The following is a 57,281-nucleotide window of genomic DNA, read 5'->3' as shown; positions in this document are numbered from 1 at the left end:
AGTTAAGACCGAGCCGCAGGCGGCTCGGTCTCCAAGCTTACTTTCCACCCCAGGCGGCGGGATAGTCCGGCAGCTTCTCGCAGCCGCACATGGCGTGATGCAGCGGTGGCATCTTGGCGTCGACATACTGGTCAAGCGTTTCTGCCGTGATCGCCGGCTGCGGCATGACCCATTCCGGGCCGGGCACGGCCTCTCCCTGCAGCACCTTCACTGCCGCGATGATTGGCGTGCGCCATTGGTAGGTCGGATAGGTCGGCGCTATCGCCTTGAAGCCTTCCGACTTCCACTTGACCAGGAAGTCCTGCTGGTCCTCGCCGGTAATGATCGGAGGCGGCAGGCCGGCATCCTCGAAGGCTTCGAGGGCTGCAACCGCCGTCGCCCCCGCATCCATCCAGATCGCATCGATCTTGCCGCGTTGCAGGTAGTCTTCGACGATCGACTTGGTCTTGGCATTGTCGCCCTCGGTGAATTCCTCGCCGATGACGTTCAGGCCGGTCTCCTTGAAAATGCGCTTGGCCGCGGACGCGCGGGTCTCGAGCACATCGACACCCGGCACGATCCGCAGCATCAGGACGTCGGCCCCCGCCGGTGCCGTGGCCGCCACGAACTCGCCTGCCTGGATACCGAAGCCGTAACCGCCGACCGGGTGGATGAAGGTGACCGGGCACTTGGTGTTGACGCCGCGGTCAAAGACGATCACCGGCAACTTGGCACAGGCTTTTTCGACCGCCGGCGTCAGGGCTGCGGTCGTATTCGGCGAGACGATCAGGGCCGAGCACTTGCCGCCATTGATGAGGTCGTCGATGTCGGCGATCTGCTTGTCGTCGGACCCTTCGGCATCGACGTGGATGAGCTCCTTGATCTCCGGATGGAGCTTCACTTCGGCCTGCATGTTCGTCCAGCCGGTTACCCGCCAGGCATTGTTCACGCCGGCGTTCGAGAAGCAGATCGTGTAGGGACCTGGCTTCTTGTATTTTGCGGTGTCGGCCATTTGGTCGCCGTAGTACTGTTGCCACGGCTCTCCTTCCGGACCATTGGCCTTGGCCGTCAGCAGCGTCCGCTGTCTGTCGAACTCGGCTGTATCGTCGAAGTTCAGCTGTTGGCTATGCGCCGTGCCGGCGACGAGTGCCGCCGAAAGGGCGGCGGTCAGCAATCTTTTCATGTCTCACTCCCATTGATCATGATTTTTCAGTTCCTCCCGACGGCTTGAGGCCGGCGAAATCAGGTCCCGCCGGCGCGGTTGCGCCGGTAGGTGGCAAGCACGACTGCGGCGATCAGGATCAGGCCCTGGACGACATCGCGCGTCGGCTTCGGCAGTCCGATGAAATTGAGCAGCGTGAAGATGGCGGTCAGCGTCAGCGCGCCTGCAATCGAGGCCGAAACGGAGCCGCGGCCGCCGAGAAGCTGCGCGCCGCCGATGACGCAGGCGGTGATCGCCTGCAGCTCGTAACCGACACCGACATCGGTCGATACGCCTGCAAATCCACCGAGCAGGATGCCCGCCGTCACCGCGCTCAGCGACGAGACGACAAAAGCGATGACGCGCACCCTCACGATCGGCACACCCGACATCTGCGCCGCCCGCGGATTGTCGCCGAGCGCGTGCAACATGCGCCCGAGATTGGTGCGATGCATCAGCCAGAACAGGACGGAGCCGACAACCATAAGCACCAGCAATGCCACCGGCAGGAACTGGATCAGTGGAATGCCCTGAAGGCTGGCGCGCCCGAAGAAGCGGAACGTCTCCGGCAGATAGCCGCGTGGCGAACCGCTCGACCACATGAAGGCAGCGCCGTTGAGCGTGATCATCATGCCGAGCGTGGCGATCAATGACGGCACCCGGAGGTAGGAAACGACCATGCCGTTGACCACGCCGACGGCAAGCCCCACCGCATACATGACCGCAATCACCCACCAGGTCGCATCGGCGCTGTTGTCGAGCAGCATCGACGAGCCGACGACCGTCAGCGTGATGAGCGAGCCTGCGGATAAGTCAAAGCCGCCGGAGACGATGACGTAGATCTGGCCGGCCGCGAGGATGGCGAGAGGAGCGGCACGCTTCAGGAAATTCATGTAGCCGGTGGGCTCGATGAAGTTCGGGTTCGAGAAAGTGATGGCAACGAGAAGGGCTGCCAGCACGAAGAAGACGGGATTGATCTTCGGCAGCCGCCCAACGCTTGCCACGCGGCGCGTCTTTGCGGAGCCGACGGTTTCCTGGATCATGCCACTATCCTCTTTGAACGGACTGCGTAGAAGGCGACGGCGGCGACGATGATGATGCCGCGCATCACCTGCTTGGCGAAGGCGTCGATGCCGGCGAGATTGAAGATGGAATCGATCAGCGAGAAGATGATCACGCCGGCAACCGTGCCCCAGATCCCGCCCTTGCCCCCGGCAAGGATCGTCCCGCCGATGACGACGACGGCGATCGATTCCAGATCATAGGCGCCCTCCGTGCCGATCCAGGGCGAGCCGGATTTCAGGCGGCTGGCCAGGTAGAGGCCGGCGAGCGCCGCGCAAAGGCTGCAGATGATATGGCTCGCCATGACGACCCGGGTCGTGTTGATGCCGGCTGCACGCGCCGTGTCGCGGTTGCCGCCAACCGAATAGATGTTGGATCCGAAGCGCGTGAAGCGCAGCACGATCCATGCGCCAAGGACGAGCAGCGCCAGGACGATCAGGCTGACCGGTAGCCCGAGCACCTCGCCATAGGCGAAGTACTGGAACGCATCCGGCACCGAACCGCCGAACCGGCCATGAAAGGAGGCAAGACAGCCCTGAATGATCAGTGCCATGCCGAGCGTCGCGATCAGCGGGTTGACGTCGAGGCGGGTGATCAGGAGCCCTTTGAGCGTGCCGACCACCGCCCCCATGACGAGCACCGCAACAACCGCCGGCACCATCATCGCCGGATCGCCGTTCATGATCGCGGAGGACACCACGGCCGAGGCCGAGATGAGATGGGCCACCGACAGGTCGATCGAACCGACGAGGATGGTGAAGGTCTGCCCGACGGCGGTGATGCCGAGCGCGATGGACCGGTTGAGGATGGAGACGGTCGCCTCTGGAGTCAGGAAGCGTGTCAGGCCGAGGCTGAGCGCAATCGCGACATAGATGAGGACGGCCAGCCCGAGCAGCAGCGCCGGTGCGTAGTATTCCATGCGCCAGACCGGACGCCGGATGAGAGTTGCCTTGTTCATGCTGCCACGGCCTCCTCGCCGGTTGCCGCCAACATCACGTCGGCCTCACTAACCCCACGCGAAAACGCCGCGACGAGTTCGCCATTCCGCATCACAAGGACGCGGTCGGATACGCCGAGAACCTCCGGAAGATCGGACGAGACCATCATGATGGCCGTGCCCTTGCGCGCGAGATCCCGCATCAGGTGGTAGATCCCGGCCTTGGCATTGACGTCGATCCCGCGTGTCGGCTCGATGAAGATCAACAGCCGAGGCGCGAGCGCCAGCCAGCGCGCGACGATGGCTTTCTGCTGGTTGCCCCCCGACAGCGCCTTGATGTCCTGGGCAAAGCTGCCGGCACGCACGTCGAGTTCACGCAGCAGCTTTTCCATTGCGTCCGTCGAGGCGAATGACGTCGCATTGGCATTGCCGGAAAGGGAGGAGAGCGCGCGGGACGTCAGCATGCCGTTGTCGACGACCGATTGCATCAACACCAGCGCTTCGGCCTTGCGATCGCCCGGTAGCAGCCCGACCCCGGCGCGGATCGCCTCGCGCGGACTGACAAACCGCGCCGGCTTACCGGCAAGGGTGATCTCGCCCTCGGTGAAGGGAGAAAGGCCGAATATCGCCTGCGCGAGCGCAACGCGCCCTGCCCCTTGCAAGCCGGAGAAGCCGACGATCTCGCCGGCACGCAGCTCGAAGGACACGTTTTTCAGCCGGTCGTTTCCGGCATTGCGGACTGAGAGCACGACGTCGCCGATCTCCTGCGATGCGGCCGGCTCCGCATAGAAATCGCCAAGGTCGCGGCCGACCATGGCGCGCACGATCGCCTCCGGCTCGGGCACATGGTCGAAGCAAACCGCCACCTCGCCATCCTTGAGCACCGTCACGCGATTGGCCAGCCGCGTGATTTCAGGCATGCGGTGGGTGATGTAGACGATCGCCACACCGCTCTTCTTCAAGGTGTCGACGAGACCGAAGAGCACCTCGCATTCAGCCTCGTTCAGCGCTGCCGTCGGCTCGTCCATCACGATCACCCGTGCCTCGAGCGACACCGCCTTGGCGATCTCGACCAGTTGCTGGCTGGCGACGTCGAGGTCGGCGACCACAGTGCTCGGCTCGATCCAGTGTGCCGAGCCGAACAGCGCAAGCACGCGCCGCGCTTCGTCGTTCATCGCCCTGTGGTCGATCAGACCGCGACGCGTCGGCTCGCGGCCGAGGAAGATGTTCTGTGCGACGGTTCGCTCGGGCAGCAGGGAGAATTCCTGATAAATGACGGCAATGCCCGCCCGGATCGCCGCAAGCGGATGCGTGAAATGCCGTTCTTCGCCATTCACGACAACCGCGCCTGCGTCCGGCCGATAGACGCCGGAAAGGATTTTCATCAGCGTCGACTTGCCGGCACCGTTCTCGCCAGCCAGCGCATGAACCTCGCCGCAATGGGCGGAGAAGCTGACGCTTTTCAAGGCCTTGACGCCGGGGAAACTCTTGGTGATACCGCGCATTTCGATGGCGGGATGTTGCGTGTTCATGCTGCAGCCCATGTCTTGCGGATGAATGTCGCGCTCTCGGAAAAGAGCGTATCGAAGTCGGGAAACAGCGGCCGCCAGACGCGGGTCGCCGTCGCAATCGCCGGAAGCCCAGCGCCGAATGCCTCAAGCGTCAGCCAACCGTCATAGCCGATCTCCTTCAACACCGTGAACATCGCCGCAAAGTCGATATGCCCGCGCCCCGGTATGCCGCGATCGTTCTCGGAGACATGGAAGACACCGATATCCTGGCCGATCAGCCGGATCGCCGCCTCCGGCCGACGCTCCTCCACATTGGCATGGAAGGTGTCGTACATGATCTTGAAGGCAGGATGGGCCACGCGATCCACATAGGCACGCGCCTGCTCCATCGTGTTGAGATAATAGGTCTCGAAACGATTGAGCGGCTCGAGGCTCAAATGCATGCCGTTGGCCGCCGCCCGCTCCGCGAGTGCATGATGCGCGTCGGCCCCGTGTTTCAGCTCGTCTTCGCTGGCGCCCCGGCCCGTGAAGAAGCCGATCGGCGCATGAAACGGCCCACCCATGCTTTCGGCGCCAAGGGCGATGGCGCAGTCAAGCGCCCAGTCGAGATGGGCGCGCCCGCGCGCCCGCACGTCGGCATCGCAACTGACGGGGTTTGCCTCAGGCGTCGGGACGATCGATGTGGTGGACCGGCCAAAGCCGAGCCCGTCCAGTTCGCGGCCCAGGCGTTCGTAATGGCTTACCTCGCCCGATAGAACCGGCACTTCGACGCCGTCATAACCGAGATCGCGCAACCGGCCGATGTTGTCGAGATGCCTCTCCTCGACGAAATCGGTCAGGCAAAGGAGATTGATACCAAGCTTCATGGGGCACTCAATTCAAAGAGATGCCGAGATCGCGACAGGTCGCGCGGATCCAGGCCAGTGACGTTTCGATCATCGGGCCACCGGCGCCTTCGCATTCGAGGCTGAGCACACCGTCGTAGCCATGGTCGCGAAGCGTGGCGAGGCAAGCCTTGATGTTCTCGGCATTGACGCCATCGCCGAGCGCGCAATGGCTGACCGCGATCCCGGTTTGTCCGCCGCGGGCGGCCGCTGCCAGCGACGGCGACACGTCCTTCAGATGGACATGGGACACCCTGTCGATGAACCGCGACAGAAACTGCGGCGGTTCCTGCCCGGCGATGAACGTGTTGCCGGTGTCCATGTTCATGCGCAGCCACTTGCTGTCTGCGAAGGCGAGCATGCGCTCCATGAATTCCGGACGCGTCGTGAAATGACCATGGGGCTCGATGTTGACGACGATCTCGTGCGCCTCGGCGACTTCGACGATCTTTTCGTAGCTGCGCTTCATCAGCGCCATCGATTGTTCTTCGGTCAGTCCGGGCGGCATGTGGAGCCCGTCTGTCGTGTCGACACAGGGGCTACCGGCCTGCGCTGCCCAGGCAATCGACTTCAGCACATAGGGTACACCTCTAAGCGGCCCGTCCTCGCCAGACAGCGGATAGGCCGCATCGACCTGCGAAAAGCGCACGCCGTAGCGATCCATCTTGCGACGCAAGAGGACGGGATCCTCGTAGAGCGCGACATGCGGTTGATAACCCAGTCCGTGGATCCAGCTCACGCCGTCGATCAGACCGCATTCGATAAAGTGCAAATCGTTGTCGCTTGCCCATTGCAAGCATTTTTCAAACGACCAGTAGGCCGAGTTGAACGCATCCGTGTGGAAGCCTATCCGCACCGGCAAAATCCTCCCAATTTCCCTCCATGCCATTGAGTTTCAACGGCAAATCACCAGCGCCTCCAAAATGTCGCTTGATGATGCCCAAGCATTGCGCAATAAATCTCTGCCGGCGTTCGAAATAGACGACTGGTAAATTTTATACATCTGCGGGGGAGCAGCATGACGAGGAGCAGCAACGAACGGGCCGTCGATCGGCCCGCGGTCTTCCGCGAGCCGGGCGCCCTGCTCTATGCCGGCAATTGCCAGGACCTGATGAAGGCCTCGCTTGCGGGCCAGGTGTCGCTCAACGCCTGGACGCGGCGCGGCTATCCCGGCATCGATCTCGGCGCAGCGCTGCCGCAGGTCTGCTCCGTCGGCGGCTGGGATGCGACCACCCCGCAGGATTGGGGCCTGCGCGAACATTGCAACGAGGGGGTCAAGATTGCCTATCTGGCGCGCGGATCATTGACGATCACCATGGATGGCCGCAGGACGACGATCAAGGAAGGCCAGATGTTCGTCGTGCGTCCCTGGCAGTTGCACGCGCTCGGCGATCCCAATGTCGGCGCCAGCCACATCATCTGGGTGCTCATGGATATGGGCGTGCGCCGCCCGCACGAAACCTGGCTGTGGCCGGACTGGATCGGCTGGCCCGAGCGCGACCGAAAGCGCCTGAGCGAACTTCTGTCGAAGAACGAACAGATTTCCTACAACGCCTCGCGCGAGGTCTCCCGCACCTTCCTCGATATCCACGAGGTGGTGGCAGGCGGCGATATCGACGGTGGCGAAGCGCATCTGCGCCTTCTAATTTCGATGATGCTGCTGCAATTCCGCCAGATGCTGGAAAGCCAGGCACCGGTGCTGGATCTTGCTCTCGCAAGCTCGAAACGCACGGTCGAGATCTTTCTGAAACGGCTGCGTCACGCGCTCGACGAGGAGTGGACGCTCGAGAACATGGCGGCGGAGTGCAATCTTTCCCGCACGCAATTTTCGCAGCATTGCCAGGTGCTGACCAACATGACGCCGGTCCGCTACCTCCAGACGCTCCGGCTCAACGCCGCACGGCAGCTTCTCGAGAGCGGCGCCCATTCGGTCACCAATATCGCCTTTGATTGCGGCTTCTCATCGAGCCAGTATTTTGCCACCTGCTACAAGAAGCGCTTCGGCTTCTCGCCAATGGAAACGCCGCGTCAGACGCTATCGATCGCCAACTGAAGGTGAGCCGCCGCGACCGGATCAAAGCCGAATGGATAAGAAAGCTCTCCTGACGCCCCGAAAGGCCGCTTCGCAGCAACGCTCGCGAGCGATGATCGAGGCGCTGGTGGAAGCGACGGCGCGTGTCCTGATCAAGGAAGGATTTGAGCGCGCAAACACAAATCGCATTGCCGAGGAGGCCGGCGTCAGCATCGGCTCCCTCTATCAATATTTTCCGAGCAAGGAAGCGCTCGTCGTTGCCGTCATCGAACGGCATAAGGGCGAGATGGTCGATGTCTTGCGGGGTACCCTCGCAAAGGTGGCGACGCTACCGCTCGACAATGCCGTGCGCGAACTGGTCAAGGCGATGATCGATGCGCATCGCGTGAACCCGGACCTTCATCGGGTGCTGGTCGAGGAAACGCCTCGTGCGGGACGGATTGGCACGATCGACGGCTTTGGCAGAGAGTTCTACGAGCTGATCAGGGCGTATCTCGAATTGCACAAGGCAGAACTGCGGCCGGTGGATCTGGACCTGGCCGCTTACATCTGCGTCAGTTGCACGGAAGCGCTGACGCACGGCGCGGTCGTCGACAGTCCAGATAAGCTAAACGATAGGAACGTCGACGCCTTCATCAAAGAAGTGACGACGCTGATCACACGCTACCTGAAGTAACGTCCTGCGGGTCCAGACATCCAAGATGCGAGCAGGGTCTTGGTAACGTGACGCCGCTCCGTGAACGCCTGCGGCCAACTGCATGAATTGCCGGGGAAATTTGGAGGGGTAGCGCGCGCCGAGACAGCTTCCCGAACGCGAGTAGATTTTTGCGAGCAATCGCTCAGAATTTGTCTGCACGCGGCCGTTCCGACAACCAGCCTCGCATCGACATCGAATGCCACACGAGCGGTCGAGCAACCGCTTCTCGAAGTCCCAGACCAAGGTAACAGGAAGATGTACGCACACGTCGTGATGATTCATGCCGCGGCCATGGGCACGGCATTTCTGCTGTTTGCAGCACGGGAGCTGCTTTTCATTACTGCCTCGCGAGGGCAAATCGGCGCTGGGAAATTGGCGCTGACCGCCAACAGGATTGCGGGCGTCCTCACGGGCATAGGGATTGCCGGAGGCATTGGGCTTATCGTCTTGGGCGGGTGGCCGCTATCGACACCCTGGCTACTGGTGTCATTCACCCTGATCGCCACCTTGATGGTTGTCGAAAGCAGGTTCGTGCGGCCCTGGGAGGCCAAGGTGCAACCAGCCCTTCAAGGCGCGATCGACACAATGGAAGTCCGAGCGCTTCTTGGAAACAAGCGCGCCCTGCGCGGCCGCCTGGCATCGATCTTACTTTTCGCCCTGGTCATAGCGCTGATGGTCGTCAAACCCGACCTACCCGGCATTTTCGGCACCTAGGGCGACGCCGGCGGGCGCAGCACCGTTGCACCGCCATTGCGAGGTGGCCCCAGCGCCGGCGGCTACTCCCCGCCAGTCTTTCATCAACGGATTTGAACTCACCGCCCTATGTGAAGGGCGGTGAGTTCCGTTTCAGTCTGTCGTCACGCCAGTGCCGGCAGCAGCTGGTCGATGCTCTTCTTGGCGTCGCCATAGAACATGCGGGTGTTGTCCTTGTAGAAGAGCGGGTTTTCGATGCCGGAGTAACCGGTTCCCTGACCGCGCTTGGAGACGAACACCTGTTTGGCCTTCCAGACTTCGAGCACCGGCATGCCGGCGATCGGCGAGTTCGGGTCTTCCTGGGCGGCCGGATTGACGATATCGTTGGAGCCGATGACGATGACGACATCGGTTTCGTGGAAGTCCTCGTTGATCTCGTCCATCTCCAGCACGATGTCGTAGGGAACCTTAGCCTCGGCCAAGAGTACGTTCATGTGGCCCGGCAGACGGCCGGCGACCGGATGAATGGCGAAGCGGACGTTCTTGCCGGCCGCCCGCAGCTTGCGGGTAAGCTCGGAGACCGACTGCTGCGCCTGCGCCACCGCCATGCCGTAGCCCGGCACGATGATGACGCTGTCGGCGTCGTTGAGGGCAGCGGCCACGCCATCGGCATCAATGGCGATCTGCTCGCCGGTGATTTCCATTGCCGGACCGGTGGTTGCACCGAAGCCGCCGAGGATGACCGACAGGAACGAGCGGTTCATCGCCTTGCACATGATGTAGGAGAGGATCGCACCCGAGGAGCCGACGAGCGCGCCGGTGACGATCAGCAGATCGTTGCCGAGCGTGAAGCCGATGGCGGCGGCCGCCCAACCGGAATAGCTGTTCAGCATCGACACCACTACCGGCATGTCGGCGCCGCCGATGCCCATGATCAGGTGGTAGCCGATGAAGAAGGCGGCGAGCGTCATGACAAGCAGTGTCCAGGTGCCGGCACCATTGACGTAGAGCACCAACAGAACGAGCGAGAGAAGAGCAGCACCGGCGTTGAGCAGGTGACCGCCCGGCAGCTTCTTGGCCTTGCCGTCGACCTTGCCGGCAAGCTTGCCGAAGGCGATGACGGAGCCGGTGAAGGTGACGGCACCGATGAAGACGCCGAGGAAGACCTCGACCTTCATGATCGACAGTTCCACCGGTTCCTTGTGGGCGAGGATCGCGGCAAAGCCGGTCAATGCGGAGCGGGCCGCCGCATCGAGGGCGGCGACATCAGCCGCCTCGATATGGGCGTTGAAGCCGATGAAGACTGCGGCGAGACCGACGAAGGAATGGAGGGCCGCAACAAGCTGCGGCATCTCGGTCATCTGGACGCGGGAGGCAACGAAGTGGCCGAGCACGGCGCCGCCGGCAATCATCAGGACGATGATGAACCAGTTGCCGACATCGGGTCCGAAGACCGTGGCGACAATGGCGAGTGCCATGCCCGTCATGCCGTACCAGACGGCGCGCTTGGCGCTTTCCTGGCCCGAAAGTCCGCCGAGCGAGAGGATGAAGAGGACGGCTGCCGCGATGTAGGCGGCCGATACGATACCGATCATCATAATGTCTACCCCTGCCCGATCAGGATTTCTGGAACATGGCGAGCATGCGCCGTGTGACGAGGAAGCCGCCGACGATGTTGATCGTGGCGATCAGCACCGACAGCGCCGCAAGCAGCACCACCAGCCAGTTGCCTGACCCGATCTGCAGCAGTGCGCCGAGAATGACGATGCCCGATACCGCGTTGGTGACGGCCATCAGCGGGGTGTGCAGCGAATGCGAGACGTTCCAGATGACCTGGAAGCCGACAAAGCAGGCGAGCACGAAGACGACGAAATGGCTCATGAAGGCCGGCGGCGCAAAGGCACCGACCAAGAGCAGCAGCGCCGTGCCGACGGCGAGAAGCGTCAGCTGGCTCTTCGTCTGGGCCTTGAAGGCTGCGGCCTCGCTGGCGCGCTTTTCCTCCGGCGTCGGTTCTTTCACTTTCTCCTTGGGTTTCTGCGCCGCGATCGCGGCGATCTTCGGCGGTGGCGGCGGGTAGGTGATCGCGCCTTCGAAGGTGACGGTCGCGCCACGGATGACGTCGTCCTCCATATTGTGGACGAGCTTGCCATCCTTGCCCGGCGTCAGGTCGGTCAGCATATGGCGGATATTGGTGGCATAGAGCGTGGACGCCTGCGCGGCCATGCGGCTCGGGAAATCGGTATAGCCGATGACGACGACGCCGTTGTCGGAGACGATCCGCTGGTCGGCAACCGTCAGATCGCAGTTGCCGCCGCGCTCGGCGGCAAGGTCGACCACCACCGATCCCGGCTTCATTGCGGCCACCATGTCGGCAAGCCAGAGTTTCGGCGCGTCGCGGCCCGGGATCAGCGCCGTGGTGATGACGATGTCGATCTGTGGCGCAAGCTCGCGGAACTTGGCAAGCTGCTTCTCGCGGAACTCCGGCGAAGACGGGGCTGCATAGCCGCCGGTGGCAGCGCCGTCCTGCTGAGTGCCCCCCTCACCATCGGCGAAATCGAGATAGACGAATTCGGCGCCCATGCTTTCGATCTGTTCGGCGACCTCTGGACGCACGTCAAAGGCATAGGTCTGGGCGCCGAGCGAGGTGGCGACACCGATTGCCGCAAGACCGGCGACGCCGGCACCGATCACCAGAACCTTTGCCGGCGGCACCTTGCCGGCGGCCGTTACCTGGCCAGTGAAGAAGCGGCCGAAATTGTTGCCGGCCTCGATCACCGCGCGATAGCCGGCGATATTGGCCATCGACGACAGCGCATCCATTTTCTGGGCGCGGCTGATGCGCGGCACCATGTCCATGGCAATGACGTTGGCGCCCTTCGCCTTTGCAAGCTCCAGCAGTTCTGAATTCTGGCCGGGATAGAAGAACGAGATCAGCGTCTTGTGCGCAGACAGGTGCGCGACTTCACTCGGCTCGGGCGGCCGTACCTTGACGACCACATCGGCCGAACCCCACAGCGCCTCTGCCGACGGCGCCACCTCGACGCCCGCGGCGCGATAGGCATCATCGGAAAAACCAGCCGCAACACCAGCACCCGTTTCGATGATGCTGCTATAGCCAAGTTTCGCAAGTTGCACCGCGCTGTCAGGTGTCAGCGCCACGCGCGCCTCGCTTGCGGTGACCTCCCGCGGCGCGCCAATTTTAATCGCCATGCTTGTCTGTCCTCTCCTGCCGACTAGGCAATGCCTTGTCCCTCAACAATGCGACAGCAGAACAAGCAAACCTTGAGAGTACTGTCCAGTACGCTTTGCCGCGAATCCGTCCATTCTTGTCGCTTTTTAGTTTTCCCTAATCGTTTTTATCGGCCTGGCACTTCGCGAGGCCGGTCGATTGGCGCGAATGGTCAGCAAAAAGCAGACGGAGACGCCTCCGCAAGCGGGCGCTGAATGGACTCCAGGGGGCCGCCGATCGCGTGTGTGAAGCGACGGACATTACCCGAGAGGGGTCCAAGCATGCATCCGTTGCATGAAACGATCACGCCGAGCGGCGACCGGCAAGGTGGCGCACCGACGTCGACGCGGCACGGGGAGGTGCCGCGTCCTGCGAATCAAATTCGCCTGTCTGTTGAAGAGCCGCTAGAGAAGGCGGTAGCGTTTCAGGATTTCGGCGATCTGTTCGTCTTGCTCCCTGTTGGGCAGAAGAGCTGGCTGGCGGCTTGCGCCGACGGATGCGTCCTGAAGGTAGAGCGCGCGCTTGACCATCGCCGGGGCAAAGCCGAGTGCATAGAGGTCGGTCCGAAAGGCGGCGAAGGTCGCCTGCTGCTTCTGCGCTTCGACGATCTCGCCGTCATTGAAGGCCTTCAAGATGCCTGCGAGCACATCCGGCATGGCGTTGCCGAGGCCCGAGATGCAGCCAGCCGCACCATTCTCCAACGCCCAGAGCACGAGATGGTCAGGGCCGGAATAGACTTCGAAACCGTCGACCTCCTTGGCGACCTGCAGATAGGCCTCCAACGTCTCCTTTGCGCCACCGGAATCCTTGATGCCGGCAATGTTGCCGTGGCCGGCAAGCGTGCGCGCCGTGTCGGGCTCGATATGGTTCTGCGTGCGGGCCGGGATATCGTAGAGATAGACGGGCGTCTTCACGGCATCGGCGACGGTCGAGAAATGGCGGATAAGGCCATCCTGGGTGCAGGCGATGAAGAACGGCGTGATCACCGCAATGCCGTCGACGCCGATCCGGTCGAATTCGCGGGCGAGCTTGACGGTTTCGAAGGTGGCCGGCATGCCGGCATTGACGATCACCTTGACGCGACCGCCGACCTCGTCGACCACCTCTTCCGTCAGGCGCACCTTTTCCTCAAAGGTCAGCGCGGAGAAGTCGCCGTTGGTTCCGGCGCACATGATATTGTTGCCGGCTGCGACCTGGCGGCGGACCTGGGCGCGCGTCGCCTGGTAGTTGATGGTTTCGTCCTCGTTGAAGCAGGTCACGAGGGCGACGAAAGCTTGCTTGGTCATGCGGGTATTCCTCTCAATGGACGACGCCTCACGAGGCGCGCTGAAGGCGGGCGGCGCGGTGGGCTGCCTGGACATCGGGATCGGGATCGAGACCGGCGGCGAGCAGCGCGCGCGTGTAATCCTGTTGCGGCGTCTCGAACACCTCACGCACCGTGCCGAGCTCGACGATATTGCCCTTCTGCATGACCATGACGTGGTCGGCAAAGTCGCGCACCACCGGCAGGTCGTGGGCGATGAAGATGAAGGCGATGCCCATTTCCCTGCGCAGCCGGTCGAGCAGCGCGATCACCTGCGCCTGCACCGAAACGTCGAGTGCCGAGACCGCCTCGTCGCAGATGATAAGCTGCGGCTCGAGTGCGAGTGCGCGGGCAATGGCGATACGTTGGCGCTGGCCGCCGGAGAACTGATGCGGGTAGCGGCCCATGTGCTCCGGGCCGAGACCGACCTGCACCAGAAGTTCGGCCACGCGCTCGCGCCACTTCGCCTTGGGCAGGATATCCGGATGGATGACCCAGGCCTCCGAGATGAGCTGGTAGACGGTCATGCGCGGGTTGAGCGATTGCGTCGGATCCTGGAAAACCATCTGCAGGTCGCGGCGCAGCTTGTAGAGTTCCGCCGGCGACATCGTGAATAGGTCACGGCCCTTCCACAGAGCGCTGCCGCTATCCGGCTCATCGAGGCGAAGCAGGATGCGCGCCAGCGTCGACTTGCCCGAGCCGCTCTCTCCGACAACGGCCATGGTCTCGCCGGGCATGAGGTCGAAGGACAGGCCCTTCAGCGCCTCGAAGGAGCCATAGCGTTTGCGCACGTCGCGAACTGAAAGAACGGGTTCTGCGCGAGCGGCTGGCACATGCATTTCGCCCTTGCCTGGAGCGGCGGCAATCAGCTTTTTCGTATAGGGATGCTGAGGGTTCTTGTAGACCTCGCGCACCGTGCCGGCTTCGACCAGGACGCCTTTTTCCATCACCACCACGCGATCGGCGATCTCTGCGACCACACCGAGGTCGTGGGTGATGATGAGGACCGCCATGCCGGTCTCCCGCTGCAACTCTTCGAGCAGGGCGAGCACCTCGGCCTGCACGGTAACGTCGAGCGCCGTCGTCGGCTCATCGGCGATCAACAGGTCCGGGCGGAGCGCCAATGCCATGGCGATCATGACGCGCTGGCGCTGGCCGCCGGAGAATTCGTGCGGGTACTTGTCCAGCGAGCGTTCGGGGTCGGGGATGCCGACCCGGGTCAAAAGCCGCAACGCCTCGGAAGCGGCCTTCGTCGCATCCGTTCCGTGGGTGGTCAGCGCCTCGCGGATCTGCCAACCGACGGTATAGACCGGGTTGAGATGGCTCAACGGGTCCTGGAAGATCATCGCGATGCGGCGCCCGTTGACCTTGCGCCTTTCCTGCGCCGGCATTTTCAGAAGGTCGACGCCGTCGAGCAGGATCTCGCCCGAGCTGATACGCCCCGGTGGCATGTCGATCAGGTTCATGATCGCCGAGGAGGAGACCGATTTGCCGGATCCGCTCTCGCCGAGAATTGCGAGCGTCTCGCCACGGTCGAGATGGTAGGAGATATTGCGGACCGCTTTCACGACGCCGACTGCGGTGTGGAACTCGACCGATAGGTCGCGGACTTCGAGGAGATGGTCAGCCATTCTTGCGACCTTTCATTTCGAGGCGCCAGCGCTGCACCGGATCGAGCGCGATGCGCAGCCAGTTCGACAAGAGGTTCAACGACATGGTGGTAAGGATGATCGCAAGGCCGGGCCAGAACGAAAGCCACCATGCGTTGGTGAGGTACTGGCGTCCCTGCGAGATCATCAGGCCCCAGGTGATTTCCGGCGGCTGGATGCCGATCCCGAGGAACGAAAGCGCGCTTTCGGCCAGCATCACATAGGCGAAGTCGAGGGTCGCAAGCGTCGTCAGCGTCGGCAACACCACGGGCAGGATGTGGCGAAAGACGATGCGCTTGCTCGATGCGCCCATGACGCGCGCCGCCTGCACGAACATGCGTTCACGGATTTCCAGCACTTCTGCGCGTGTGGTTCTGAGGTAGACCGGAATGCGGGTGATTGCCAGCACCAGCATGAGGTTCAGGACCGACGAGCCGAGAATATAGAGAACAATGACGGCGATCAGCAGCGACGGGAACGACATGATGACGTCGGCGAGCCGCATGATGATCTGATTGACGCGCGGTGAGGAGAAGCCGGCAACCAGGCCAAGGATGGTGCCGACGGTTGCCGAAAGCGCGACGGCACCGGCGGCCACCATCAGCGTATTCTGGGTGGCGACGATGATGCGGGCAAGCAGCGGCCGCCCGAGGGCATCGGCGCCCATCCACCAGACCCAACCGCGCTCCCAGTCGAAGGGAACGGCGTTGCGGCCTCGAAGGTTCTGCTTGGTCGCGAGGTCGCCGAGCCAGGTCGGCCCGATGATTGCGAGGATAAGAACGAAAAGCAGGAAGATCGCCGCGCAAAGCGCGAACTTGTCGGCAAGCAGCATGCGGAACATGCGGGTCGCAAAGCGCGGTTCTTCGGCGATGACGGGATCGGCGGTCTGCAGGGTCATGGTCGCCTCCTCAATGCCGGATGCGCGGATCGAGCAGCGCGTAAGCCAGATCGATCAGCAGGTTCATGAGGAAGATCGCCAGCGCCGTGACGAGGATGGCGGCAAGCACGACGTTGAAATCGCGCTGCAAGATGGAATCGATCATCAGCTTGCCGACGCCCGGAAAGCCGAAGATGGTTTCGACGATCACCGCGCCGTTCAGAAGGCTCGCGGCCTGGTCGCCGATGACGGTGATGACCGGCAGCATGGCGTTACGCAGCGCATGCACGAAGATGATCGGCCCGGATTTGACGCCCTTGGCGCGCGCCGTCTTCACATAGGCCGAAGAAAGCGCCCCGATCATCGAGCCGCGCACCACCTGCACGATGATGCCGAAAGGGCGGATGAACAGAACCGAGATCGGCAGGATCCAATGCAGCAGCGATCCCGTGCCTGACGTCGGCAGCCAGGCGAGGTTGACCGAAAAGACGACGATGGCGACGATGGCGATCCAGAAATCGGGAACGGAAGCGCCCACCAGCGAGATCAGGGAGGAGAGCCGATCGAAGAAGCCGCCGGCACGGAAGGCGGCAAGCGAGCCGACGACAATCGCAGCGCCGGCGACCAGCGTCATGGTGATGACGGCAAGCCAGAGCGTCCAGGTAAAGGCCTCCAGCACAACATCCAAGGCAGGGCGAGCCTTGCGCAGGGATTCGCCGAAGTCGCCGGTGACGACGTCGCCGACATAGCGTCCGAACTGCACCAGCATGGGATCGTTCAAGCCATGCAGCTCGCGGAATTGCGCCTTCATCTCAGCGGAGGCCTCGACCGGCAGGAACAAGGCGGCCGGATCACCCGTCAACCGCGACAGGAAGAAGACCATGACGAGCAGCCCGACGAGCGAGATCAGACTGGCCACGGCGCGTTTTCGAACGAATTTCAGCATGGCGCCCTCGAAGAAATCCGGCGGCGGGATCATCCCACCGCCTTGATTGCTGTTGTGACTGGCGAACCTTTCGTTCGCCAGGGCAGATTACTTGATCTTGATCTCCGAGAGCTGCAGGGTCCCGTTGGTCGCCATCGTCGGCTTGAAATCGAGCCGCTCGGATACGCGGGAGAAGCCTACCATGTGGAAGAGCAGGACGTCGGCAACCACATCGTCGTGCAGATAGGCGATCAGCTCCGACCAGAGCTTGGCGCGCTCGTCACCGACGGCAGCCGACGCGCGCTTGATCAGGTCGTCGACCTTCGGATCGGAGAAGCCGGACTGGGTGCCTTCGGTTGCGTATTTGAAGAACATCGAGAACGACGGATCGCCCTTGGAATTGTCGTGCATAGCGGCAACGATCTGCGGGCCGCGGCCTTCCTTGAAGGGCTTTGAGTAGTACTGCTCGTGCTCGGCGACCTCGACGAATTTCAGCTCGACCTTGAAGCCCACTTCCTCAAGCTGCGCCTGAATGGCTTCCATGATCTCGGTCACGTTCGGAAAGTTCGCCGAACGGGCGATGATGGTGATGGGCGTGTCGACCTTGACGCCATCGGCCTTGGCTTCCTCAAGCAGCTTCTTGGCGCCTTCCGGATCGTAGGGAAAGACCTTGACGTCGGGGTTCCAGCCAAGCGTCGGCGGCGGCACGATCGCGGTGGCAAGCAGCGCGCTTTCGGGAACCAGGGTGCCGAGGAAGGCCTGGCGGTCGATGGCGATGTTGAGCGCACGGCGGACACGAACGTCGTTCAGCGGCTCTATGTTGTGATCGATGCGCAGGTAGACGGTTTCGCTGTCGAGGTAGGAAAAGTCCGTTGCCGGATTTGTGGCGTCGAGCTGCGAGATCGACGGCGAAAGGTCGGCTTCACCGGTCTGCACCATGGCCGCGCGCACCGACGGGTCGGCGCGGAACAGATAGGTGGCTTCCGTCACTTCCGGCTTTGCGCCCCAATAGTCGTCACGGCTGGTCAGCACGATCTGCTGGCCCGGGGTCCAGTTGGTCAGCTTGTACGGACCGGTGCCGACCGGTTCGCGCACGAATTCAAGCGGGGTTTCCTCCGGCACGATGGTGACGAGAGACATCAGCAGCGGCAGGATCGGCTGAACCGGATCGGCCTTGAAATCGATCGTGTAGTCGTCGACGACCGTCGGGGTCACCGTGATGCCGCCGAAATAACGGCGCGATTCACAGGTGTTCTTGTCGCTCATGATGCGATCGAAGCTGTGCTTGACGTCCTTGGCGTCAAAGGTCGTGCCGTCGGAGAACTTGACGCCCTGGCGCAGGTGAAAGCGCCAGCTGCTGTCTTCGTTCTGCTCCCATTTTTCGGCCAGGCGCGGCATGACGCCCTTGTCGCCGCGAACGTCGAGTTCGGTCAGCGTTTCGCTGACGTTCTGCATGATGACGCGGCCGATGTTCGAGCGCGTGGCCATGCAGGGTTCGAGCAGGTCGGCCTCCTCGGCCAGCACGATCTTGATGGGGCCAGACCCCGCGAATGCGGGCGACAGGGCCGAACTCAACATGAGCGCACTCAAGACGAATAGTTTCTTCACGGCATTTCCTCCCTAGTGAAATTCGTTCAGCTGGATGTTGCTTTTCCCGATCGCGCGGCGATCAGCGCCGCACAACCGATGAGCCCGCCGCCGCAAAGCGTGGTGAGGGCGATGTCTTCACCAAAAAGCGCGAAGCCGCCGAGCGCCACGAGCGGCAGGCGCAAGAAATCGACCGGCGCGACGATCGTGGCGGGCGCGAGCGAAAAGGCATGGGTCATCATGCCCATGCAGGCCGTTCCGACGACGCCCTGCAGTGCCAGAAGCGTCATCTCCCTCGACCCCGGCATGGTCCAGAACGGCAAGGCGAAGAGAAGCGCGATCGGAACGGTCAAAAGGAGGTTCCAGACGACCAGCGTCGCGGTCTTATCGCCCTTCGACATGGATTTCAGGATCAGCTGGATGGTCGACTGGAGCACCGCGCCGGTGAGCGCGAGAAGGATGGCGAGACTGAAGCCGGTTCCCGAGGGGCCGATGATCAGCATCGCGCCGCCAAAACCGAGCACCACCGCACCGATCATAGCCGGACCAGGCCTTTCGCCCAGCGCCAGTGCGGCACCGAGCAACAGGAAGATCGGAGAGGTGAAGGCGATGGCCGTCACGTCGGCAAGCGGTCCCCAGCTGAAGGCAGCGAAAAAGGCGACCATGGCGAGCAGCTTGAAGCCGGCACGGACCGCATGCTGACGCAAGGGGTGGCTCGACCTCAAGACCGATGGGCGCAGGGCAATCCAGGGCAGAAGGATGACTGCACCGAAGAAGGCGCGGAAGAAGCCAATGACGAAGGGGTGCACGGCGCCGTTCAGCGCCCGCACGATCACCGCGTCGGTGGCAGCAAGGATCGCTGCGCCGACCGCGAACATGACCGCCATCTTAGCCCCCTTCGGGCTGGCTTCCGGCATAAGACCTCCTCCCGGCATCCTCTTGCCGGCTTGCCCAGACCATCCACCTTTCACAAAAGTTTGTCAAATTAATTCGCGATGTAAATTTTATTATGAAGCTGCCACAAAAAATAAAGACACAAAATCAGCATGTTAATAAATACAAAAAGAGAATCCATGCCGATTTGTAACTTTATCAAACTTGACAACTTTGAAAATTGAGCGATTTTCGAGGCAGACAGGAGGAACTCATGGACCCTGAAGAAATCGCCCGCAGCATGAACGGCCTGCTTCAAACCGTGGCGCCCGAGCGCATGGAAGCGCTGTTGCCGTCGCCGATGATCCAGAACCATGCTGCCTTCCTGCACCTGCTTTCAGACGGCGCGCTGGCCTGCGCCTGGTTCGGCGGCACGCTTGAGGGCAAGTCCGACATTTCCATCTTTGCCTCGGTGCTGCCGAAGGGCGCGACGCAATGGGGACCGCCACAGCGCCTGAGCTTCGATGCCGCGCATTCTGAACAAAACCCGGTTCTCTTCACCGCATCCGACGGCAGGCTGTGGCTCTTTCACACCTCCCAACCCTCCGGCAATCAGGATGAGTGCCGGATCCGGATGGCTGAGGTTCACCGTGATGCCTCCGACCCGTTGGCACTGACAACCAGCGAAGGCGGCTATCTGGACCTTCCTCGTGGCTGCTTTATCCGCGCGCCGCTCGTGGTGCGCAGCGACGGCGCGTGGCTGTTACCGATCTTCCGCTGTGTCCAGCGCCCGGGCCAGAAGTGGAACGGAAGCCACGACACGGCAGCCGTCGGCATTTCCCTCGACCAGGGCGCGACGTGGCAGCTAAAAGAACTGGATCAGTCCATTGGCTGCGTGCACATGTCGCCGGTGTCGCTCGGCGAAGGCCGTCTTGCTGCCTTCTTCCGCCGGCGGCAGGCCGATTGGGTCTACCGGAGCGAGAGCCTCGATGACGGTCACTCCTGGTCCGCGCCGGAGGCGAGCGACGTCCCGAACAACAATTCCTCGATCGCCGCTCTGCGCCTGAGTGACGGCAGGATCGCGATGATCTGCAATCCCGTCAGCGCGGCCGACACCGACGAGCGACGCGCCTCGCTCTATGACGAGCTCGGCGAGGACGACAACCGCCCGGACGCCGACCCCACGGGCGGCTGCGTACCGATCTGGGGTGTCCGGCGCGCGCCAGTCTCTCTCTGCCTCTCTGAAGATGGCGGCAAGACCTTTCCCGTGCGCCTGCTGATCGAGGACGGCCCCGGCACCTGCCTATCCAACGACTCGACCGACGGCCGCAACAAGGAGATGTCCTATCCCTGGTTGCTCGAAGGGCCGGACGGAACCATGCACCTTGCCTACACCTACCACCGGCGCGCCATCAAATATGTCCGCCTAGCCCCTGGCTGGGACCACGCCGACCAACGGAGACCTTCATGAGCAACATCATCGGCATAACCATGGGCGACCCGTGCGGCGTCGGCCCCGAGATTTCGGTGCGCGCGCTGGCCGACATGTCACAGCAGGAGCGCGACACGGTCCGGATCTACGGCAATCTCGCCACGCTCGAAGCGGCCCGGACCGCTCTCGGCCTTGAGGTCGATCTCGCCGGACATGTCGTCGATCTGCCGATCGAGGGGGCTCCGCTTGCCTGGGGACAGCTGAGCCCCGTCGCCGGCGACGCGGCCTTTCGCTTCATCGAAAAGGCGGTGCGCGATGCTGAAGCCGGTGTGATCGGCTGCATCGTCACGGCGCCCATCAACAAGGAAGCGCTGAACCTTGCCGGTCATCACTATGACGGCCACACAGGAATGCTGCGCAGCCTCACCGGCTCCAAGGCCGCTTACATGCTGCTTGCCTCCGAACGCCTCAAGGTCATCCACGTTTCTACCCACGTGGCGTTGCAGGAGGCAATCCGGCGCTCGACGACGGAACGGGTGCTCGCCACCATCCGCGCCGGCGACGCTCACTTGAAACGCATCGGTTATGCGGCACCCAAAATCGCGGTCGCCGGCATCAATCCCCATTGCGGCGAAAACGGCCTGTTCGGCACCGAGGATGACGACCAGATCGCGCCGGCCGTTGCAGCAGCACGTGCGGAAGGCATCGATGCCTATGGACCGATTTCCGCAGATACGGTGTTCCATCGCGCCTATTCGGGCGCCTTCGACCTCGTGGTCGCGCAGTATCACGACCAGGGGCACATCCCCGTGAAGCTCGTCGCCTTCGACACCGCCGTAAACGTCTCGGTGGACCTGCCGATCGACCGAACCTCGGTCGATCACGGCACGGCGTTCGACATCGCCGGCAAGGGGATCGCCAACCACGGCAACATGAATTCTGCCATCGCCTATGCCCGCAAGCTGGTGGCGGGCGACGCCAAGCGAGGATGACACCATGACCATCGCTCCCATTACCCTTCATCAACCGCGCCGGCTTGCCGTCGGCGCCGGCACGATCGCAGAGGTCGGCGCCTGGGCGGCCGATGCCCGTTCAGTACTCGTCATCGCCACGCCGATCACCGCCGGTTTCGTCGATCGCCTGAAGCTTTCCGGCCGCGTCACGGTGTTCGACGCCATCCCGGGCGAACCCGATGTCGACACACTCGATGCCGCACTCGACTTCGCGCGCCAAAACAAGCCGGACCTCATCGTCGGCCTTGGGGGCGGATCGGTGCTCGACGTGGCCAAGCTGGTTGCCGTGCTCTGGGACTCCAAGCAGACGCTTGCCGATGTTGCCGGACCGAACCGGGTTCTCGGCCGCAACACCCGCCTTGCCCAGGTCGCCACGACCGCCGGCACAGGCTCGGAGGCCGGCATCCGCTCGCTGATCACCGATCCCGCGAAGGGAAACAAGATCGCGGTCGAAAGCCCGCACATGATTGCCGACGTCGCCGTTCTCGATCCGGAACTCACCTATTCCGTGCCGTCAGCGGTCACCGCCGCCACCGGCGTCGATGCCATGGCCCATTGCGTGGAAGCCTTCACCAATCGCCGCGCCCATCCGATGATCGACGGCTTTGCCCGCATGGGCTTCAAGCTCGTCGGCAAATATCTCGCTCGCGCCGTCCGGGATGGATCAGATACCGAGGCGCGAGAAGGGATGATGCTTGCCTCCTACTACGGCGGCATCTGCCTTGGCCCGGTCAACACCGCCGCTGGCCATGCCATCGCCTATCCGCTCGGCACGCGGCTTCGCCTGCCGCATGGCCTGGCAAACGCCATCATCTTTCCGCATGTGCTCGCCTTCAACCAACCAGTTGCGGCGGGCAAGACGGCAGAAGTCGCAACGGCGCTGGGTCTGGGCGAAAATCTCTCCTCCCGGGAACTCCTGGGCGCTGCCCGTGGCTTCTGCCGTGACCTCGGCATCGAGATGTCGCTTGCCGCTCACGGCGCAAATGCCGACGATTTGCCACTCTATGCAAGCGAGGCCCATGCCAACCGAAGGCTGATGGACAACAACCCGAGCGACATGAGCGTGGAGGACGTGCTTGCCGTCTACAAGGCAGCCTTCTGAGCAATAGACCAATGCAAAAAACAAAGCCCCGGCGCCTGCCGGGGTTTTTGCTTTATCGACTATTTGGTCGCCTGGAACAGACGTTCGCGGGATCCGGCAAGGTGGTCATGCATGAGTTGCCTCGCCTTTGCGCCTTCACGCGCGGCAATCGCTTCCGCGATCGCTTCGTGCTCACCGAAAACGCGCGTCAGCCCCGTCGTCTCCCGTTTGACCGAGGCGCCATGAAACCGCATGCCGACGGCGATGTGGTCCTTGAGCGCTTCCATCGCCGTGAAGAAATAGCTGTTCTGCGCGGCGCGCGCGATCGCAAGATGGAACTGGAAATCGGCATCCTCCCGGTGCGATTGCCGGTTGGTGGCGTCCCGCATCAGTTCCAGCGCCTGGCGGATGGCGGCCAAGCCGGCCGCGTCGTGACGCTCCGCGGCGGCGGCCGCCGCAGCCGGCTCGACCGTCAGGCGGAACTCGTAGCAGTTCAGGAGATCGGCAACGTTCTCAAGCTGTCCGAAGCCCAGCGGCTCACGCATGCCGACGGCACGAACGAAGCTGCCGGCACCGCGGCGCGAATAGATGAAGCCCTGCTCGCGCAGTCGGCGCAGCGCTTCGCGGATGATCGGACGCGAAACCTCGAACTCGCTTGCCAGCTCGTGCTCGGTCGGCAAGCGCTCGTCCGGCTTGTAGGCGCCGGACTTGATCGCACGGTGCATGCGCTCAAAGACGAGATCACCGAGGCTCTTGCGTGCTGTTCCGTTCTCCAGTCCCATCCGTCATCCCATCTTGCGGAGGACAGCCTCCGCGATTTCCTTAAGCGTGCCCGGCGCACCGAATCCGCCAGACTTGGCGATGATGCAACGTCCGTCGACCTCAGCCAAGCCCAGGCCGGGCAGGCATTCGCCGAGCAGACGAAAACGCTGGATGCCCATCTTCTTCAATACCGCCTCTGCGGTTGCGCCGCCGGACAGAAGCAGCGTGCCCGCCCGTTCGACAAGGCCCGGACAAACGCTTTCGGCTAGCGCCTCGGAAACGGCCTCCGGCGTCACCTCACCGTCGCCCGGCACCGCCTGAACAAGCGTGATTGCGCCGCCGGTATCGTTTGCGACCGAAAGCCGGCCGTTGGGCGCGGGCAAATAGGATAGGGCAAGGCCGTCGCGAAGCGTGTCGATCTGGGCAAGGGTAATCGGATCACGAGACCCGATGACGAACAAGGCCGGGCCGGCCGACACCTCGGCAGCCCGCGCTTGTTGACCGCCGCTCATCCGCTCGGCAAGCGCCTCGGCCAGACCACGCGCACCAATCAGTAGATCCGCGCCGCTTCTTTCCGCATCCTGAAGTAAGGCGCGCATTTCCGCCTCGGTGGAGACGTCCGGGATCACGGCCTTGGTCGCATGCGGGCCGAGCTTCTCGGCAATCGAAATGGGCGTATCGACCCCGAAGCCTTGTACGCTCCCGGACATGACGACCCGACCGAAGGCTGGAATGGCGGGCGCCACGAGCGCTGACCCGAAAGACATCGCGTCGAGTTCGGCAACGATGTTGCCCTTAAGACGGGAGTCGACCTTCTTGAAGATGCGCGAACCGGAAGGCAGCGCGGCGAGCGTGGCAACGGTTCGGTGCCTGGCCAATGCGGGGCTGAGCTCTCGCGATCCGAGATTGACCGAAACCACGTCCGGCCCCGTTTTCAGGACATCATCAATCGCCTCGGGTGCCAAGGCGACTTCGACATAAAAGCCCCTCGCGGCAAAGGGCGCTGCGGCATCCAGAGCGCCGGTCAGATCATCAGCGACAATGACGAGCATCTCAAAATCCAGACGATTTGTTGTTATCTTTAAATGTCCAGTTTATGTTGAAATGTCAATATTTTTCGAAATTAAATTACAAATCATACGCGCTCTTCCGCGGCGTGAGCGAGGCACCTGTTTTCGTCCTCGGGCTCCCGCGTGCCGATCGTCAGGAAGCGCGCGCCATAGCCTGGCAACAGCAGACTGTCCTCCGCAAGGCCGGAAATCTCGCCCAGGAGGGGCTGCAGCAATTTTCTCTTCGAAGAGGAAAAGGAACGGTCGAACAGGCGGCGCCTGAATGCCCGTTCCTCAGACGTTTTCACCAGTCGCACGGCTAAGCGTGCCACGCAGGATGACCGTCAGGTTCGCCACATCATCGGGCCGAGCGATATTGAGCCTCCCTGCGCCGACGCGAGCGCCGTTGGCTGGATGTCGCGCGCACTATCGCTGCGCGACCGGGCGCACCAGTGGCGTCACGCGGCGGATAGTCACCCGGCGGTTCTCTTCCTCTGGCTCCTGCGTGCCGATCTTCAGGAAGCGCTCGCCATAGCCTTGCGTCACCAGGTTTTCCGCCGGGATGCCGTAGACTTCCGTCAGGAGAACCGCGACGGATTCGGCGCGCTCGTCGGAGAGAACGAGGTTCGACCGGTCAGAACCGACAGCGTCCGTGTGCCCTTCGATGAAGAAGGTTTCGCCGGGATCCTTGCCGAGCACTTTCTGCATGGCGTCCGCGACCGTTCGCAGCGTCTTTGCCTGTGACATCGACACTTCGGCGCTCCCCGTGTCGAAGTGGATCGTGTCGAGATCGATGCGCCGGACCTTGTCACGGAGGCGGGCCGAATTGCGGACCTCGTCGATCGTATAGACGCGCTCCACGCGTTCGACCGGCGGTTCGGACAGGAACGCGTAATAATCCCGATCCGGTTCCTGCGAATAGTCGACGACGTAGTCGTCGACCGGGATCGTCAGGCGCATCGGCGGCAGGTCATAACCGACGTCGACGATCGCCGGGCGTCGTTCGTCCTGGTAGTCCGGCGCGTACATCAGCACATATTCGTTGCCGTCGCCGTCGACACGCGAGCGCTGCAAGACGTCACCATAGCGGTCATAGACGGTGACAATCCGGTAGCCTCCCGGGCGCACGATCGTTTCACGCACGCGGCCGCGCGGAAGTTCGTCATAGTACGCTTCCCGCGCATCGTGGCGCAGGCGCGGGCGATCGTCGCCTCGCACGAAGATCTGGTCGCCAACGCCAAGGACGACACGGTCGTCGAGCCTCTCGACCACGTGCACCTCGTTCACATCATTGTTCGTGGTGTTGTTGACGGTCCTGTTGTTGATCACCGTATTGTTGATGACGGTGTTGTTGATGATGTTCGTCGTGTCCGGAACCGCAAAGGCAGGCGCCGCTTCGACGCGTCGGCCCTCCTCCTTGATCGCCGCCTCGATCCTCTGCGGGGCCGCCTGCCGAACCTCGGCCGGGATTTCGGCCTGGGCCGCGGCGTCATCCGTCGGCGGCGCTACGGCCTTTTGCTCGGTGCGCAGCTCTTCACGCTGCTTGCGCCGAGCCTCGCGCGCTCGGTCGCCACCCGACTTGTCGGCATCCTTGTCGCTGTCGAGCACGGCGGCACCGTTATCGACCGGAAGCACGACGGTTTCGTCGGTCGCCGCCGGGTCCTCAGCGATCTTGCGCTTCTCAGCCTTCGTGCGCTTGTCGACGACAACAGGCGCAGCCTTGCCCTGACGCTGCTCGGCTGTTGCGGGCTGTTTAGACCCTGGAACCGGCTGCTTGTCACTCTCGCCGGTCTGTGGCGCCGGCTGTTCCGTGGACGGTGCGGCACGCTGTTCGGGCGCCTTCCGCTCGTCCGGCCGCTGATCTTCAGCTTGCTGCTTGCGTTTCTTGGGCACTGGGACCTGTTCCTCCCCAGTGTTCTGCGGGGTGCTCTCTTCCACGGCAGGCTGCTGTCCTTCCGCTTGCTGCTTACGCTTCTTGCGTTCAGGCGCCTGTTGCTCCTCAGCCTGCCGCGGCGCCACGTCCTCGGCGCCAGGCTGCTGCTCTCCGGCCTGTTGCTTGCGCTTCTTGCGCTCAGGTGCCTGTTGTTCCTCGGCCTGCCGCGGAGCGCCTTCCTCGATGGCGGGTTGCTGTTCTTCGGCCTGCTGCTTGCGCTTCTTTCGCTCGGGCGCCCGTTGCTCCTCGGCCTGCCGCGGTGCCACGTCCTCGGCGCCAGGCTGCTGCTCTTCGACCTGTTGCTTTCGCTTCTTGCGTTCAGGCGCCTGTTGCTGGTCCGCCTGTCGCGGTGCGCTTTCCTCGGCGCCGGGCTGCTGTTCTTCAGCCTGTTGCTTGCGCTTCTTGCGAGACGGCTCTTCCGTCTGGCGCTGCGGCTCCTCGGCCTGCGGTTGCTGCTGTTCTGCCTGCCCTTCCTCGGCGGCCTGCTGCTTCTTGCGCTTCTTGAGCAGAAGCAAGTCCTCGGGCGACTGCTGACCGACCCCTTCCTGCGCGACCTGGAACGGCGCCCTCAGGCTCTCGGCCAGCGCCGGCTGAATCACGAGTGATACGGCGAAGACTGGAAGGGCGACCGTTGCGAAAAGTTTGGAAGGAATCGACATGACTTTCACTCCTCTTACTGGGAGGCCCCGGCGCCCGTCGGCGCCGTACGAACGGCGCGCGTTACGTGGCAGCACAAGAGGGGCCATCACCCACGCCTTCGACTTTGTGTCCGTCAAAGGCTAGTCCCAACGCAGCAGCGCGCGAACGGTTCCGCGCGATAGACCCGTTGCGAAACTGCTGACTGCAGGCTCGGACGGTCATTCCCAGGGATCGAAGAGGCAAAAGTGAGGCGTTGTCGGCCGGGTGTGCGGGCGGCTGTCACCGATCATGCAGGCGGAGGTCGTGGCGATCCGCTTGAGCTGCCGCCCACCCAGAATATCATCGGGTCGGCCGTGATGTTACGCGCCGTCGTCCGGTGGCTGTTACAGTCGCAGGCATTCGGCGGGTGGCGAAACGTTCGCGCCACCCGCCAAACGAACATGTCTACCCGGCGAGCTTCGCCCGGAGCGCCGACCAGCCGGCTGCAAAGACATGCGTAGAGATGATCTCCACGTACTTTCCGGCATCCTCCGGTGCCTCGTCGAAAACGGCGGTCCATTCGACAAAGGTGCGGTTGCCGTCGGTGATCGGAAGCAGCCTGATCCCCGCAACATAGTTCGTCACCGGAAAGGCCGGTTTCACGAAGCTGTAGGAGAGCGAATGCTCGCTATCGCTTAGGGCAAGGAGCTGCTCGCGAACATGGGCTCCATCCTGAAGATAGAAGGAGCGCACGCAACCGACTTCGGCGCTGCCTCGTCCCTCTTCGATTTCACTGCTGGCGATGGCCGGGTGCCAGGTCGCCAGGCCGTTGAAGTCGCGAACGATCTTCCAGACGGTCTCAATCGGCGCATCGATCACTGCGCTTGCATATGCCTTTGCCACATTTCCCTCCTACTGCTGGATGACAAGTTTCTTGAAGGCCTGCGTCTGGGCGACGAGGGCCTTTTCGACCGGAAGACGCTCCATGCTGGATGCGCCATAAAACCCGTGGCAACCCGGGCACCGCTCGAGGATGTAGCGGGCATCCTCCGGCTCGGCGATCGGGCCGCCATGGCACAGGACGATAATGTCGGGATTGACGCTTCGGGCCGCAGCCGCGATCGCGTTGACCGCATCGACACAGGCCTCAAGCGTCAGCGCGGTGTCAGCGCCAATCGCGCCGCCGGTCGTCAGCCCCATATGGGCGACGACGATGTCTGCCCCCGCCTCCGTCATGGCCCGGGCATCGTTGGCCGAAAACACATAGGGCGTGGTCAGCATGTCTTTGCTGCGCGCCAGGCGAACGAGGTCGACCTCCAGGGCGTAACCCATGCCTGTCTCTTCGAGATTGGCCCGAAACGTGCCGTCGATGAGACCCACGGTCGGAAAATTCTGAATGCCGGCGAAACCGACGGCCTTCAGCTGGTCCAGGAAGAAATCGAAGTTGCAGAACGGATCCGTGCCGTTCACGCCGGCAAGAACCGGCGTGTGCTTGACCACGGGCAGCACCTCGCGTGCCATGTCGAGCACGATCTCGTTGGCGTTGCCATAGGCAAGGAGGCCGGCAAGCGACCCTCGTCCGGCCATGCGGTAGCGGCCGGAGTTGTAGATGACGATGAGGTCGATACCGCCGGCTTCCTCGCATTTGGCCGAAAGGCCGGTGCCAGCGCCGCCGCCGATGATCGGGATCTTCGCTTTGATCTGCTGGCGAAATTTGTCCAGCAACTGGCGTCTTTCAAACTTCATACTAACTGCCTCTACTGATTTCGTTGAAATGACGAAGGATTTCGGAACTGAATTGCGGCGCGTTGATTGCGTGCGGCACGCGCAGGACGCGACGCTCGTCGGTCTGCTCAACCGTGTTTTCGATGGCGGTGAACAGGGCCTCGTCTGCCTCCGGATCGTGGAAAGGCTGGCCCGGTGCATCGAGCAGCGACACCCCGCCCGTCGGCAGAAGGAAGCGAACCGGACCGATGCTGCGGTTCAGGCGCTCGCCGATCCATTTGCCCATCGCGACATTCTCGTCGACCGTCGTGCGCATCAGCGTGATCTGCGGGTTGTGCACATAGAGATTGCGGTGGCGATACTTCTCCGGAACCGTCTCGAGACCGGCGAAGTTCACCATGTCGAGGGCGCCGCAGGATCCTACATAAGGAAGGTCCGACTGGGCAAGGAAGCCGAACCGCTCTTCGGTCGCCGGCAAGATGCCGTCAAACAGCAGATCGCACACCTCAGTGGTGGTGATGTCGAGAACGCCTGCGAGATAGCCGGACGAAGCAAGCTTCTCCATCGACTGCCCGCCGATGCCGGTCGCGTGGAACACCAGGCATTCGTACCGCTCGCGCAGCTGCTCGACGACCTGGGTGACGCAAGGGGTGGTGACGCCAAACATCGTCAGGCCAAGCGCCGGCCGGTCGTCCTGCTCGGCTTCCCGCCGGTTGCGCACCATTCCGGCGATGGAATTGGCGGCATTGGCAAGGACGGTTCGCGAGATCCGGTTGAGCCCGGCGATATCCGTGATCGAATTCACCATCGCGATGTCGTTCGGACCGACATAGGCGCTGACGTTTCCGGCCGCCACCGTCGAGACCATCACCCGCGGCGTTCCGACCAGCAGGGCGCGCATGGCCTGGGTCACGACCGCGGTTCCTCCGGATCCGCCAAGCCCGATGATGCCGCCGACGTCGTCACGCGACAGGATGAACCGTTCGAACGCCAGTCCCATGGCGGAAACGGCGCTGCCGCGATCCCCGGTAAAGACGGCTGCGACACCGCCCGGATGGAACCCGGCAACCTCTCTCGCATCGATATCGGCATCCGCCGAAGGCTTGGCGGTGGAAAGATCCACCAGAACCGCAGGCATCGATTGCGCCCTGATCAGCTCCGCCACGTAGCGCAGCTCGTCACCCTTGGTGTCGAAAGTGCCCGCTACATAAATCGTCTTGGCTGTATTCATTCATTCCTCCTCAGGTATTTCTTATCTTTCTCATCGCCCCGCGCAGGCCGAGGCCGATCATCGCCAACAGGGTGATCGCGTAGGGCGCGATATCGGTGATCTGGTTCGGCAAGCCCTGGCCCTGCAGCCGGAGGCCGATCGCGTCTGCGAGACCGAAACCGAAACAGGCGAGCGCGATGCCGAGCGGATGGGCGCGCCCAAGCATGACGGCAACCACCGCGATCCAACCGCGACCGGCCGTCATGTTTTCGGCAAATAGGGCGACCGAGCCGAGCGCCAGCTGCGCACCCGCCAGACCGCACAGAGCGCCCGCGAGAAGCACGATCGCCGTCTGATAGCGGTTCACATTCGCACCCATCGCCGCTGCTGCAGACGGCACTTCACCGATCCCCCGCAAGCGCAGGCCCCATCGCGTGCGAAACAGGTAGACGTTGAGGACGAGCACGAGCAGCCATGAGAGATAGACCAGCAGATTGTGCCCATCGGCGATGGCGCCGAGGACGGGAAGCCCGGCAAGAGCGCCGATGCCGAAGCGCGGCAAGGCGATCACCGCGGGATCGACCAGTGTGCCGGTGACGCCGAAAAGCGCGCTCAGAAGATAGGTTGTCAGCCCTGCGGCAAGCAGGTTCAGCCCAATGCCGATCACGATCGGATCGCCGCCGAAGCGGGCGCCGCCGAGCGCAAGGGGGAACGCGAAGATCGCGGTGCAGACGACGGCGAACAGAACCGCAACCATCGGCGAGCCGAAGGCAACGCTCGCCGCGACCGCGGCGAAAGCGCCGACCAGCATCTTGCCCTCAAGCGCGATGTTGAAGACGCCTGCGCGCTCGCACAATGTTCCGGCCATCGCCGCCAGAAGCACCGGCGTCATCAGATCGAGGACCTGCGAAAGAAGCATGTTGAGCATGGTCTATCGCCTCTTGAAGAACACGGTACGCGCGGCGAGGCACAGAATGATCAGCGCCTGCAGAACCCATGTGAGGACAGCCGGAAGACCGAGCGCCCGTTCCATGGCGAAGCCCCCCACCTGCAGCGCCGCGAAGAACGCCGCGGTGACGACCGTCGCGATCGGGCTTGCCATCGCAAGAACCGCGGCCATCAGCCCCGACCAGGTATAGCCCGGCGCAAGCAAGGCCCCGTCAGTGAACCGGTACTGCTGCCCGAGGATCAACAGTGCTCCAACCAGACCGGCAAGAGCGCCGCTCAGGAAGGCGACCCGCTGCGTCTGCCGCGGCAGGTTCGTGCCCGAGTACCCGGCGAAGCGCGGATTAAGCCCAGTCATTCGCCACTCGAAACCGTTGACGCCATGTTTGTCGTTGACGATGACGGCAATCGCAACCGCGGCCATGGTCAACATTCCGACGCTGATCGGCAGATCGAAAATGCTATTTGGGAGACGTGCCGCGGAGGCGACGCGATAGGTTTCCGGCATGCCCGTCGAGGGATCGCGCAACGGGTAGCGTACCAGATAGGATGTGACGCCGCGTGCGATGTAGCTGAGCAGCAGGCTCGTGATCAGAAACGGGATGGCGAGGCCAAGCTGAAGTACTGCCGCGATCCAGGCATAAAGCCCGCCTGCACAAATGGCGGCCGTCAAGGCGAGCACGGCCCGCACGGCCCCTGGTACCGGAACATAGAGCGCAACGAGCGCGGCCGCGAGCCCGCCCACCAGCATCTGCCCGTCGCCGCCGAGATTGATGAGGCCGGCGCGAAAGGCAATTGCGGCGGCAAGACCCATGCCGATCAACGGGACCGAGCGGCTGAGCGTCTCACCCAGACCGCGCCCCAGAAGCGCACCCTGGACGATTTCCTGATAGACCGAGAGGGGATTGGCGCCGGTCGAAAGCACCACGAGCCCCCCAAGCACGACGGCGACCGCGATGGACAGCAAGATTGCCGTCAATCGAGATTTCGTCTCGAGACCAACTCCTGTCATGCCCCTGCCGCTCCCCCCATCATCCATCTCCCAATGGTGTCTTCGTTCATGTCTTTCCCACTGAGGCTGGCGTCGATACGGCCTTCAAACATCACGAGAATCCGGTCTGAGAGCGCCAGCAGCTCGGTGAGGTCGGACGAGACCACCAGAATGGCCCGGCCCTTGTCCCGTTCGGCGATCAGGGTCTTGTGGATGAATTCGATCGCCCCGACGTCCACGCCCCGTGTCGGCTCTTCGATGACGATCAGCGGCGACCCGTGCTCGATTTCGCGCGCGATGACGACCTTCTGCATGTTGCCGCCCGACAGCGATCCGATCGGCACGTCTTCCGAGGCGGCCTTCACCTTGAATTGCTCGATGAGCCTGCGGGCCTGCGCGCGGATCGCCTGCTTCTTCAAAAACCCGTAGCTCGACACCGCGGCCGTTCGATGCGTGCCGAAGGCAATGTTTTCGGCGATCGAAGCGGCCGGTGCCGTGCCCGTCAGGTGACGATCTTCCGGCACGTATGAAATGCCGACGGCGCGGCGTTCGGCGATCGAAAGCCCCGCAACGTTCCGCCCTGCGATGACGACCTCGCCGGTCGAAGCCTCAAGCCCGGTCACGGCCGAAATCAACTGCGGCTGCCCGTTTCCCGAAACGCCGGCGATCCCGACGATTTCGCCCGGCCGCACATCGAATGTGACGTCGTTTACCACGGCCACGCCGCCCTTTCGCACCGACAGGTTCCGGACAGAGAGCATCGGCTGCGCGGTCGAAGTGACCTTGGCGGCGACCGTCGGTGGCACGTTGCGCCCGACCATCGCGCGGATGATCTCCGCCTCGTTGGTCTGCCGGGTCGTCAGCGCGCCCGAGACCCTGCCGTCACGCATGACCGTGATCTCGTCGGTGACTGCAATGACCTCGGGGATCTTGTGCGTCACCAGGATGAGGGCCATGCCCTGGCTTGCCAGATGGCGCATCGCCACAAAGAGACTGTCGCGCTCCTGCGGCGTAAGCACCGCCGTCGGCTCGTCGAGGATCAGTACCTTTGCCTGGCGCGAAAGCGCCTTCAGGATCTCGAGACGCTGGCGAATGCCCACCGCCAGATCACGCACGCGGCTGTCGGGATTAATCTCCAGGCCGTGTTTTTCCCCGAGCTGCCGCACGACATCGCGCGCGGCAGCTGCGGAAACAAACGGCCCCTTTCCCGGTTCGTTCTGGAACACCAGGTTCTCCCAAACGGTCAGGTCGGGAAACTGCCTGAACGTCTGGTGGACCATGCCGACACCGGCAGCGATAGCACCGAGCGGGCTTGCGAAGTCCATCGTCTTGCCATCGATCCGGATCTCGCCGGCATCCGGCTTGAGCAACCCATACAGGATGTTCATCAGGGTCGATTTTCCGGCCCCGTTTTCTCCCATCAAGGCATGGATTTCGCCGCTTTTGACCGAAAGGTCGATCCCGTCATTGGCAACGAGACTGCCAAATCGCTTCGAGATGCCCTTCATCTGGAGCAAGGTCATTGCTTCAGCTCCCGGACCGCTATTGGGCCATGGGGTCAGGCACGGTGATGGCGCCCGACACGATCTTTGCCTGGATCTCGGTCAGCTTGCCGATGACATCAGGCGCCTTGGCGATCATGCAGCCGGACGCAGCCAGGTCCTCGGACATGGCAACGAGTTCGAGCCCGCCTTCCGCCAGACCGAAGCTCTCGACAGGCTTAGCCGTGCCTTTCAGGATGCCGTCAATGGTTGCGGGAAGAACGACGTCCACGCGCTTGAGCGTGCTGTCGAGTATCGCGCCGGGCGCATCGCCGCATTGGTTGACGTCGAGGCCGATCGCCATCGCTCCCGGCTTTTCCGCCACCGCCTTGAACACGCCGCCGTTGCTGCCGGCCGCGACCGCGTAGATGCGGTCTGCACCGTTGGAGAGCTGCAGGACTGCCTGGGTCTGTGCCCGCACCGGATCCTGGAAGGGATTGTCCCCGCCGATCCACGCCGTCGGCAGCACGTTGATGTCGGGGTTGGCAGCCTTGGCGCCGAGTTCGTAGGAATCCGTGTAGCGATGCAGGAACGGAATATCGAGCGCACCGATCACGGCCACCGTCTTGCTCTGTGACGTCAGGGCAGCTTCGGCCCCGGCGAGATAGGCGATTTCCTGTTCGCGGAACACCGCGCAATAGACATTCTCCGGTGCTTCCGGAATACAGGTGTCGATGATTACGAACTTCGTTTCCGGGTTTTCCGGTGCCAGATCGGCAATAATGTCACCGAACTCGAAGCCCATGACCGTGACGATCGGGGCGCCCATGTCGATGGCGGCCTGAACGTTCTGACGGCGGGTCGACGGATCCGTGCCCTCGAATATGCGCGCTTTCGCCCCTTGAGCCTCGGCGGCCTTTTCGATCCCCGTCTTGCCGAGACCGAGGAACTTGTTCACGCCGATGCGGCTCGGTGTCACCAGGACATAGGACGTGTCGTCGGCCCTGGCGGACGCTGTCGTCGCCGCAATGGCGAGCAAGGAACCGAGGCAGATATGCAGGAATTTGCTGGTAGTCGTCATCTTGGACTCCATGAGCAAGTGTGTCGCGATGGTGGAACGCTGCGGACGCCGGTTCGCCGGCGCACCGATCAGTACGGCGTGTCGCCACCGTCGGCGTTGATCGCCTGACCGCGAATGATGATCGCGTCGTCGCTGAGCAGGAACGAAATCGTCCGCGCCACTTCGACCGGGTCGATATGACGACGCAACTGCGAGCTGACGAGCTGCTTGAAGACCTCGTCGGGCGCCTGCTTGACCAGGTCGCCATAGGCGACAGCAACCTCACGCAACATGTCCGTTGCCATGCCGCCGGGGCAGACGCAGTTGACGTTAATATCCTGCGGCGCAAGCACTTCGGACAGAACCCGGGTGAAATTGATCATGGCCGCCTTGCTGGCGCTGTAGGCCAGCGATTGCGTATGGCCCTTCTTGCCGGCCTCCGAAGCGACATTGACGATCGCTCCCTTGATGCCCTTGGCAATCATTGCCTTGGAAACGAGCCTGGCTGCCTCGAACGCACCGTAGACGTTGATGGAGAAGATGCGCTCCCAATCGCTCCAGGGCGTTTCGAGCGGATCGACATGGCGAACGATCGCCGCGCAGTTTACCAGCCCGTCGATTGCCCCGAGGCGCGCTTCGGCTTCCTTGATCGCGGCTGCGATCGAGCCTGCATCGGCCAAGTCGACGACGACGCCGGACAGCGCCTTGCGGTCATGTCCCAGGCTCGCGATCGCCTCTTCCAGGGCTTGCGCACGGACATCGCCGATGACGACCGAGGCACCCTCGGCAACGAGCAATCCTGCAGCCGCCTTGCCGGCGCCGCCCGCACCGCCAAGCACCAGGTAGCGCTTGTTTGCATGCGAGCGCGTCGGTGCAACCTGCCTCACGGCCAACGGGGCATGCTCGCCCCTCGTGGCAAAGGAACCCATGTATCCTCCCTTTGAGCCTCCGCTTGGAAACTCTTCCTCTCTGTTCTCCGGGAACCACGTTGCTCCAGTCACGGGGATCTGACAAAGTCCACTTGTCGAGAAGTGGATCACAAATGAACAGGATTTCTCCCGCCCGCATCGGCCGGCTTATCGGCAACTGGCGAACCTCAGACGGCAAGGTCAGCGAGCAACTCAGCTTTTCGATCGGCAGATTGATTACGGCAAGGGAGTTGCCCGTCGGCGGTGTCCTGCCGTCGGAACGGGCGTTGGCGACGGCGCTTGCGGTCAGTCGCGGGACGGTCGTGGCGGCCTATGGCTCGCTGCGGGACGCAGGCGTGCTGGACAGCCGCCATGGCAGCGGCCACCGCATCGTTGCCGCCGCGGCGCCATCGGGGGCGGCGCACACGCGCCTGGCCGGCGAGATCCGGGCGCTGCCACAGGACATCGACATGACGAGCGGCGCCCTGCAGCCGTCACCCATCCTGACCGAAATGCTGGCGGCGTTGAAAGGGGCGGACCTTGCCAGTGTGGCAGCAGGCCTCGGCTACGACGCCTCCGGCCTGCCGGCGTTGCGCTGGGCCATCGCGCGTTATTACGCGGACCTTGGGTTGCCGACGCATCCGGACAACATCCTGATTACCAGTGGCGCGCAGCAGGCCGTCTGGTTGCTCGCCAATGCGATGGTGGATGCGTCGGACGCGGTGGTGGTCGAAGACCCTGTCTATCGCGGTTCGCTCGAAGCCTACCGCCGCCGCAACGCGCGGATCGTTCCGATCGCGGTGACCGACGAGGGCCTTGATATCGGCCAATTGGAGAAGGCGCTCAAGAACCGCCCGAGGCTGCTTTATCTCTTTCCCGAGGCGCACAATCCGACCGGTCGTTCGCTCAGCGATCAGAGCCGGCGTGAGCTCCTCGACCTCCTCGAGCGCTATCCGACGTTTCTGATCGAGGACGGCGCGCAGAACGAGCTTTCGACCATCGCCGGACGAACACCGCGCCCTGTGGCGGGACAGGCCAATCCAGAGCTTGTTGCAACCATCGGCACGCTTTCGAAGCTGTTCTGGGGCGGCCTGCGCATCGGCTGGATCCGTGCCGCGCCGCCGGTCGTGAAGCGCCTGGCGAGCTTCAAGGCGGTCAACGATCTCGGCTGCTCGATGTTCGATCAGCACCTGGCCGTCGGCCTGCTCGAAAACATTCGCGAGGCGCGGGTCTATCGTCACCGCGAGATTTCCGAGCATCTGGAGGCGGCAGAAAGGATCATCGCCGATCATGCGCCGGGCCACTGGCATTGGTCGCGTCCCTCGGGAGGGACTGCGATGTGGATCCACATGCCCGGCATCGATGCGGTGGCCTTGTGCCAGGAAGCACAACGCCACCGCCTGTTCCTGTCTGCCGGACCCGGCTATTCCGCGCGGGAAAATTTCGGCGACGTCATACGCCTGCCCTTTGTCCGCCCGCTGCAAACCATGCAGTTCGCAATCGAAACCATCTGCAGCCTGGCAGGCGGAAAATCCGCCGGCTAGGCGCAGCCACGCTTCGCTATTGTTCCAGGTTCACGTAGGAATCCGGGAAAAAGCGCGGCGTGCACAGGCAATAGAACTCAAGATCGACCGAGCCTGTGTTTTCGATACGTTGCGCCGCACCGGCCGGTATCACCGCCTGATCGCCGACGCGAAGCTTCTGCTTGACGCCATCAACCTCCAGAATGCCCTCGCCCTGGCGAAGAACGTAGCGCTCGATCACCCCGGTGAGGCTGTGCAGTTGCGTGGTAACCCCGACCTCTACGCGGGCGACTGCAAGCGACGCTTCGGGCGACGCGTCGCAATTGTGCAGTTCGGTGATGTAGCACCGTTCATCCGTCCAGAATTCTCCCTGACCGTTTGCAAATACGATCCCGCCTTTGTCGACAACCACGGCATTCCTCCTTCTTGTTGCGGACTGAACAGAACGGGGAACACCTGGATCGACAAGGACCACTTTTTATAAAGTGGTCCAGGAACCATATTGTCTCGCAGATCTTGGGGCAGACGGCCCTGCCGGACCCTTTGGCCTCATACGCCCAAAATGCGCTGGCGGACGATCGGTGTTGTTGGCCGATATCGTGTGCTGCGCCAGTTTAGTTCACACCATATCGCCCTGGTATCGGTTGAGCGGGAGATCCATCCCGGTCGCCATGCGATGGATTTGTGTCATGGCGGGTTCGAAGATCGCATTGCGGCGCTCAAGCTCGGCATGTTCGGCAAGATAGGCCGGTACGAGTTCGGAAATCTCATCGAGCACGGCCTGTTCATCCACCGTGGTCAGACGACCATCCTGCATCACAACCCGTCCGGCAACCATGACCGTCTCGATCGAGGATCCATTTTCCGAATAGACAAGGTGCTTGGCGATATCGTTGAGAGGCTGGAAGGGATAGTTGCGCATGTTCAGGACCAGGAGATCGGCCGATTTGCCGACTTCGAGGGAGCCGGTCACCTGCTCCAGCATCGCCGTTTTCGCGCCGCCGATGGTCGCCATGGCGAGAATCTCGTCCGCCTTCAGCCATCTCTCATAGTCGGTGCCGGCAGCACTATGTACGAGACCGGCGACACGCATGACGTCGAAGATGCGCGATGTATCGTTCGACGAAACGCCATCGGTGCCGAGGCCAACGGTGACGCCGGCATCGAGCAGGCGGCGGATCGGCGCGATGCCGGCGCCAAGCTTCAGGTTCGAGACGGCATTATGAGCGATGGAGACGCCCGCCTGTCCCATGAGCTCGATGTCGTCGTCGCTCACCCATACCGAGTGTGCGATGGTCGTATTGCGCTTTAGAAGCCCAAGGTCGTGCATGTAGGCGATCAGCGACTTGCCGTGTCGAACGAGCCCCGTTACCGCCTGCGTCTTGGTCTCGAGGATGTGCGTGTGGAACGGCACGTGTTTGTCCACCGCCAGGTCCATGCAGGCGGCCATGAGATCCGGCGTGCAGCGCTGCGGCGCCGACGGGGCGATCATGAACCGCAGGCGACCAGACATGCCATGCAGGCTGGAAAAAGCAGCCCGGCAATAATCCGCATAGGCTTCAGCCGACATCGGCGGGCCGAAATCAAGCAGATCCTGCAGCGCCGCGGGCATCACTTCACGGGCGAAAGGCAGCGCGTCGAGCGTATGCACGTTCATCGCGGCGCTTGAGACATTGGCCCGGATGCCGGCATCGTCGTAGGCGCGAAACACGGTGGCAAGCCGATCGAGATCGTGCCGCGGCGGGTCGAAGAAATCGTCACAAAGCGTCGTGACGCCGTTGCGCAGAGATTCCATCGCCAAGAGCAGGCTGCGCAGGTACAGCAAGCGCTCGCCGATCGGGTCATTCATCAGAAGGGGATAGGCATAGAGCAGCCAGACTTCGAGCGGCATGCGCTCATAACGCCCCCGCAGGAATGTCTCGCTGGAATGCGTATGGGCATTGACCAGTCCCGGCATGACCAGCTTGCCGAGCCCATCGAAGATTTGAGCGTCTGGCCCAGCCGCAAGTCCCGACCCGATGGATCTGATCTCGGTGCCTTCGATCAGGATGTCGGCGGCAAATGGCGTTGCGCCGTGAGCGCCGTCCATCGCAACTATTGTCGCATTGCGGATGAGAATTTCGCTCATGACAGCGTCCCGAAAGTTAGTGACCGATCCGATGGTGGCGCCCGTCGCACAGCGTAGCTATTGATCCCTGAGTTCAGCAAAAGAGCTCGCGGCTTTCGCTCCGCCGCGAAGTTTTCCCGAAAGCCAGACGCCGAATACCGTTGCCAGATAGGGCAAGGCCTGCAGGAGGTCGTGCGGGATCCTGTCGCCGAACGTCAACTGCGCCCGGATGCCGATGGCGCCGACGACGGCGAAGAACAGGGCGGCGAAGGTGGCGCCAACCGGATGGGCGGCGCCGAAGATGACCGCCGCAAACGCCATGAAGCCGCGACCGGCCGTCATGCCCTGGGCAAAGAATTGCAGGCTGCCCGCGGCAAGTTCCGCACCGCCAATGGCGCACAGAACGCCACCGATCGAAAGCGCTATGAGCCGCATACGCGAAGGATTGGCGCCGACGCCGCGCGCGGCAAAGGGATGCTCTCCGCAGGCGGCGAGCCGCAGGCCGAAACGGGTTCGTCGCAACAGCACCCACATGGCGAATACGACGAAGGGCATCGCGGCAACGGTGACCGACAGCACGCCATAGGAACCAAAGGCCGGCCCGAGTTTGGGGATGCCGAAGGGAGCCGTCACGGTTGCCTGGGTGCCAAAGATCGACTGGACGGCCAACGCCGTACCGCCGATGCCAAGGCCCGTCAGCCCAAGACCGGCGATAATGGGATTGGCATTCAGCCTGTCGATGACGAACCACAGAAGCACCGAGGCCAAGACGCAGGCTATGATGGCTATCAGGATGGCAGCGCCAACGGACTTGGTGAGCATGATGCCGAGAATTGTTGCGCAGGCACCGATGATCATCAGTCCCTCGAGCCCGAGGTTCCAGACCCCTGCCCGCTGCGCGATCACGCCGGCGAGCGTGACATAGATCAGCGGCGTGCCGGAACGCAGAATGGAGATGATGATCTCGTTCATGTCTTGCGCCCTCCGAGACGCAGCACCTTATCGATGACGGTCGACCTTGCCGTTATGAACAGCGCGATCGCCGCATTGATGATGTCGATCGCCGCCGACGGCAGCCCGGCCATGATCGGCAGATAGAGCGCCGCCGACGCCAGCCCGCCGAAGAACACCGCGGCCACAGCCGTCCCGAGAACGGAGAGGTTGGCGACGAGCGCGATCAGGATCGCCGTGAACCCATGGGCCGGCAGGAAACCGGAGGCGATGCGGCCGTTCGGCCCCATGAACTCGATGGTACCGGCAAGACCCGCAAGCGCACCCGATATCAGGAAACTCGAGAGGCCGAGCTTCCAGAGACGTGCGCCCTGCCACTCCACCATGGTGCCGTTGCGGCCGGCAAGGCTTGCCAGAACCCCGAAGGCGGTCCGGTTGACCAGCAGCCACATCAGGATGCCGACAGCGACCGCAATCACGATGATCGTTGGCGAAAGACCGAGCGAATCCGAGATGCGGTAGGCCGGGTCCAGCGGACGGCTCGATGCCTGCTGACCGGAACCCGAGGGATCCTTGAGCGGCCCCGAAGTGACATAGACGAGCAGCAGGCCTGCCATGAAGTTGCCCATGAGCGTGGTGATAACCTCGTCGGTGCCGGAGCGAAGCCGCAGCAATCCCGGCCAGAGCGCCCAGAGTGCACCGCCGAGAATGCCGGCTAGAAGCAGGGTCGGGATCACGAGGAAGGCGGGCCCGCCTCTTACCGCTTCGGCTGCGAAGGCGGCGCAAATCGCACCGACATAGAACTGCCCCTGGGCACCGATGTTGAAGAATCCCGCGCGGAAGGAGATGCCGACACCGACGGCCGTTATGAACAGCGGCAGTGCCCATCGGAGACTTTGCTCGATCGCCCCGGTCCTGAGAAACGCCCCGTCGAGCACCGCCCAAAGTGTCACCGGCGCATTATAGCCGGCAAGCTGGAACACGAGCGCGCAAAGGATGAGCGCGAACGTCACGAAGATCAGGCTGCGAACGACGGTGATGAGACTGTCTTTCATGCGCTTGCCCCCGCCGCGGCACCGGTCATGGCCGCCCCCACAACGCTTATGTCGAAGGGCGCTTGGAACTCGCCATTCAGGCGTCCCGACAGCATCACCACGACGCGATCCGATATGTCGAAGAGCTCGTCGAGATCCGACGAGATCAAGAGTATGGCCGCGCCACGGTCGCGCGCTTGCCGCAGGGCCTGCCAGACGAAGGCGGTCGCCCCGATGTCGAGGCCGCGTGTCGGCTGGGCCGCAATGATCAGCTTGGCCTCAGGATCGATTTCCCGCGCAAGGATCACCTTTTGCGCGTTGCCGCCCGAAAGCGACCCGGCCCTCTGCCCGGAATTGTTATAGTGGACGCTCCACGCCTTTAGCGACCGGTCGCAAGCTTCGCGGATCGCAGCGGGCCGAATGCCCTTGAGCAAGCTCCCCTGCAACAGTTCGCGCGCGCTCCAGTTTTGCCAGAGGGAGCTCGTGAGGCTGAGGCCCTCCACATTGCGCTCGAAGGGAATGATCCTAAGGCCGATCTTGCGGCGTGCGGCAAGTGGCTGCCAGGTCACGTCATGCCCAGTGAGATTGATCGTTCCGCCTTCGAGATCTGCGAGTGCGGAGATCGCCCGCACGAGGGTTTTCTGCCCATTGCCTTCCACCCCGGCGACGCCGACGATCTCGCCCGGGCGGATCTCGAGGTCGACGGCATCGAGAGCGATACCCCCGCTGTCCGGCCTCGTGGAGACGGCTTTCATCGAAAGGATGGCAGGCCCGACCGCATGCGTGTGCGGATCGGAGTTCCCATGCCCGGTTGGCTTCGTTCCGACCAATGCATCGCGGTCTTGGCCACCGAGCGTCTTGGCTATGGCCTCGCCGACGATGAGGTTGGCCAGCCGCTCACTTGAAACTTCCGCGACCGGCAGCGGCCCTTCAACCTTCCGGCCGCCCCGCAACACCGTGACTGTGTCCGCGATGCCCAGCACCTCGCGGATCTTGTGAAGGATAAGGATGACTGTGACCCCACGTTCCTTAAGGCGGCGAACGCGCGCGAACAGCATGTCGATGCCGGCCGGGGACAGGACCGCCGTTGGCTCGTCGAGAATGAGGACGCGCGCATCCGTGACCAGCGCGCGGGCAATCTCTATCCCCTGCTGTGTCTCGATCGGGAGGTCCCTGATCCGCCGGTTCAGATCGACCTGAACGTCGAGACCCGCAAGATGCCCCCGCCATTTTTCAACGAGACCCTTGCGGCTGAAGACGCCGCCCCTGCCCGTTGCGCCAAACTCCATGGCTTCGGCAACCGTGAAGGACGGCGGCAAGGCAAAGCTCTGGTGGACGAGTTCCACGCCGGCGGCCCGGCTTTCGCTGACCTGCCCCGTCCGGATGTCGTGTCCCATCACATTGACGGCGCCGGAAGTGGGCTGGACCAGGCCGGCCGCCACGCGGGCAAAGGTGGTCTTGCCGGCGCCGTTCTGACCGACAACCGCATGGATTTGCCCCGGCGCGAACGAAGCTGAAACCTCCGACAATGCCGTCACGTCTCCGAATTTGACGGTGACGTTGCGGCACTCCAGAGCCGATTTCGCAGATTTGGACATTGAGCTTCCCATCGAGAGCAGGCGTCGCGGCCGTCAAAAGGGCTAGAACCGGTCCGCGAACCCCAGTGACCTCCCCAAGGGGGAGGCCTTACCGACGTCTTTCGAACGATCGGCGTGGCTCGGCAGCCAGCACCGGGAGATCAAAGGGTGGTGTTGAAAGGCACCTTGATGGATCCATCGAGGATGCCGGCACGAACCTTGTCGACCTCTACCAGCGCTTCCTTCGCCCTGGCGTTCAGATCCACCGGCCCCTGCTCGGCAAAGACCGGCGAGAGAATGAAGTCGATGACGCCCGTGCCGAGACCCGTATGCTCGTGCACGCCACCCTTCCAGTCGGGCCCGACCGCCTTGCCGGCCTCGTTGTAGAGCGAGATGCCGAAGTCGAGGCTGACGATCGAGATCAGCGATTTCGGGCCGAGTTCATACTGCCCCGGCGCAAGGCAGCTCACCATGCGGCCTTCCTTCTCATTCGCAGCGGCAATGATGCCGCCGTCGGTGGCAGCCGCATCGGTCTGGATGTAGTCGATGCCGTCATTGTACATCTGGGTCGCAATTTCCTGCCCCTTTGCCGGGTCCTGGAACGAACCCGCGAAGGCAGCGATGACCGTGGCATCCGGTCGAATGGATTGCACGCCGGCCTTGAACGCGTTGAAATCTGCGTTGAGCGGCGGAATGGAAACGCCGCCGATGAAGCCAGTCTTGCCGGTCGAGGTCATCTTGGCCGCGAAGACACCCGAGAGATAGCAACCGAGATAGTAGTCGTAGGAGACGGTCACCACATTCGGGATTGCCGGCTCGAAGGGATCGGCGAACAGCTGGATCCACTTGGTATTCGGGTAGGAAGGTGCGAGCGCCTTGAAGGGCTCGGCCACTTCGTTGAAGGTCGAGACGATGATCGCCGCGCCGGCGTCGCCGAGCGTGCGGTAGACAGTCTCATAGGTTGCAGGGTCCTGCGCGTAAATGGCGCGGTACTCAAAACCCTTTTCTTCCGAAAGCTGCTTGAGCTTGGCGATCATCTGGTCCACCGGACCATTGTCGCCTGCAGCCTGCGTGTGCACCAGGGCGACCAGCCCTCCGGACGCGCGGGCGAACTCCGGGACGATGGTTGCCGCAAAGGCCAGCGCCGCGGCACCCGCGCTCGCCTGCAGGAATGTCCGGCGATGCATCATGTGCTGTGCGCCATTTCCAGTCTTGTCCGTCATGATTGTTCCCTCTTTTTGTCTTGTCGTTTCTCATGCGCATGCCAGGGCGCAGGCAATGCCCTGCGCCGCTTCCCGCCTCAAAGGGGCGGGGAATAGGGGGCCGGGTTCATGATCATCACCTCCTGCTTCTGGATTGCGTCCAGCGCCCAGACTTCGGAGATGAACTTCTGCCAGTCCGGGTCGGCATACATGGCCGTCCGGCGCGCTTCTCGGTCCGCGAGACTGTCGTAGGCCCACATCAAAACCGTGGTGTGGAGCGTGCCCAGTTCCGACACATAGAGACCAACGAACTTGTTCAGATGGCGCTTCTGCACAGGCAAGCCGTCCGCCTCGTACTTCTTCATCCACTTATCGACCGTGCCGGGCTTGAAGGTGTAGGTGCGGTGTTCCAGGATCATCAGGTTACTCCCTATGCGTTCAGGATGAATTCGGCGCATTTCTCGCCGATCATGATGGCTGGCGCGTTGGTGTTGCCGCTTGAGATTACGGGCATGATCGAAGCGTCCGCGACCCGCAGCCCCTCGATGCCGCGCACCTTGAGCCGCGCGTCCACCACAGCCATGCGGTCGTTGCCCATCTTGGCGGTCCCGACCGGATGAAACGTCGTCATCGCGGTCGCCCGCAGCCAGCGGGTCAAAGTGGCATCGTCAAGCGCTTCCGGCCCCGGAGCCAGCTCCTTGCCGCGATAGCGGTCGAAAGCCTTCTGGCCGACGATGTCGCGGGTCAGCCGGATGGCATCGATCATCGTTCGCACGTCGAAATCGTCGCGGAGGTAATTGGCCTGGATCTTCGGCTTGTCCGTCGCGTTCGCCGAGCGCAGCGTGATCTCGCCGCGGCTCACCGGATTGACGGGGCCGACGCGGATCGTGAACCCGTGGTTGGCTTCCACCGCCTGCTTCTTTCGGAACGGATTGGGGAAGTGCAGATTGGCTGTCTTTTCCAGCGCCGGCATGAAATGCAGCTGAATGTCGGGCGCAATCAGGCCATCGTTCGAACGGATGAAGGCACCCGCCTCATAAGGGAACGTCGTGGTGACGCCCTCGCCGAACAGCATGCCCTGGGCAACAGCGGGGATGAGCTTGTCCGCCCGCAGATCGCTGAACAGCGTGATCGGCTCGCGGCATTCCCAGCTCATGACGCAGTCGACATGGTCCTGGAGGTTCTTGCCGACGCCCGGCAGGTCCAGCACCGGCGCGATGCCAAGCGCCCGAAGCTCGTCCGCCGGCCCGATGCCGGAGAGAAGCAACGCCTTTGGCGAATTGACCACGCCTGAGGAGAGGATCACCTCCCGCGCCGCCCGGGCGCGTCCCAGGACGCCATCCTTCAGATACTCGACGCCGCACGCCCTGTCGCCTTCGATGATCAGACGCGTGAGTTCCGCCCTCGTCAGCACAGTGAGGTTCTTACGGCCGAGCGCCGGGCGCAGGAACGCCCACGAAGTGGACCACCGTTTTCCCTTGCGGATGGTGAAGTCGTAGCGGCCAAAGCCTTCTTGCGTCTCTCCGTTGAAGTCGTCGTTGGCCGGGTAACCCGCCTGGATGCCCGCCTCGCAGAACACGTCCATCAGCGGATTGTTGCCGCGTGCCCGGCAGACGGTGAGCTCTCCGTCGCCGCTGTGGAAAGCGTCCTTACGCTCGACATGGGTCTCGGAACGTCGGAATGCCGGAAGCACCTCGTCATAGGACCAGCCGGGCAGCCCGAGCTGCGACCAACGGTCGTAATCATGGCGATTGCCGCGCACGTAGATCATGCCGTTGATGGTGGACGTCCCGCCCAGCACCTTGCCCCGAGGCCAATAGAGCGAGCGGCCATTGAGATGGGGCTCCGGCTCCGTGTGATAATGCCAGTTGTAGATACCCGAATGGAACAGCTTGCCCATCAGCATCGGCAACCGGAACAAGGGGTTGCGATCCTTGCCGCCAGCCTCGATCAAAAGCACGCGGTTTGTCGGATCCTTCGACAGGCGGTTGGCGAGAACACAACCGGCCGAGCCCGCACCAACGATGATGAAATCATATTCCGGGTTACGCGCCATGGGTCACCATGCGATGGGCCGGTCGCCCATCGCCTCCAGATGAGAATTGCTGAGAAGGAAAGGATTTTCCCGGCCGAGCACCTTGTCGGCAAAGGCGGGATGCTCGCGCTGGATATAGGCGACATTGCCCTTGCGCCCTTCGGCAACGCCGGCTTCTGCAAAGATGTCAGCAGCCGCGCCACCGAAGCCGAGGAAGACGATTGGCTTACCGCGCGCCAAAAGCGTTTCGACCACGCGCAGCATCAACGGCCGCCAGAAGGCAAGGTGACCGCGCGACTGGTGCGGATCGATATCGACACGAAAGCGAGAAAGCGTCAGCGACGCATTGAGCAGGAGGACCCCCTCCTTGACCCAACGATCTGCGATCAGGTTCGGCGGCTCGAACGACCCTGCGGGATCGCAAAGCAGATGCCGCACATCCGGCCACCGGCCGAAATCGCGCGCGAGGTCTTCGTCGCCCAGCCGTGCAGCCGCGATCAGCTGCATATAGGCGCGGATGCTCTTTGAGAACATCTTGTCCAGCTCGCCCCACGCCGCCAGGTTGCCCGCCTCGAACGCCCGCCCCGTTGCAAAACCCGGTTCGGGATAAGGATCTTGCCCAAGCACGAGGCAGCGCACGCCATCGGGTGCAATGCCGTCAAACGCCGCGAGCGCATGTGCGCCCCGTGGCTGACCGGGAAAAACCCGGCCGCGGCGCACCGGGAAGATGGGTTCCCACGGTTCGAGATCAAGGTCCGCATCGATGCGGGAGAAATCGTCGCCGACGGCGCCGAGCGCATCGCGCCAAACAGGCGGAAGGTCGTCCTCCCAGCCCGCAAACGTTTCCGCCATTGCCTCCCTCAAGCGCATCGGCATCACGGCTCCTCTTCCGTTCGTTGAAGGTGAGACTAGACAAAAGCTGACCAAAGTGTCAACTTTCAAAAAGATAAAAAATGACGACTCGGTCAAGTTTTTCTGACCATATCGTCAACTTTCCGGCGAAGGTCGATACGCTTGCTTTTCGCTGGAAAACGCGGCAATTGCGAAAGCAGTCCCGCCACCACGCACGATTGCCTGGTGCGAAGCGAGATGGAGGCGAAACCATATGGCAAGGGCAGTACGAGATCCCGAAGAGCGCATCCGCGAACGCAACATGCGGCTCATCATCAAGGCCGGGATCGAAATCTTTGCCCGCAAGGGCTTCGACGGCACGCGCATCGCCGAGATTGCCGAGGCTTCGGGGCTGCCCAAGGCAAATGTCTACTACTACTTCTCGTCCAAGGAAGAGATCTATACCGCCATCATCGCGCATCTCATCGCCAGCTGGGACGATGCGCTGAAATACATCTCGCCGGAGCGGGAGCCGGCAGAAGCGTTCAAGCTCTACATCAAGGCGAAACTCGAATACACGCGCAAGAACATGGCCGAATCCCGGCTCTTTGCCAGCGAGATCATTCAGGGCGCGCGCTTCCTGTCCCGGAAGGATCGCGAGCATATCCGCCAGGTCACGGATGCCCATGTCGCCGTCGTCGAGGGCTGGATCGCCGCCGGCAAGATGCTGCCGGTCGATCCGCGCCATCTTTTCATCATGCTCTGGGCGTCGACGCAGTTTTACTCGGACTTCGAACCTGTCGCCGTCGATGCGCTCAGAAAGCCCCGCTTGAAAGCCGACGACTATGAAAAGGCGGCCGCCACGATCACCGAGACGATCCTGAGAGGCATTCTCCGGCAGCCCTGAGCCGGACCGGCAAGCACCTTACGCAAGCCCTGTCCGTTGCCTTTTCGGCAATCGACATAGCGAATATCTATGCTTCTTCGGCAAGGGAAACTCTGAATAATTGGCCGGGCAAGCAACGCTTCAGAGATCCGCAAGATGGCCTATGTCATTACCGAACCCTGCATCGACATAAAGGATGGCGACTGCACCGCCGCCTGTCCTGTGGACTGCATCTACGAGGGTGGCCGCACCTTCTACATCCACCCCGACGAATGTATCAATTGCGGCCTCTGTCTTTCGATCTGTCCCGTCGATGCCATTGTCTGGGATCAGGAGATACCCGACAGCCAGCGCCATTTCATCGCTGTGAACAAGGAGTTCTTCGGGTCCGACGTCACGGGGATGGGGTCGCCCGGCGGCTGGAGCAAGGAGTCCTCCACGACGCAGGACCATCCGTTCGTTGCCGCCTTCGAGAAGGCAACGGCGACCGCTTAGCAAGTTCGCCCCTTAGCAGACCGGAGGGCGACGCCTACCGCCTTGTCGGCGCGCTCACCAGCCGGCGTAATAGGCCTTTGTTGCCGCGGCCAGCTTGGTCACGCGTCCGCGTTCGGCGGTCAGCCGCGGCAGGTCAGCGCGCGCCTGCTGCAGAAGCTCGGCGCGGGCGGCCTCGAAATCGACCCGGGTCAACCGTCCATCGCACATGATCTCCTGTCCGCCGACATAGAGCGCCTTTGCATGCGCGGCCGTCATCCGCGTGAGCAGCACCTCCGCTTCATCCAGGTCGTTCATCAGGCTGTCGGCAATCAGCGCAGCATAATCCACGAGGACCAGGTCTTCGTTTGCCGGCGCATTCACCACCTTGGCGCCGACATGGATCGCGGCATCGAAGACACGTCCCGGCGTAAAAGCTCGCGTCAAGTCGCGGCCGCCATGCAAAAGATGGGCAAGGCGCAATTCGCGCCAGAGATCCTGGTCGTCGTCAAAGCCCGTTCCGTCGAGGCCAAACGCGAAGGCGGGACCGCTTGCCGGAAGCGCGGCGACCGGTGCAACACCTGACCGCAGGCGCAAGTTCGCCGACGGGTTCGAAACGAGCTGTACGCCGCGCGCAGCCAGCAGTTCCAGCTCGTCCGATCTGAGCTGGACGCCGTGGGCGACGGCAAGGCGGGGCGAGAGGAAGCCGATCTCGTCGAGATATCGGACGACCCCTTGCGGGAAGCGTCGATCCAGCCATTGCCTCTGCCTCGGGCTTTCGAGCAGATGCATGTGAATGCGCCGGCCGGTTGCGTGAGAGGCCTCGGCGATCGCTTCGAGCAGTGTATTGGAACACCATTGCGGCCCGATCGGACCATACTGCACATCGATCAACGGACTTGTATTGGCCGCGGCGACCGCGTCGGCTGCCGAGATCTGCACTGATGGCGACGCATACTTCGGGATCGAGGCGCTGAGATCGTCCCAGTCTGCCGGAGCGAGATACGGCCGCAATCGCTCAGGCCCGCCGTCATAGGCCCACGGATCGTAGTCGAGAAGCGGGCAGGAAAGCGCAAGCCTTATGCCGACCTCGCTCGCCGCCCGCATGACCGCACCGGCCTCGTCGACGAGACGGTCGATGTTCAGAGAATTATGGCAATGCATGGTCCCGCCGACGCCCGTTTGCGCCAACCTCGAGAAGGCCACCAGCGCTTCCAGATAGGGGTCGGTTCGCGGTCGGAGCCGCAGTCCCGGGATCCACACTTCCAGGGCATCGTCGACATTGCCAAAATCAAGTGTGCGGATGCCATAGCCATGGTCATGGGCGTTGACGGGCGGCGGCATCAGCAGAGCACCGGCCGGGACCGCCGTCCATGAGGCGCCCTCAGGCAAATGGTCCAAGAGATTTGGCGCGCGCTCTGCAACCTCGTGGCCAGGTCGCAGGAGAAGCCGCCCGGGAACGGATGCTGCACTCACGGATGAATAGCCTCCATGATCTGGTCGCTGAACTTCTGCAGTTCTGCGCCAACGAATTCGATAACGGCCTCGGCCGCGTGCGTGCGCTGCCGACGTCGCTGCACCAGAATCCCGATATGCAGGTTCTGAAGACGCGAGCCGGAAAGCGGTATGGCGACGAGATCGCCCGACCTGATCTCGGCAAGGAATCCGATCGGCGTGAAGAACGCCACGCCCTGACCGGACAGGATGAATGGCTTGAGCATCATCTGGCTGTTCGAGAGAACAAACGGCCGCCCGGTCCGCTCGAAGACCGAGAGTTCGATTTCGATGAGCGAGCGGATCGGTTGCGTGTCGAGCTGCAGGAGAAGGTCGTACTGGGCGCATTCGGCAAGCGAGACCTGCCGCTGTTTGGCCAGCGGGTGTTCCCGACCAACGAAAGCCATCAGCGGCATCGGTACGCGAAAGAGCATCTCGGTATCGTCAGGCCGGGCGAGATCGAAGGTCATGCCCATATCGACATCGCCTTCGGCGACCAGGCTGCTGATATTGCCGTGACCGGCGGTATGGATGTGGAAGCTCACGCCGGGGTGGATGCTGTGGAACGCGTTGACCATGTCCGGCAGGAACTGGATGGCCAGGCTGTCGAGACAGGACATTTGCACGCGACCGGTCTTTTTCCCCTGCAGGGCGCCGAGGTCGCTGCGCAGCAGTTCGAAATTTTCCAGCGTCACCCTGGCGTGGCGCAACACGTTTTCCCCGGCAACTGTCAGCCGCAAGCCATTCGAGAGCCGCTCGAAGAGCGCTATCCCAAGCTCGTCCTCCAGTTTCTTGATCTGCCGGCTGACCGCCGAGGACGCGACATGAAGCTCCTCGGAGGCCTTGCGAATGGACCCGGATCGCGCGACCGAGACGAAGTATTTCAGGATGCTGGCGTGCATTCGATTGGACCCCTCCTCCCCTGGGCCCCGACCTATAACACGCTCATCGTCCCCTCCAAACGGGCGCGCGCTTCTCCTGAAAAGCGATGACGCCTTCCATCGCGTCCTCGCTGTTCAGCGCCTTGACGAGCGCGGGCGTGCGCAGCCCCTGGGCCTCGGCCGGAGACAGATGCCCGGTGCGATTGACCGTCTGCTTGATGGCGCGCAGCGAGAGCGGCGCACAGGCGACGATCTCCTTCACCCAGCGGGCAACGGCCGCGTCGAGCGCACCCGGTTCGACCAGTTCGTTGACGATGCCGAAGGCATGCATCTCGGCTGCAGAGAACCGGCGGCCGGTCAACAGCACACCCATGGCAAGATTGTGCGGGATCCGGCGCTGGAGAAGCACCATGCCGCCATCGAGCGGCAGGCGCCCGACGCGGGCCTCGGGCAGGCCGAACGCCGCCTCGGTCGAGGCGATGACGATATCGCAGCCGAGCACCATTTCGAACCCGCCACCGAGTGCGTAGCCGTTGACCCTGGCGATAACAGGCACGTCGAGCGAGCGGCGAAACGCCAGTCCCCCGAAGCCGTTCGGGCGGCTTTCGGTCCAGTATTCAAGACCGGTCTTTTCGGCCCCTTTCAGATCCGCCCCGGCGCAGAATGCCCGTTCGCCGGCGCCCGTCAGCACGACGCAGCTGATGTCGTCGCGCGCTTCGATCTCTTGCCAGATCGCCTCCAGTTCGCGTTCGGTTGCAGCATCGACCGCATTCATCCGTTCCGGGCGGTTCAGCGTGACGCTGGCGACGCGATCCTCTACGACGAATGTGACGCTCATGCCGCATCTCCCCGGCGAACGGAAAGCCCCGAAAGGACCTCGTCATTGTGCTCGCCGAGCTTCGGCGGAGCGATGCGCACCGTCACGGTCGCCGCCGACATGTCGATCGGCGAGCCGACCAGCCGGATCGGCCCGGCCTTCGTTTCGCCGGCCTCCAGGATCATGCGGTTGATCGTCGTCTGCTCGTCGTCAAGGGCTTCGGGAAGCGATCGCACCGGTGCGCAGAGAATGTCCACCTGCTCCAGCCGGCCGAGCCAATGGGCGCTGCTGTTCTTCGCAAACGCCTCTCGAAAGACCTGCTGCAATTCCGGGCGGCGCTGCATCTGCGCGTCGAAGTCGGCAAATTGCGGCTGGAGGGACAGGTCTTCGATCTCGAGCGCAGTGCAGATGTCGCGCAGCGGATTCTGCTTGAAGGCGCCGACCATGACGATGGCGCCATCCGTGGTTTCGAATACGCCGGTCAGCGGGAAGGCGCCCCAGTTCAGGTCCTTTTCCCGCATCATGTGCGTGGTGCCTTCCTGCATCTGCATGGCGAGCATGGAGCTGTAGAGGCTGACCGCCACCTGCTGCCCGTGCCCGGTCTTTTCCCGATGCAGCAAGGCGAGCAGAATGCCTTGCACCAGGTGCATGCCGGCCGAGTAGTCGGCAAGCGGCGTCGCGTAGATCGACAGTGGATGGCTGGCATCGGACTTGCGCCGCATGACACCGGAAAGCGCCTGCGCCAGGATGTCCTGCCCGCCCTTGTGTCGGTAGGGACCCTCAAGGCCAAATCCTGTCCCGACAGCGTAGATCAGTCGTGGGTTGGTCCGCTTGAGTTCCTCATAGCCGAAGCCCATGCGCTCCATCACATCAGGGCGGAAATTGTTGACGACCACGTCGGCCGTGTCGATCAGCGCGCGGACGGCCGCCCGTGCCTCGTCCTGCTTGAGGTCGAGCGCGAGGCTCTTCTTGTTGCGGTTGAGCGACGAGAAAACCGGATTGTTGAGGCCATCCGGGTCCGAACCCAGCGACCAGCGCGAGAGGTCGCCGATCTTGGCCTTTTCGACCTTGATGACCTCGGCACCGTAGTCGGCCAGCATCTGCGTGCAGCACGGGCCAAGCATGACCTGGGTAAAATCGACGACGCGGATACCGTCGAGGGGAAGAGACGTCATTCTGCGGCCTCCAGATAGGTTGCATTTTCGGATGGTACGTCGCCGGGATCGGCGCCCTGCGCCCGCAGCTGCTTCTGGATCGCCATGACATCGGCGTCCCGCACCTTGACGCCGGCATTGAGCGCGACGGTGGCGGCAACACCCGCCGCCTCGCCCATCGCCATGCACGGCGGGATCTCGCGGCTCGACTTCTGCGCCTGGATGGTCGCGGAGTAATGCCGGCCCGCGACGATCAACTGATCGACCTCCTTGGGCAGCATGGCCCTATAGGGCGTGTAGTAGTCGCGGCCACGGCACACCGTGTCGGTGAAGTGCTGGCGGTTCATCACGTCGTCCTTGGTGACGACATATTCGCCCTGGAGCAGTCGCGACTGGCGCACGCCCGTCTGCGGCGCGAAGTCGATCACATGGGCATTTTCGAAGCCCGGCAGGTTGGCGCGGGCGAAGTCGAGCAGGCGTGCAATGCGGCCCCGGCCCTCGACTTCCGCATAGGTCAGGTCTTCGACACGGAGGCCGGAGAGCTTCGGCATGTGCGGGCAATTCAGCCAGATGACGCCCGGTAGCGGGGTCTTCAGCCACCAGAACGACCAGCAACCACCGATCAGACGCTTGGCCTCGTGATCGATTGCCTTGAACTTTTCCGGCTCCTCGAATTCGAAGCGCTCGGCGGCTTCAGTGTCGATGCCGCCCCAGCGGGAAACCGTCGTCAGGATGAAATTGCCGTCCGTATGCTGGGCACCGGCATCGGCGGCAACGTCGAGGTCGCCCGAGGCGTCGATGACGACGTCGCCCATGATGGCCTCGCGACCGGATTTCGTCTGGCAGACCACACCCTTGATCGTGCCGTTCTCGACGATCGCCGAGGAAAACCAGCTGTGCGTCCTGAGCTTCACGCCGGATTCGCGAAGAATGTCATAGGAGACGCGCTTGAAGGCGTCCGGATCGAAGGCGGCCGCATAGCAGATCGGGTGCGGCGCAGACGGCGTGTGGAAGTCGAACAGGCCCCAGCGCGCCCATTTTTGCCAGGCCTCCGGCGTATCGCGAATATCGAGCTGGCGGTCGCCATCGGTCGGCGTGACGCAAAGCCCGAGCGTCTTCATCCGTTCGATCATTTCCATGCAGATGCCACGCACGGTGATTTCGACGCCGTTGACCATGTCGTCGAGCACCAGAACCATGCCACCTGCGGCAAGGCCGCCGACATACGGATAGCGTTCGAGCAATGTGACGCTCGCTCCGGTGCGTGCCGCAGAAACCGCGGCGGAGATCCCGGCCGGGCCACCGCCGACGACGACGACGTCCGAGCGGTCGACGATCCGTGCATTGCGCAGGGGTTCTCTGATTGTTTCCATAGTCGTTTCCTCCATAGGGGAAGTGTCCGGCGAAATGTGAGGAGCTCACAGCCAGTGACTTCGTCGTTGACCGGACCCGGGTATCCAGGTCCGGCAGCAAAGGGTTTGGGGGGTCAGTGGTCCGTCGTCGGCTTCCAGCGGACGATCTTCGCTTCCGCGTAGGAGACGGCGAAGAAGAGAACCACGGCAAGCGAGGCCGCAATCACCACCGTCGCATAGAGCAGCGGCGAACGGAAATTGTAGGTCGCCTCGATGATGAGCGCGCCGAGACCGTAGCTCGAGCCAATCCATTCGGCGACGATGGCGCCCATCACGCTGCTGGTTGCCGCAATCTTCAGCGCCGCGAACAGGAAAGGCAGCGAGCCCGGCAGGCGAACCTTCCAGAAAATCTCGGAATTGCTGGCAGACAGGATGCGCATCAGATCGAGCATTGCGGGGCTCGCCGACTTCAGTCCCTGCACCATGTTGACCAGCGTCGGGAAAAAGCAGATCAGGCCGGCGATGATGATCTTCGGCGCAATGCCGTTGCCGACGAGCAGCACCAGGATTGGAGCAAGCGCGATGATCGGGATCGACTTGATGATGACGGCGATCGGATAGAAGGCGCGTTCCGCGAGCGGGCTATAGACGAACCAGACCGCCAGAAGGACGGCAATCACGTTGCCGAAGACGAAGCCGAGAACCGCCTCCATCAGTGTCGGCCAGAAGTTCGTCCAGAGCACGCCGGCGTTTTCGCCGAAGGCCTTGATGACGTCGACCGGCCCGGGCGCCATGAAGGTCGGCACCGAAAAACCCCAGACGACGAGTTGCCACAAAAGGATGCAGCCAAGGATCGCCAGTGTCGCCGGCAGATGCCGCAAGATCGCAGCGGCAAGGCTATCGAGGATTCGGAACCGGTTGCCGTCGGTCAAAGCGCGGCCTTCCGCCGGTGAAGGAAGGGCATTGGCCATCAGCATTCTCCCAAAAGTTTGCGCAGGTGGGCGGTCACCTGGATGAACTCGACCGTGTCGCGCATCGCCAGGGACCGCGGATAGGGGAGGTCGACTTTCATGAATTCTTTGACGCGGCCGGGATGGGCGGCGAGCATCAGCACATGTTGACCGAGGAAGACCGCCTCGGGGATCGAATGGGTGACGAAGAGGATCGTCGTGCCGGTTTCCTGCCAGAGGCGCAGCAACTCTTCGTTGAGCTTGTCGCGCGTGATCTCGTCCAGCGCACCGAAGGGTTCGTCCATCAGGAGAATACGCGGGCGGGTCACCAGCGCGCGGGCGATCGCCACGCGCTGGCGCTGGCCGCCCGACAATTCGTGCGGCATCGACTTTTCACGCCCCTTGAGCCCCACGAGGGCGAGAAGCTCCTCCGGATCGGCATAGGTCGCGCCCGCCTCACGTTTCCCCACCAGCAACGGGAGACGCACATTGTCGATCACATTGCGCCAGGGCAGCAGCGTTGCTTCCTGGAAGACGAAGGCGAAATCGCGTCCCTCGCGCGCCTTGCGCGGCGTCTGGCCATGCACCGACACCGAACCGTCGGTGATGTGCACGAGATCCGCGACCGTACGTAGCAAGGTCGACTTGCCGCAGCCGGATGGGCCGAGCATGGTCACGAGCGAGCCGGCCGGTATCTCGACCGAGACATCCGAGAGTGCGGTAAATCCTGAATCATCCGCGCCAAAGCGAATGTGAAGGTTCTTCACCGACACGGCGGCGTTGCCGACCGAAGCCTGGCCAGGTCTGATGAGCGTTTCCAGCATCGCCTTATCCTACGCTTTTGCGGACATCGGCGGTCGCATCCAGGATCGCCATTGTATAGACGTCGTCGACGTTCGGAACCGGACCTGTGAACTGGCCGAGGTCCGCATAGGTCTTGATCTGCTCCGCCCAGTTTGCCTGGTCCATGCCACCCCAGCCCTCGCTCGCGGTGGTTTCGTTGAACACGAACTTCATCAGCGGCCCGATGGCCTCCAGTTCGCTCGCCTTGTCGAGGTTGGGGTAGGATTCGAGCAGGATGTCGACGGCCTCTTCCTGATGGTCGCGGGCATAACCCCAACCGCGGGCCGAACCGGATACGAAAGCTGCGAGCTGGTCCGCGTGATTTTGCAGCTGGTCGTCGGTGGTATAGTAGACATTGGCATAGAGCCGGATGCCGCCATCCCAGAGCGTCAGATCGACCCTGTCATCCCCGAGCACCTTCAGCGCGTTGACGTTCGTCAGCCAGCCACAGACCGCATCGGCCTGGCCGGTCACCAGCTGGTTCATGTCCGAGCCCATGTTGACGATCTTGACCTGGTCTTCCGAGATCCCGTTCTTGGCGAGCAGCGCGCGCAGTAGGATGACCGAGGTCGGGATCGCGGCGATCGTCTTGCCGATCATGTCCTGAGGCTTGGCGATCGGATTTGCCTTGCGGGAGAAATAGGCGAAGGGATGTTTCTGGTAGCCGGCGGCGAATGCCTTGATCGGCGCGCCGGCCGAACGCGCCAGCATGACGGACGGGCTGGAGGAAATCTGGCCGATGGTCGACTGGCCAACGGCAACGCCCGCAACGCCATCGACATTCGGACCGCCGGGCACGATTTCGAGCTCAATGTTCTGTTCGGCGTAGTAGCCCTTCTTGCGGGCCACGAGCTCTCCGAGAAGCCCGTTCGACGGCAGCCAACCGAGCTGCATGCGGATGGTGGTGGAATCGGCCGCAAGGCCGGGTGAAACATTGATGAGGCTATGGGTGGCAGCGATCGCGCCCATTGCGGCCGCACTCGAAAGGAAACCTCGGCGGTTCATCATTAAACGAGACATATCGTTCCCCTTGCTTGTTATGGGAGCGATGATGATGGAATTTGGCATCTCATAAAGCACAATTTTTAGCGGTTGGTATTGCCGATACGGCAACGCTCGGGCCGACCTTCAGGTTTGCCGTTTCGGCAATGGCGGGGTCGAAAGATTGTTCTTTCTGCCGGCCCCATCGCGTCCGATAAGCGGAGACATAGTCAAAGTGTGAGCGCCGCGGAGGATAGATATGGTGCAGAAAAACCTGATCGATGGGGAATGGATCGCCGGTAGCGAAGCGTTCCGCAACATCAACCCGTCAGACACCAATGACGTGGTCGGCGAATATGCCCGCGCCTCTGCCGATGATGCGCGTGCGGCGATTGCCGCTGCGAAGGCGGCGTTTCCGGCCTGGTCGCGCTCGGGCATCCTCGAGCGCCATGCGATCCTGAGAAAAACCGCCGACGAGATCCTTGCCCGCAAGGACGAACTCGGAAAGCTGTTGTCGCGCGAGGAAGGCAAGACATTGGCCGAAG

The 57,281-nt window shown here is 62.9% G+C and carries 53 protein-coding genes; 10 read left to right on the top strand and 43 right to left on the bottom strand.

Features of this window, described 5'->3' with window-relative positions; genetic code table 11:
- Positions 1 to 37: 37 nt before the first annotated feature.
- Genes L981_RS05020 through L981_RS04995 form a run of 6 tightly spaced genes read right to left on the bottom strand, consistent with a single transcriptional unit; the run spans position 38 to position 6,430 of the window.
- Positions 38 to 1,162: a substrate-binding domain-containing protein gene (locus L981_RS05020; protein WP_043612404.1), complete on the bottom strand. Its 1,125-nt coding sequence runs from the start codon at positions 1,160 to 1,162 to the stop codon at positions 38 to 40.
- A gap of 59 nt (positions 1,163 to 1,221) precedes the next feature.
- A complete protein-coding gene (locus L981_RS05015) occupies positions 1,222 to 2,223 on the bottom strand; it encodes an ABC transporter permease (RefSeq protein WP_043612402.1) in 1,002 nt (333 codons plus the stop codon).
- Positions 2,220 to 3,200 (bottom strand): ABC transporter permease, encoded by a 981-nt coding sequence (locus tag L981_RS05010; RefSeq protein ID WP_043612400.1) that lies wholly within the window; start codon positions 3,198 to 3,200, stop codon positions 2,220 to 2,222. Before L981_RS05010 ends, L981_RS05015 begins: the two co-directional genes overlap by 4 nt.
- Positions 3,197 to 4,711: a sugar ABC transporter ATP-binding protein gene (locus L981_RS05005; RefSeq protein ID WP_043612444.1), complete on the bottom strand. Its 1,515-nt coding sequence runs from the start codon at positions 4,709 to 4,711 to the stop codon at positions 3,197 to 3,199. The genes L981_RS05010 and L981_RS05005 overlap by 4 nt, the downstream gene beginning before the upstream one ends.
- Entirely contained in the window at positions 4,708 to 5,556 is an 849-nt protein-coding gene (locus tag L981_RS05000) for a sugar phosphate isomerase/epimerase (RefSeq protein WP_043612392.1), read from the bottom strand. Before L981_RS05000 ends, L981_RS05005 begins: the two co-directional genes overlap by 4 nt.
- 7 nt (positions 5,557 to 5,563) lie before the next feature.
- A complete protein-coding gene (locus tag L981_RS04995) occupies positions 5,564 to 6,430 on the bottom strand; it encodes a sugar phosphate isomerase/epimerase (protein WP_043612391.1) in 867 nt (288 codons plus the stop codon).
- A 162-nt stretch (positions 6,431 to 6,592) separates the two neighbouring features.
- Between L981_RS04995 and L981_RS04990 the strand changes: the two genes are divergently transcribed.
- The 3 genes from L981_RS04990 to L981_RS04980 all read left to right on the top strand — a co-directional run bounded on the left by L981_RS04990 (position 6,593) and on the right by L981_RS04980 (position 9,017).
- Positions 6,593 to 7,627, top strand: a complete 1,035-nt coding sequence (locus L981_RS04990; RefSeq protein ID WP_043612388.1) for an AraC family transcriptional regulator — start codon at positions 6,593 to 6,595, stop codon at positions 7,625 to 7,627.
- Positions 7,628 to 7,718: 91 nt separating this feature from the next.
- Positions 7,719 to 8,282 (top strand): TetR/AcrR family transcriptional regulator, encoded by a 564-nt coding sequence (locus L981_RS04985; protein ID WP_245281578.1) that lies wholly within the window; start codon positions 7,719 to 7,721, stop codon positions 8,280 to 8,282.
- A 276-nt stretch (positions 8,283 to 8,558) separates the two neighbouring features.
- The gene (locus tag L981_RS04980) at positions 8,559 to 9,017 is read left to right on the top strand and encodes a hypothetical protein (RefSeq protein WP_156133967.1); all 459 of its coding nucleotides are present in this window, start codon (positions 8,559 to 8,561) and stop codon (positions 9,015 to 9,017) included.
- Positions 9,018 to 9,160: 143 nt separating this feature from the next.
- Here L981_RS04980 and L981_RS04975 read toward each other — a convergent pair whose 3' ends face one another.
- From L981_RS04975 to L981_RS04940, 8 genes are all read right to left on the bottom strand, one after another.
- Complete coding sequence (locus L981_RS04975; RefSeq protein ID WP_043612377.1) at positions 9,161 to 10,594, bottom strand: NAD(P)(+) transhydrogenase (Re/Si-specific) subunit beta; 1,434 nt, start codon at positions 10,592 to 10,594, stop codon at positions 9,161 to 9,163.
- Between the two features lie 19 nt (positions 10,595 to 10,613).
- Complete coding sequence (locus L981_RS04970) at positions 10,614 to 12,200, bottom strand: Re/Si-specific NAD(P)(+) transhydrogenase subunit alpha (RefSeq protein ID WP_043612442.1); 1,587 nt, start codon at positions 12,198 to 12,200, stop codon at positions 10,614 to 10,616.
- A 429-nt stretch (positions 12,201 to 12,629) separates the two neighbouring features.
- Complete coding sequence (locus L981_RS04965; RefSeq protein WP_043612376.1) at positions 12,630 to 13,511, bottom strand: dihydrodipicolinate synthase family protein; 882 nt, start codon at positions 13,509 to 13,511, stop codon at positions 12,630 to 12,632.
- 28 nt (positions 13,512 to 13,539) lie between these two features.
- The gene (locus tag L981_RS04960; RefSeq protein WP_043612374.1) at positions 13,540 to 15,159 is read right to left on the bottom strand and encodes an ABC transporter ATP-binding protein; all 1,620 of its coding nucleotides are present in this window, start codon (positions 15,157 to 15,159) and stop codon (positions 13,540 to 13,542) included.
- Entirely contained in the window at positions 15,152 to 16,075 is a 924-nt protein-coding gene (locus L981_RS04955) for an ABC transporter permease (RefSeq protein WP_043612372.1), read from the bottom strand. Before L981_RS04955 ends, L981_RS04960 begins: the two co-directional genes overlap by 8 nt.
- Positions 16,076 to 16,085: 10 nt before the next feature.
- A complete protein-coding gene (locus tag L981_RS04950; protein ID WP_034796335.1) occupies positions 16,086 to 17,000 on the bottom strand; it encodes an ABC transporter permease in 915 nt (304 codons plus the stop codon).
- 87 nt (positions 17,001 to 17,087) lie between these two features.
- Positions 17,088 to 18,557 (bottom strand): ABC transporter substrate-binding protein, encoded by a 1,470-nt coding sequence (locus L981_RS04945; RefSeq protein ID WP_371258828.1) that lies wholly within the window; start codon positions 18,555 to 18,557, stop codon positions 17,088 to 17,090.
- Between the two features lie 56 nt (positions 18,558 to 18,613).
- Positions 18,614 to 19,483, bottom strand: coding sequence for a DMT family transporter (locus L981_RS04940; RefSeq protein WP_052201600.1), 870 nt, complete (start codon positions 19,481 to 19,483; stop codon positions 18,614 to 18,616).
- Between the two features lie 230 nt (positions 19,484 to 19,713).
- Here L981_RS04940 and L981_RS04935 point away from each other — a divergent pair, with 230 nt between their 5' ends.
- From L981_RS04935 to L981_RS04925, 3 genes are read left to right on the top strand one after another with little or no spacing between them, the layout of a single operon-like run.
- Positions 19,714 to 20,910: an exo-alpha-sialidase gene (locus L981_RS04935; RefSeq protein ID WP_043612367.1), complete on the top strand. Its 1,197-nt coding sequence runs from the start codon at positions 19,714 to 19,716 to the stop codon at positions 20,908 to 20,910.
- The gene (gene pdxA / locus L981_RS04930; protein ID WP_043612361.1) at positions 20,907 to 21,863 is read left to right on the top strand and encodes a 4-hydroxythreonine-4-phosphate dehydrogenase PdxA; all 957 of its coding nucleotides are present in this window, start codon (positions 20,907 to 20,909) and stop codon (positions 21,861 to 21,863) included. The genes L981_RS04935 and pdxA overlap by 4 nt, the downstream gene beginning before the upstream one ends.
- 4 nt (positions 21,864 to 21,867) lie before the next feature.
- Positions 21,868 to 22,986 carry an iron-containing alcohol dehydrogenase gene (locus tag L981_RS04925; RefSeq protein ID WP_043612359.1) on the top strand — a complete coding sequence of 373 codons (1,119 nt, stop codon included), beginning with the start codon at positions 21,868 to 21,870 and terminating at the stop codon, positions 22,984 to 22,986.
- A gap of 59 nt (positions 22,987 to 23,045) precedes the next feature.
- Here L981_RS04925 and L981_RS04920 read toward each other — a convergent pair whose 3' ends face one another.
- The 12 genes from L981_RS04920 to L981_RS04870 form a co-directional block, all read right to left on the bottom strand.
- The gene (locus L981_RS04920; RefSeq protein ID WP_043612357.1) at positions 23,046 to 23,747 is read right to left on the bottom strand and encodes a FadR/GntR family transcriptional regulator; all 702 of its coding nucleotides are present in this window, start codon (positions 23,745 to 23,747) and stop codon (positions 23,046 to 23,048) included.
- 3 nt (positions 23,748 to 23,750) lie between these two features.
- Positions 23,751 to 24,779, bottom strand: coding sequence for a four-carbon acid sugar kinase family protein (locus L981_RS04915; RefSeq protein ID WP_043612355.1), 1,029 nt, complete (start codon positions 24,777 to 24,779; stop codon positions 23,751 to 23,753).
- Between the two features lie 83 nt (positions 24,780 to 24,862).
- On the bottom strand, positions 24,863 to 25,012 hold the full coding sequence (locus tag L981_RS34370) for a hypothetical protein (RefSeq protein ID WP_156133966.1): 150 nt from the start codon (positions 25,010 to 25,012) through the stop codon (positions 24,863 to 24,865).
- 190 nt (positions 25,013 to 25,202) lie between these two features.
- Positions 25,203 to 27,368 carry an OmpA family protein gene (locus tag L981_RS04910; RefSeq protein ID WP_043612353.1) on the bottom strand — a complete coding sequence of 722 codons (2,166 nt, stop codon included), beginning with the start codon at positions 27,366 to 27,368 and terminating at the stop codon, positions 25,203 to 25,205.
- 424 nt (positions 27,369 to 27,792) lie between these two features.
- Complete coding sequence (locus L981_RS04905; RefSeq protein ID WP_043612350.1) at positions 27,793 to 28,230, bottom strand: SRPBCC family protein; 438 nt, start codon at positions 28,228 to 28,230, stop codon at positions 27,793 to 27,795.
- Positions 28,231 to 28,239: 9 nt separating this feature from the next.
- On the bottom strand, positions 28,240 to 29,073 hold the full coding sequence (locus L981_RS04900; protein ID WP_043612345.1) for a phosphoenolpyruvate hydrolase family protein: 834 nt from the start codon (positions 29,071 to 29,073) through the stop codon (positions 28,240 to 28,242).
- Position 29,074: 1 nt separating this feature from the next.
- On the bottom strand, positions 29,075 to 30,283 hold the full coding sequence (locus tag L981_RS04895; RefSeq protein WP_043612343.1) for a Tm-1-like ATP-binding domain-containing protein: 1,209 nt from the start codon (positions 30,281 to 30,283) through the stop codon (positions 29,075 to 29,077).
- A gap of 10 nt (positions 30,284 to 30,293) precedes the next feature.
- The gene (locus tag L981_RS04890) at positions 30,294 to 31,190 is read right to left on the bottom strand and encodes an ABC transporter permease (RefSeq protein ID WP_043612340.1); all 897 of its coding nucleotides are present in this window, start codon (positions 31,188 to 31,190) and stop codon (positions 30,294 to 30,296) included.
- A gap of 3 nt (positions 31,191 to 31,193) precedes the next feature.
- Positions 31,194 to 32,186, bottom strand: coding sequence for an ABC transporter permease (locus L981_RS04885; RefSeq protein ID WP_245281577.1), 993 nt, complete (start codon positions 32,184 to 32,186; stop codon positions 31,194 to 31,196).
- A gap of 29 nt (positions 32,187 to 32,215) precedes the next feature.
- A complete protein-coding gene (locus L981_RS04880; protein ID WP_052201599.1) occupies positions 32,216 to 33,721 on the bottom strand; it encodes an ABC transporter ATP-binding protein in 1,506 nt (501 codons plus the stop codon).
- 19 nt (positions 33,722 to 33,740) lie between these two features.
- Positions 33,741 to 34,760: a BMP family ABC transporter substrate-binding protein gene (locus L981_RS04875; RefSeq protein ID WP_043612438.1), complete on the bottom strand. Its 1,020-nt coding sequence runs from the start codon at positions 34,758 to 34,760 to the stop codon at positions 33,741 to 33,743.
- Positions 34,761 to 34,828: 68 nt separating this feature from the next.
- Positions 34,829 to 35,668, bottom strand: coding sequence for an SDR family NAD(P)-dependent oxidoreductase (locus tag L981_RS04870; RefSeq protein ID WP_052201598.1), 840 nt, complete (start codon positions 35,666 to 35,668; stop codon positions 34,829 to 34,831).
- A 113-nt stretch (positions 35,669 to 35,781) separates the two neighbouring features.
- Between L981_RS04870 and L981_RS04865 the strand changes: the two genes are divergently transcribed.
- Entirely contained in the window at positions 35,782 to 37,191 is a 1,410-nt protein-coding gene (locus tag L981_RS04865) for a PLP-dependent aminotransferase family protein (protein WP_043612333.1), read from the top strand.
- Between the two features lie 16 nt (positions 37,192 to 37,207).
- Here L981_RS04865 and L981_RS04860 read toward each other — a convergent pair whose 3' ends face one another.
- From L981_RS04860 to L981_RS04820, 9 genes are all read right to left on the bottom strand, one after another.
- A complete protein-coding gene (locus L981_RS04860) occupies positions 37,208 to 37,582 on the bottom strand; it encodes a cupin domain-containing protein (protein ID WP_245281576.1) in 375 nt (124 codons plus the stop codon).
- 207 nt (positions 37,583 to 37,789) lie between these two features.
- Entirely contained in the window at positions 37,790 to 39,298 is a 1,509-nt protein-coding gene (locus L981_RS04855) for an amidohydrolase family protein (RefSeq protein ID WP_043612329.1), read from the bottom strand.
- A 57-nt stretch (positions 39,299 to 39,355) separates the two neighbouring features.
- On the bottom strand, positions 39,356 to 40,249 hold the full coding sequence (locus L981_RS04850) for an ABC transporter permease (protein ID WP_043612326.1): 894 nt from the start codon (positions 40,247 to 40,249) through the stop codon (positions 39,356 to 39,358).
- Complete coding sequence (locus L981_RS04845) at positions 40,246 to 41,283, bottom strand: ABC transporter permease (RefSeq protein ID WP_043612323.1); 1,038 nt, start codon at positions 41,281 to 41,283, stop codon at positions 40,246 to 40,248. Before L981_RS04845 ends, L981_RS04850 begins: the two co-directional genes overlap by 4 nt.
- Entirely contained in the window at positions 41,280 to 42,860 is a 1,581-nt protein-coding gene (locus tag L981_RS04840) for an ABC transporter ATP-binding protein (RefSeq protein WP_043612320.1), read from the bottom strand. Before L981_RS04840 ends, L981_RS04845 begins: the two co-directional genes overlap by 4 nt.
- 140 nt (positions 42,861 to 43,000) lie before the next feature.
- Positions 43,001 to 44,026 carry a BMP family ABC transporter substrate-binding protein gene (locus L981_RS04835; protein WP_043612434.1) on the bottom strand — a complete coding sequence of 342 codons (1,026 nt, stop codon included), beginning with the start codon at positions 44,024 to 44,026 and terminating at the stop codon, positions 43,001 to 43,003.
- Between the two features lie 113 nt (positions 44,027 to 44,139).
- On the bottom strand, positions 44,140 to 44,460 hold the full coding sequence (locus L981_RS04830) for an NIPSNAP family protein (RefSeq protein WP_043612319.1): 321 nt from the start codon (positions 44,458 to 44,460) through the stop codon (positions 44,140 to 44,142).
- 11 nt (positions 44,461 to 44,471) lie between these two features.
- Positions 44,472 to 46,097 carry a GMC family oxidoreductase gene (locus tag L981_RS04825; protein WP_043612317.1) on the bottom strand — a complete coding sequence of 542 codons (1,626 nt, stop codon included), beginning with the start codon at positions 46,095 to 46,097 and terminating at the stop codon, positions 44,472 to 44,474.
- A gap of 3 nt (positions 46,098 to 46,100) precedes the next feature.
- Positions 46,101 to 46,928 carry a hypothetical protein gene (locus L981_RS04820; RefSeq protein ID WP_043612315.1) on the bottom strand — a complete coding sequence of 276 codons (828 nt, stop codon included), beginning with the start codon at positions 46,926 to 46,928 and terminating at the stop codon, positions 46,101 to 46,103.
- Positions 46,929 to 47,181: 253 nt separating this feature from the next.
- Here L981_RS04820 and L981_RS04815 point away from each other — a divergent pair, with 253 nt between their 5' ends.
- Positions 47,182 to 47,814, top strand: a complete 633-nt coding sequence (locus tag L981_RS04815) for a TetR family transcriptional regulator C-terminal domain-containing protein (protein ID WP_043612313.1) — start codon at positions 47,182 to 47,184, stop codon at positions 47,812 to 47,814.
- A 135-nt stretch (positions 47,815 to 47,949) separates the two neighbouring features.
- Complete coding sequence (fdxA, locus tag L981_RS04810; protein ID WP_043612311.1) at positions 47,950 to 48,288, top strand: ferredoxin; 339 nt, start codon at positions 47,950 to 47,952, stop codon at positions 48,286 to 48,288.
- 54 nt (positions 48,289 to 48,342) lie between these two features.
- Here fdxA and L981_RS04805 read toward each other — a convergent pair whose 3' ends face one another.
- From L981_RS04805 to L981_RS04770, 8 genes are all read right to left on the bottom strand, one after another.
- On the bottom strand, positions 48,343 to 49,740 hold the full coding sequence (locus tag L981_RS04805; RefSeq protein WP_043612309.1) for an amidohydrolase family protein: 1,398 nt from the start codon (positions 49,738 to 49,740) through the stop codon (positions 48,343 to 48,345).
- Positions 49,737 to 50,660 carry a LysR family transcriptional regulator gene (locus tag L981_RS04800; RefSeq protein WP_043612307.1) on the bottom strand — a complete coding sequence of 308 codons (924 nt, stop codon included), beginning with the start codon at positions 50,658 to 50,660 and terminating at the stop codon, positions 49,737 to 49,739. Before L981_RS04800 ends, L981_RS04805 begins: the two co-directional genes overlap by 4 nt.
- A gap of 43 nt (positions 50,661 to 50,703) precedes the next feature.
- Positions 50,704 to 51,477, bottom strand: coding sequence for an enoyl-CoA hydratase-related protein (locus L981_RS04795; RefSeq protein ID WP_043612305.1), 774 nt, complete (start codon positions 51,475 to 51,477; stop codon positions 50,704 to 50,706).
- On the bottom strand, positions 51,474 to 52,631 hold the full coding sequence (locus tag L981_RS04790) for a CaiB/BaiF CoA-transferase family protein (RefSeq protein WP_043612303.1): 1,158 nt from the start codon (positions 52,629 to 52,631) through the stop codon (positions 51,474 to 51,476). The genes L981_RS04795 and L981_RS04790 overlap by 4 nt, the downstream gene beginning before the upstream one ends.
- Entirely contained in the window at positions 52,628 to 53,983 is a 1,356-nt protein-coding gene (locus L981_RS04785; RefSeq protein WP_043612301.1) for an FAD-dependent oxidoreductase, read from the bottom strand. The genes L981_RS04790 and L981_RS04785 overlap by 4 nt, the downstream gene beginning before the upstream one ends.
- Positions 53,984 to 54,096: 113 nt before the next feature.
- A complete protein-coding gene (locus tag L981_RS04780; RefSeq protein WP_043612299.1) occupies positions 54,097 to 54,933 on the bottom strand; it encodes an ABC transporter permease in 837 nt (278 codons plus the stop codon).
- On the bottom strand, positions 54,933 to 55,736 hold the full coding sequence (locus tag L981_RS04775; protein ID WP_043612297.1) for an ABC transporter ATP-binding protein: 804 nt from the start codon (positions 55,734 to 55,736) through the stop codon (positions 54,933 to 54,935). The genes L981_RS04780 and L981_RS04775 overlap by 1 nt, the downstream gene beginning before the upstream one ends.
- Positions 55,737 to 55,740: 4 nt before the next feature.
- Positions 55,741 to 56,775, bottom strand: a complete 1,035-nt coding sequence (locus L981_RS04770) for an ABC transporter substrate-binding protein (protein WP_043612295.1) — start codon at positions 56,773 to 56,775, stop codon at positions 55,741 to 55,743.
- A 220-nt stretch (positions 56,776 to 56,995) separates the two neighbouring features.
- Between L981_RS04770 and L981_RS04765 the strand changes: the two genes are divergently transcribed.
- A partial coding sequence (locus tag L981_RS04765; RefSeq protein ID WP_043612293.1) for an aldehyde dehydrogenase family protein occupies positions 56,996 to 57,281 on the top strand: 286 nt, incomplete at its 3' end.

The organism is Ensifer sp. ZNC0028 (assembly GCF_000799055.1).
Taxonomy (GTDB): Bacteria; Pseudomonadota; Alphaproteobacteria; order Rhizobiales; family Rhizobiaceae; genus Ensifer.
Note: the sequence above shows the minus strand (reverse complement) of the source record. Positions and strands in the feature narration are given on the sequence as shown.

Excerpts from the sequence above, each read along its gene's own strand:
- L981_RS05020 (WP_043612404.1), bottom strand. The coding sequence starts at position 1,162 with ATGAAAAGATTGCTGACCGCCGCCCTTTCGGCGGCACTCGTCGCCGGC.
- L981_RS05015 (WP_043612402.1), bottom strand. The coding sequence starts at position 2,223 with ATGATCCAGGAAACCGTCGGCTCCGCAAAGACGCGCCGCGTGGCAAGC.
- L981_RS05010 (WP_043612400.1), bottom strand. The coding sequence starts at position 3,200 with ATGAACAAGGCAACTCTCATCCGGCGTCCGGTCTGGCGCATGGAATAC.
- L981_RS05005 (WP_043612444.1), bottom strand. The coding sequence starts at position 4,711 with ATGAACACGCAACATCCCGCCATCGAAATGCGCGGTATCACCAAGAGT.
- L981_RS05000 (WP_043612392.1), bottom strand. The coding sequence starts at position 5,556 with ATGAAGCTTGGTATCAATCTCCTTTGCCTGACCGATTTCGTCGAGGAG.
- L981_RS04990 (WP_043612388.1), top strand. The coding sequence starts at position 6,593 with ATGACGAGGAGCAGCAACGAACGGGCCGTCGATCGGCCCGCGGTCTTC.
- L981_RS04985 (WP_245281578.1), top strand. The coding sequence starts at position 7,719 with ATGATCGAGGCGCTGGTGGAAGCGACGGCGCGTGTCCTGATCAAGGAA.
- L981_RS04980 (WP_156133967.1), top strand. The coding sequence starts at position 8,559 with ATGTACGCACACGTCGTGATGATTCATGCCGCGGCCATGGGCACGGCA.
- L981_RS04975 (WP_043612377.1), bottom strand. The coding sequence starts at position 10,594 with ATGATGATCGGTATCGTATCGGCCGCCTACATCGCGGCAGCCGTCCTC.
- L981_RS04965 (WP_043612376.1), bottom strand. The coding sequence starts at position 13,511 with ATGACCAAGCAAGCTTTCGTCGCCCTCGTGACCTGCTTCAACGAGGAC.
- L981_RS04960 (WP_043612374.1), bottom strand. The coding sequence starts at position 15,159 with ATGGCTGACCATCTCCTCGAAGTCCGCGACCTATCGGTCGAGTTCCAC.
- L981_RS04955 (WP_043612372.1), bottom strand. The coding sequence starts at position 16,075 with ATGACCCTGCAGACCGCCGATCCCGTCATCGCCGAAGAACCGCGCTTT.
- L981_RS04950 (WP_034796335.1), bottom strand. The coding sequence starts at position 17,000 with ATGCTGAAATTCGTTCGAAAACGCGCCGTGGCCAGTCTGATCTCGCTC.
- L981_RS04945 (WP_371258828.1), bottom strand. The coding sequence starts at position 18,557 with ATGTTGAGTTCGGCCCTGTCGCCCGCATTCGCGGGGTCTGGCCCCATC.
- L981_RS04940 (WP_052201600.1), bottom strand. The coding sequence starts at position 19,483 with ATGCCGGAAGCCAGCCCGAAGGGGGCTAAGATGGCGGTCATGTTCGCG.
- L981_RS04935 (WP_043612367.1), top strand. The coding sequence starts at position 19,714 with ATGGACCCTGAAGAAATCGCCCGCAGCATGAACGGCCTGCTTCAAACC.
- pdxA (WP_043612361.1), top strand. The coding sequence starts at position 20,907 with ATGAGCAACATCATCGGCATAACCATGGGCGACCCGTGCGGCGTCGGC.
- L981_RS04925 (WP_043612359.1), top strand. The coding sequence starts at position 21,868 with ATGACCATCGCTCCCATTACCCTTCATCAACCGCGCCGGCTTGCCGTC.
- L981_RS04920 (WP_043612357.1), bottom strand. The coding sequence starts at position 23,747 with ATGGGACTGGAGAACGGAACAGCACGCAAGAGCCTCGGTGATCTCGTC.
- L981_RS04915 (WP_043612355.1), bottom strand. The coding sequence starts at position 24,779 with ATGCTCGTCATTGTCGCTGATGATCTGACCGGCGCTCTGGATGCCGCA.
- L981_RS04910 (WP_043612353.1), bottom strand. The coding sequence starts at position 27,368 with ATGTCGATTCCTTCCAAACTTTTCGCAACGGTCGCCCTTCCAGTCTTC.
- L981_RS04900 (WP_043612345.1), bottom strand. The coding sequence starts at position 29,073 with ATGAAGTTTGAAAGACGCCAGTTGCTGGACAAATTTCGCCAGCAGATC.
- L981_RS04895 (WP_043612343.1), bottom strand. The coding sequence starts at position 30,283 with ATGAATACAGCCAAGACGATTTATGTAGCGGGCACTTTCGACACCAAG.
- L981_RS04890 (WP_043612340.1), bottom strand. The coding sequence starts at position 31,190 with ATGCTCAACATGCTTCTTTCGCAGGTCCTCGATCTGATGACGCCGGTG.
- L981_RS04880 (WP_052201599.1), bottom strand. The coding sequence starts at position 33,721 with ATGACCTTGCTCCAGATGAAGGGCATCTCGAAGCGATTTGGCAGTCTC.
- L981_RS04875 (WP_043612438.1), bottom strand. The coding sequence starts at position 34,760 with ATGACGACTACCAGCAAATTCCTGCATATCTGCCTCGGTTCCTTGCTC.
- L981_RS04870 (WP_052201598.1), bottom strand. The coding sequence starts at position 35,668 with ATGGGTTCCTTTGCCACGAGGGGCGAGCATGCCCCGTTGGCCGTGAGG.
- L981_RS04865 (WP_043612333.1), top strand. The coding sequence starts at position 35,782 with ATGAACAGGATTTCTCCCGCCCGCATCGGCCGGCTTATCGGCAACTGG.
- L981_RS04855 (WP_043612329.1), bottom strand. The coding sequence starts at position 39,298 with ATGAGCGAAATTCTCATCCGCAATGCGACAATAGTTGCGATGGACGGC.
- L981_RS04850 (WP_043612326.1), bottom strand. The coding sequence starts at position 40,249 with ATGAACGAGATCATCATCTCCATTCTGCGTTCCGGCACGCCGCTGATC.
- L981_RS04845 (WP_043612323.1), bottom strand. The coding sequence starts at position 41,283 with ATGAAAGACAGTCTCATCACCGTCGTTCGCAGCCTGATCTTCGTGACG.
- L981_RS04840 (WP_043612320.1), bottom strand. The coding sequence starts at position 42,860 with ATGTCCAAATCTGCGAAATCGGCTCTGGAGTGCCGCAACGTCACCGTC.
- L981_RS04835 (WP_043612434.1), bottom strand. The coding sequence starts at position 44,026 with ATGCATCGCCGGACATTCCTGCAGGCGAGCGCGGGTGCCGCGGCGCTG.
- L981_RS04830 (WP_043612319.1), bottom strand. The coding sequence starts at position 44,460 with ATGATCCTGGAACACCGCACCTACACCTTCAAGCCCGGCACGGTCGAT.
- L981_RS04825 (WP_043612317.1), bottom strand. The coding sequence starts at position 46,097 with ATGGCGCGTAACCCGGAATATGATTTCATCATCGTTGGTGCGGGCTCG.
- L981_RS04820 (WP_043612315.1), bottom strand. The coding sequence starts at position 46,928 with ATGGCGGAAACGTTTGCGGGCTGGGAGGACGACCTTCCGCCTGTTTGG.
- L981_RS04815 (WP_043612313.1), top strand. The coding sequence starts at position 47,182 with ATGGCAAGGGCAGTACGAGATCCCGAAGAGCGCATCCGCGAACGCAAC.
- fdxA (WP_043612311.1), top strand. The coding sequence starts at position 47,950 with ATGGCCTATGTCATTACCGAACCCTGCATCGACATAAAGGATGGCGAC.
- L981_RS04800 (WP_043612307.1), bottom strand. The coding sequence starts at position 50,660 with ATGCACGCCAGCATCCTGAAATACTTCGTCTCGGTCGCGCGATCCGGG.
- L981_RS04795 (WP_043612305.1), bottom strand. The coding sequence starts at position 51,477 with ATGAGCGTCACATTCGTCGTAGAGGATCGCGTCGCCAGCGTCACGCTG.
- L981_RS04790 (WP_043612303.1), bottom strand. The coding sequence starts at position 52,631 with ATGACGTCTCTTCCCCTCGACGGTATCCGCGTCGTCGATTTTACCCAG.
- L981_RS04785 (WP_043612301.1), bottom strand. The coding sequence starts at position 53,983 with ATGGAAACAATCAGAGAACCCCTGCGCAATGCACGGATCGTCGACCGC.
- L981_RS04780 (WP_043612299.1), bottom strand. The coding sequence starts at position 54,933 with ATGGCCAATGCCCTTCCTTCACCGGCGGAAGGCCGCGCTTTGACCGAC.
- L981_RS04775 (WP_043612297.1), bottom strand. The coding sequence starts at position 55,736 with ATGCTGGAAACGCTCATCAGACCTGGCCAGGCTTCGGTCGGCAACGCC.
- L981_RS04770 (WP_043612295.1), bottom strand. The coding sequence starts at position 56,775 with ATGTCTCGTTTAATGATGAACCGCCGAGGTTTCCTTTCGAGTGCGGCC.